Source organism: Shewanella colwelliana (assembly GCF_001735525.1).
Lineage (GTDB): Bacteria > Pseudomonadota > Gammaproteobacteria > Enterobacterales > Shewanellaceae > Shewanella > Shewanella colwelliana.
Genome location: NZ_MCBT01000013.1, coordinates 1 through 57,671 on the forward strand (window position 1 = coordinate 1; position 57,671 = coordinate 57,671).

Annotated in this window: 47 protein-coding genes and 1 pseudogene (1 of these 48 running past the window's edge); 28 read left to right on the forward strand and 20 right to left on the reverse strand. The window is 45.9% G+C overall.

Annotated elements, in window-relative coordinates:
- From BEL05_RS04625 to BEL05_RS04660, 9 genes are all read right to left on the reverse strand, one after another.
- Positions 1-657, reverse strand: a 657-nt coding sequence (locus tag BEL05_RS04625) for a transposase (RefSeq protein WP_069670439.1), incomplete at its 3' end; no start/stop codon positions are given.
- 93 nt (positions 658-750) lie between these two features.
- The gene (locus BEL05_RS04630) at positions 751-1,722 is read right to left on the reverse strand and encodes a hypothetical protein (protein WP_139151819.1); all 972 of its coding nucleotides are present in this window, start codon (positions 1,720-1,722) and stop codon (positions 751-753) included.
- A gap of 165 nt (positions 1,723-1,887) precedes the next feature.
- Positions 1,888-2,031: a hypothetical protein gene (locus BEL05_RS21005; protein ID WP_175427317.1), complete on the reverse strand. Its 144-nt coding sequence runs from the start codon at positions 2,029-2,031 to the stop codon at positions 1,888-1,890.
- Positions 2,032-2,124: 93 nt separating this feature from the next.
- Complete coding sequence (locus BEL05_RS04635; RefSeq protein ID WP_028762250.1) at positions 2,125-2,478, reverse strand: hypothetical protein; 354 nt, start codon at positions 2,476-2,478, stop codon at positions 2,125-2,127.
- A 1,350-nt stretch (positions 2,479-3,828) separates the two neighbouring features.
- On the reverse strand, positions 3,829-4,356 hold the full coding sequence (locus BEL05_RS04640; protein WP_069670441.1) for a cytochrome b/b6 domain-containing protein: 528 nt from the start codon (positions 4,354-4,356) through the stop codon (positions 3,829-3,831).
- 9 nt (positions 4,357-4,365) lie between these two features.
- Positions 4,366-4,887 carry a menaquinone-dependent protoporphyrinogen IX dehydrogenase gene (gene hemG / locus BEL05_RS04645; RefSeq protein ID WP_028764189.1) on the reverse strand — a complete coding sequence of 174 codons (522 nt, stop codon included), beginning with the start codon at positions 4,885-4,887 and terminating at the stop codon, positions 4,366-4,368.
- A gap of 252 nt (positions 4,888-5,139) precedes the next feature.
- On the reverse strand, positions 5,140-6,762 hold the full coding sequence (locus BEL05_RS04650) for a di-heme oxidoredictase family protein (RefSeq protein WP_069670442.1): 1,623 nt from the start codon (positions 6,760-6,762) through the stop codon (positions 5,140-5,142).
- 156 nt (positions 6,763-6,918) lie between these two features.
- Positions 6,919-8,067, reverse strand: a complete 1,149-nt coding sequence (locus BEL05_RS04655) for an imelysin family protein (RefSeq protein ID WP_069670443.1) — start codon at positions 8,065-8,067, stop codon at positions 6,919-6,921.
- Between the two features lie 42 nt (positions 8,068-8,109).
- A complete protein-coding gene (locus tag BEL05_RS04660; protein ID WP_069670444.1) occupies positions 8,110-9,489 on the reverse strand; it encodes a hypothetical protein in 1,380 nt (459 codons plus the stop codon).
- Positions 9,490-9,713: 224 nt separating this feature from the next.
- On the opposite strand from BEL05_RS04660, the gene BEL05_RS04665 reads away from it, so the two are divergent.
- Together BEL05_RS04665 and BEL05_RS04670 are read left to right on the forward strand one after the other, a co-directional pair.
- Positions 9,714-10,883, forward strand: a complete 1,170-nt coding sequence (locus tag BEL05_RS04665; protein WP_069670445.1) for an MFS transporter — start codon at positions 9,714-9,716, stop codon at positions 10,881-10,883.
- A 70-nt stretch (positions 10,884-10,953) separates the two neighbouring features.
- On the forward strand, positions 10,954-11,787 hold the full coding sequence (locus tag BEL05_RS04670; RefSeq protein WP_069670446.1) for a TIGR03899 family protein: 834 nt from the start codon (positions 10,954-10,956) through the stop codon (positions 11,785-11,787).
- Between the two features lie 12 nt (positions 11,788-11,799).
- Here the strand turns inward: BEL05_RS04670 and cobA are convergent, their stop codons facing one another.
- Positions 11,800-12,609: a uroporphyrinogen-III C-methyltransferase gene (cobA, locus tag BEL05_RS04675; RefSeq protein WP_069670447.1), complete on the reverse strand. Its 810-nt coding sequence runs from the start codon at positions 12,607-12,609 to the stop codon at positions 11,800-11,802.
- A gap of 246 nt (positions 12,610-12,855) precedes the next feature.
- Here cobA and BEL05_RS04680 point away from each other — a divergent pair, with 246 nt between their 5' ends.
- The 3 genes from BEL05_RS04680 to BEL05_RS04690 all read left to right on the forward strand — a co-directional run bounded on the left by BEL05_RS04680 (position 12,856) and on the right by BEL05_RS04690 (position 15,868).
- Entirely contained in the window at positions 12,856-13,782 is a 927-nt protein-coding gene (locus tag BEL05_RS04680) for a phospholipase A (RefSeq protein ID WP_069670448.1), read from the forward strand.
- A 34-nt stretch (positions 13,783-13,816) separates the two neighbouring features.
- On the forward strand, positions 13,817-15,277 hold the full coding sequence (locus BEL05_RS04685; protein WP_069670449.1) for a S41 family peptidase: 1,461 nt from the start codon (positions 13,817-13,819) through the stop codon (positions 15,275-15,277).
- Between the two features lie 90 nt (positions 15,278-15,367).
- Complete coding sequence (locus BEL05_RS04690; RefSeq protein WP_394230430.1) at positions 15,368-15,868, forward strand: peroxiredoxin family protein; 501 nt, start codon at positions 15,368-15,370, stop codon at positions 15,866-15,868.
- Positions 15,869-15,872: 4 nt separating this feature from the next.
- Here BEL05_RS04690 and BEL05_RS04695 read toward each other — a convergent pair whose 3' ends face one another.
- From BEL05_RS04695 to BEL05_RS04715, 5 genes are all read right to left on the reverse strand, one after another.
- The gene (locus BEL05_RS04695) at positions 15,873-16,283 is read right to left on the reverse strand and encodes a DUF3010 family protein (RefSeq protein WP_069670450.1); all 411 of its coding nucleotides are present in this window, start codon (positions 16,281-16,283) and stop codon (positions 15,873-15,875) included.
- 67 nt (positions 16,284-16,350) lie between these two features.
- Positions 16,351-18,066: a hypothetical protein gene (locus BEL05_RS04700; RefSeq protein ID WP_069670451.1), complete on the reverse strand. Its 1,716-nt coding sequence runs from the start codon at positions 18,064-18,066 to the stop codon at positions 16,351-16,353.
- 542 nt (positions 18,067-18,608) lie between these two features.
- Positions 18,609-19,361: a phosphoadenylyl-sulfate reductase gene (locus BEL05_RS04705; protein WP_175427318.1), complete on the reverse strand. Its 753-nt coding sequence runs from the start codon at positions 19,359-19,361 to the stop codon at positions 18,609-18,611.
- Positions 19,354-21,051, reverse strand: a complete 1,698-nt coding sequence (gene cysI, locus BEL05_RS04710; RefSeq protein WP_028764177.1) for an assimilatory sulfite reductase (NADPH) hemoprotein subunit — start codon at positions 21,049-21,051, stop codon at positions 19,354-19,356. The genes BEL05_RS04705 and cysI overlap by 8 nt, the downstream gene beginning before the upstream one ends.
- Positions 21,052-21,137: 86 nt before the next feature.
- The gene (locus BEL05_RS04715) at positions 21,138-22,922 is read right to left on the reverse strand and encodes an assimilatory sulfite reductase (NADPH) flavoprotein subunit (RefSeq protein ID WP_069670452.1); all 1,785 of its coding nucleotides are present in this window, start codon (positions 22,920-22,922) and stop codon (positions 21,138-21,140) included.
- A gap of 337 nt (positions 22,923-23,259) precedes the next feature.
- On the opposite strand from BEL05_RS04715, the gene BEL05_RS04720 reads away from it, so the two are divergent.
- From BEL05_RS04720 to BEL05_RS04740, 5 genes are all read left to right on the forward strand, one after another.
- Entirely contained in the window at positions 23,260-24,432 is a 1,173-nt protein-coding gene (locus tag BEL05_RS04720; protein WP_069670453.1) for a Re/Si-specific NAD(P)(+) transhydrogenase subunit alpha, read from the forward strand.
- Positions 24,432-24,707: an NAD(P) transhydrogenase subunit alpha part 2 gene (locus BEL05_RS04725; protein ID WP_028764174.1), complete on the forward strand. Its 276-nt coding sequence runs from the start codon at positions 24,432-24,434 to the stop codon at positions 24,705-24,707. The genes BEL05_RS04720 and BEL05_RS04725 overlap by 1 nt, the downstream gene beginning before the upstream one ends.
- 6 nt (positions 24,708-24,713) lie before the next feature.
- Positions 24,714-26,096, forward strand: a complete 1,383-nt coding sequence (locus BEL05_RS04730) for an NAD(P)(+) transhydrogenase (Re/Si-specific) subunit beta (protein WP_028764173.1) — start codon at positions 24,714-24,716, stop codon at positions 26,094-26,096.
- 218 nt (positions 26,097-26,314) lie between these two features.
- On the forward strand, positions 26,315-27,574 hold the full coding sequence (locus tag BEL05_RS04735) for a MipA/OmpV family protein (RefSeq protein ID WP_245686938.1): 1,260 nt from the start codon (positions 26,315-26,317) through the stop codon (positions 27,572-27,574).
- Between the two features lie 184 nt (positions 27,575-27,758).
- Positions 27,759-28,040 carry a hypothetical protein gene (locus BEL05_RS04740; RefSeq protein ID WP_028764171.1) on the forward strand — a complete coding sequence of 94 codons (282 nt, stop codon included), beginning with the start codon at positions 27,759-27,761 and terminating at the stop codon, positions 28,038-28,040.
- A 331-nt stretch (positions 28,041-28,371) separates the two neighbouring features.
- On the opposite strand, the gene BEL05_RS04745 is transcribed toward BEL05_RS04740, so the two are convergent.
- Positions 28,372-29,247 carry a hypothetical protein gene (locus BEL05_RS04745; RefSeq protein WP_069670455.1) on the reverse strand — a complete coding sequence of 292 codons (876 nt, stop codon included), beginning with the start codon at positions 29,245-29,247 and terminating at the stop codon, positions 28,372-28,374.
- Positions 29,248-29,465: 218 nt separating this feature from the next.
- Between BEL05_RS04745 and BEL05_RS04750 the strand changes: the two genes are divergently transcribed.
- From BEL05_RS04750 to BEL05_RS04770, 5 genes are all read left to right on the forward strand, one after another.
- The gene (locus BEL05_RS04750) at positions 29,466-30,392 is read left to right on the forward strand and encodes an LpxL/LpxP family Kdo(2)-lipid IV(A) lauroyl/palmitoleoyl acyltransferase (RefSeq protein WP_069670456.1); all 927 of its coding nucleotides are present in this window, start codon (positions 29,466-29,468) and stop codon (positions 30,390-30,392) included.
- 204 nt (positions 30,393-30,596) lie between these two features.
- Positions 30,597-32,888 carry a nitric-oxide reductase large subunit gene (locus BEL05_RS04755; RefSeq protein ID WP_069670457.1) on the forward strand — a complete coding sequence of 764 codons (2,292 nt, stop codon included), beginning with the start codon at positions 30,597-30,599 and terminating at the stop codon, positions 32,886-32,888.
- 268 nt (positions 32,889-33,156) lie between these two features.
- Positions 33,157-34,707 carry a nitric oxide reductase transcriptional regulator NorR gene (norR, locus tag BEL05_RS04760; protein ID WP_028764168.1) on the forward strand — a complete coding sequence of 517 codons (1,551 nt, stop codon included), beginning with the start codon at positions 33,157-33,159 and terminating at the stop codon, positions 34,705-34,707.
- A gap of 72 nt (positions 34,708-34,779) precedes the next feature.
- Complete coding sequence (locus tag BEL05_RS04765; protein ID WP_069670458.1) at positions 34,780-36,183, forward strand: M16 family metallopeptidase; 1,404 nt, start codon at positions 34,780-34,782, stop codon at positions 36,181-36,183.
- A 110-nt stretch (positions 36,184-36,293) separates the two neighbouring features.
- Entirely contained in the window at positions 36,294-37,691 is a 1,398-nt protein-coding gene (locus BEL05_RS04770) for a M16 family metallopeptidase (RefSeq protein WP_175427319.1), read from the forward strand.
- 419 nt (positions 37,692-38,110) lie between these two features.
- Here BEL05_RS04770 and BEL05_RS04775 read toward each other — a convergent pair.
- Positions 38,111-39,210 (reverse strand): annotated as a pseudogene (locus BEL05_RS04775) (ISAs1 family transposase).
- Positions 39,211-39,617: 407 nt separating this feature from the next.
- On the opposite strand from BEL05_RS04775, the gene BEL05_RS04780 reads away from it, so the two are divergent.
- From BEL05_RS04780 to BEL05_RS04800, 5 genes are all read left to right on the forward strand, one after another.
- Positions 39,618-40,019 (forward strand): hypothetical protein, encoded by a 402-nt coding sequence (locus BEL05_RS04780; RefSeq protein ID WP_069670460.1) that lies wholly within the window; start codon positions 39,618-39,620, stop codon positions 40,017-40,019.
- A 171-nt stretch (positions 40,020-40,190) separates the two neighbouring features.
- Positions 40,191-41,735: a hypothetical protein gene (locus BEL05_RS04785; protein WP_069670461.1), complete on the forward strand. Its 1,545-nt coding sequence runs from the start codon at positions 40,191-40,193 to the stop codon at positions 41,733-41,735.
- Positions 41,736-41,816: 81 nt separating this feature from the next.
- Entirely contained in the window at positions 41,817-43,253 is a 1,437-nt protein-coding gene (locus BEL05_RS04790) for an OmpA family protein (protein WP_069670462.1), read from the forward strand.
- Positions 43,254-43,361: 108 nt separating this feature from the next.
- On the forward strand, positions 43,362-44,480 hold the full coding sequence (zapE, locus tag BEL05_RS04795; protein WP_069670463.1) for a cell division protein ZapE: 1,119 nt from the start codon (positions 43,362-43,364) through the stop codon (positions 44,478-44,480).
- Between the two features lie 45 nt (positions 44,481-44,525).
- Entirely contained in the window at positions 44,526-45,317 is a 792-nt protein-coding gene (locus tag BEL05_RS04800; RefSeq protein ID WP_069670464.1) for an ABC transporter permease, read from the forward strand.
- A gap of 22 nt (positions 45,318-45,339) precedes the next feature.
- Here the strand turns inward: BEL05_RS04800 and BEL05_RS04805 are convergent, their stop codons facing one another.
- Together BEL05_RS04805 and glnE are read right to left on the reverse strand one after the other, a co-directional pair.
- A complete protein-coding gene (locus BEL05_RS04805) occupies positions 45,340-46,047 on the reverse strand; it encodes a substrate-binding periplasmic protein (RefSeq protein WP_245686939.1) in 708 nt (235 codons plus the stop codon).
- A gap of 203 nt (positions 46,048-46,250) precedes the next feature.
- Positions 46,251-49,115 (reverse strand): bifunctional [glutamate--ammonia ligase]-adenylyl-L-tyrosine phosphorylase/[glutamate--ammonia-ligase] adenylyltransferase, encoded by a 2,865-nt coding sequence (gene glnE / locus BEL05_RS04810; protein WP_069670465.1) that lies wholly within the window; start codon positions 49,113-49,115, stop codon positions 46,251-46,253.
- Positions 49,116-49,366: 251 nt separating this feature from the next.
- On the opposite strand from glnE, the gene BEL05_RS04815 reads away from it, so the two are divergent.
- The 8 genes from BEL05_RS04815 (at position 49,367) to BEL05_RS04850 (ending at position 56,215) form a co-directional block, all read left to right on the forward strand.
- Positions 49,367-50,317, forward strand: a complete 951-nt coding sequence (locus BEL05_RS04815) for a hypothetical protein (protein WP_069670466.1) — start codon at positions 49,367-49,369, stop codon at positions 50,315-50,317.
- Positions 50,318-50,328: 11 nt separating this feature from the next.
- On the forward strand, positions 50,329-51,228 hold the full coding sequence (locus BEL05_RS04820; RefSeq protein ID WP_028764158.1) for a DUF350 domain-containing protein: 900 nt from the start codon (positions 50,329-50,331) through the stop codon (positions 51,226-51,228).
- 24 nt (positions 51,229-51,252) lie between these two features.
- Entirely contained in the window at positions 51,253-52,980 is a 1,728-nt protein-coding gene (locus tag BEL05_RS04825; RefSeq protein ID WP_069670467.1) for a polyamine aminopropyltransferase, read from the forward strand.
- 77 nt (positions 52,981-53,057) lie between these two features.
- The gene (locus BEL05_RS04830) at positions 53,058-53,471 is read left to right on the forward strand and encodes a YjfI family protein (protein WP_028764156.1); all 414 of its coding nucleotides are present in this window, start codon (positions 53,058-53,060) and stop codon (positions 53,469-53,471) included.
- Positions 53,472-53,552: 81 nt separating this feature from the next.
- Positions 53,553-54,239 carry a PspA/IM30 family protein gene (locus BEL05_RS04835; RefSeq protein ID WP_028764155.1) on the forward strand — a complete coding sequence of 229 codons (687 nt, stop codon included), beginning with the start codon at positions 53,553-53,555 and terminating at the stop codon, positions 54,237-54,239.
- A gap of 87 nt (positions 54,240-54,326) precedes the next feature.
- On the forward strand, positions 54,327-54,974 hold the full coding sequence (locus BEL05_RS04840; RefSeq protein ID WP_028764154.1) for a hypothetical protein: 648 nt from the start codon (positions 54,327-54,329) through the stop codon (positions 54,972-54,974).
- A 61-nt stretch (positions 54,975-55,035) separates the two neighbouring features.
- On the forward strand, positions 55,036-55,368 hold the full coding sequence (locus BEL05_RS04845) for a hypothetical protein (protein ID WP_069670468.1): 333 nt from the start codon (positions 55,036-55,038) through the stop codon (positions 55,366-55,368).
- A gap of 55 nt (positions 55,369-55,423) precedes the next feature.
- Entirely contained in the window at positions 55,424-56,215 is a 792-nt protein-coding gene (locus tag BEL05_RS04850) for an ion transporter (RefSeq protein ID WP_069670469.1), read from the forward strand.
- On the opposite strand, the gene BEL05_RS04855 is transcribed toward BEL05_RS04850, so the two are convergent.
- Positions 56,212-57,671 carry the 3' portion of a CYTH domain-containing protein gene (locus BEL05_RS04855; protein ID WP_069670470.1) on the reverse strand. 22 nt of this gene lie beyond the right edge of the window, so 1,460 of the gene's 1,482 nt are visible here — the last part of the coding sequence; its start codon lies beyond the right edge, outside the window; its stop codon occupies positions 56,212-56,214. The two genes, BEL05_RS04850 and BEL05_RS04855, sit on opposite strands and share 4 nt — an antisense overlap.

Genomic DNA, 57,671 nt, shown 5'->3' on the forward strand with positions numbered 1-57,671 from the left:
CTTAGGCTGCTCACCTTTGATTACCGCTTTTATCCGTTGTTGGATACTGGTGTAGTCACTATGCTCTGGGGTACTGGCCTTCTTGGCTCTAACAGGGTTTAACTCTACATACGCCATACAGGCTAATACTGCGACTTCATCTAAAAGCGCCTGAGATTTAAACCTGCCCTCCCAAAATCGACCTGTGCAGTTATCTTCTTGATTGGCTTGTCTAGCGATGGGTTCGTTAAGGCAACGCATAAACCAGGAAATATCACATAAGCGACTGCGGTAAATGGCTATTGTGTGCTTTAACCTTGCAACTTCATGGGGGTCAATCAGCTGACCATTGGCAAACTTATGGGTTAATTCATCGCCTTTAAACAACTTATGCCATTGCTCGATGACATCGCGGTCACTCCAGCGGTTTACCGTTTCAATATCAATATGCAACACCACATGCAGATGATTAGACATCACCGCATAAGCCGCCACATCAATAGCAAAGACTTCGGTAAGTTCAAGAATTAATGATTCAACCCACCCTCGTCTGTGGTCATAGTTGTTACCTGTGTATTTATCGTCACCACATAAGAAAGCGCGGCGAACAACACGGCTACAACAATGATAATAGGGAGTGTCTTCCAAACTAATTTGAGTGCTGCGAGGGCGTGGCATAAAAACCTCCTTGTTCAATGCTAAATCAAAGCATAGTTAGAGGTTTGCTTCTGCGCAATTAATGATGGGTGTCTATGTTTTGGTTAGATTGCATTACTTCTTATCTATTGCCGCTTTCAACAAGTCTAATATTGCCTTATTTGAAACAGGGTCTTCTACTTTTGGTTCAGTGCTATTTAAACCAAAGAACTTCTTAGTTAGCTCTTCTTTAACCTTATCCCTTGTGTCTTTAGGCAATTTTTCCAAATATGGATCTAGGGAAGCCAACTCCAATTCAGATCGTCTATTATGGTTTTCTAAACTTCGATGTTTGGCAGATTCTTTGGCAGCATAAGCAGCAGGTATAGCTAAGACAAGAGCAGCACCTACTCTAAATAATGCTAATTTCCAATCAAACCCATTTGTAGCGGATATAAAAATTGTAACGCCAATAATTAAAACCATTCCTATCATCAAGCTAAGTGCAATGCGCCGCCAAATATCTGCTGCTTTTTTCTCATTGTTTGCAATATTTTGATAGTTACCTGTTATGCCAATATTTCCGATAATTTGTAGCAAGGTAGAAGCTTCAGATTTCTTCTCTTCTAATTCGTCTAAAACTGCCTGAGCATCCGATTTCTGTTTCTCAGTTTGCTCACTAAAACTTTCTTCATGCTTAATTAGAAGTTCTTCCACTTTTTCTTCATTTGTAACTACGTTAGCGTTTAGTTTTTCGCTAATATCTTCTGAAAAATCTTGATATTGGCTTTTAAAGCTATTCGTGGTTTCGCCTAGCTTTTCAGAATATTGTTGCTCAGTTTCATCAAATCTTTCGTTAAAACTACCAAGTGATGTTTGAATGCTTTCGTCATACTTTTCGATTTCAGCTATTAATTCTTCAAGTTTGTGTTTTTGTTCTGTTGAGTCATTCGTAATAGTTTCAACAGATTCAAATAGTTCATCTTTTGATTTTTTTAATTCAGAAAAAGACTTTTCGATTAATTTTTTAAATTCAATAAGTGAGTTAGTAAATGATTGCTCTGTAATAATTTGTTTGGTAACAGGCAATGCGTTTAGTTGCACCATCAAGTTGTCAATATGCGCAGATGTATTATTGAGGTGCCCCATATTATTATTTGAAATGTAACTATTAATCTCTGAAATTATACTCCATATATAGCTATTGGCTTTATCTAAGTTCGCATGATTTACGAGTGCAGGAATCAAGTTTTGAAGACATAAATCAGCATATTATTTCGCTTGAGTAATACGATCAATAATTTCAATCATATTGAGGTCGTCAGATATAAGTTCTTTAGCCTTCAATCTTTCTGTCAAATTCTCAATGCTTGCATGAATAGCATGCTCATTGAATCTATCGTCCCACTGTGACATTTGATCTCCTATCTATGATTGCAATCTAACGCCTCGTTAAGAGGCAAATAATATGTTGGCTAAAATAAGCGACGCAGGAGCAAAAGCCAACTGTTATTTATCCTGCTTTAACGACTTGTTATATGCCCGATTATACAAAGCTACAGCATGTTTTGCAGGTTCGCTCTTAGTTAAAAGATAATTGGCTATAAACATCGCTGGAAATAGTAACAAGAAGACCAAATTACTAGCATCGTTTTTTGCCGCAGACGACCAAACAGGAATACTAAAATTACCACTTAATAAAAAAGTAGAAACAAAAAAGCATTTTAGATAGCCATCCGCTTTTTGGTAAATAGCTAAATTACGATAAAAAAAGAATGCTGCCACTAAGGCTACTAAAGTAGAAACTGCAACTTTGTCATAGTATTCACTAGCAAGTGTTGAAGCTAAAAAGCCGGGGTACATTGCTAGAACTGCACAAGGAAGTGCAATTATATTCTTCGATTTAATAGTGCACCTCAACTTCCTTTAGGGCATATAACGATCGTGGTTCACGAGCCGAAGGTCTCGTGAAACGGCTTGTTCTTTACTTTCGGAGAGAGGAGGTTATCGCTACTCAATCCGTGAGTTTATATTCCATGCCCTTGGGGCTTAATTAATGCCCCCTGCGGCGTGAGGGAAGCATCGCTGCTTTACTTGAAGTCAATTGCAGGTCTCTTAAAAGCTTCGCTTTACGAGCCTTAGCAAGTGCCTTCAAGCTATCATAAATTAGGCGTTTCTTCCATCGCGTTTGGCTCTATCTATTCCTTCGGCTAGACTTAAATATCACTTCTTTTTTGCTAAAAATCGTCTACCGCAGGTCAAGAACATTTTATTAGTGCGCATGCGCGTTTACCTCGTTGGACCAGTGAAAACGCGCACAGTTAACTATCTGTATATAATGAACTTATCAGCATTTTGCTAAATATACCATCTGGAAAAACGCGCATGCGCGTTTTCCAAACCTATTATCTACTTGACGAATAGCATAAGCGATTAATTCTAATACTCTTTATTTAAATAAAAATGAGAAAACGCGCACAAATTCAGGATGAAAATCGTTCAAAATCCTGATGATTTGAATATGACTGTATAGTTATCCAGTTTTTGGTTGGGGAGTAGTGAATTACATCTCGCTGGTGTCGCGATGAAAATGTCTAGGCCAGAAAGCCCGTTAGGTACTGATCCACCGACAACGTGTTAAGTCATTTTGAGGCAAAAGCACGTTAGCTTTTTACTCGCCACTCACTCCAAATGAAGTAAAATCGAAGAGAGTTAATATCCTAGTGTAAGCACGGTTTTGGCCTTCGAAATCATGGATGATTTCGCAGAGCCCACATGGAAGTGCTCGTGGCGAGCCAAAAGAGCGCTTGCACATTCCTCGCCGGACAGGCGTTAAGTAACAGCAAAGGTGTGACCTTCTAAAACACCCAACAAATAAGATGCAGCCAAACGCTACTTAAGCGAAATGAAAAAATGCCAGACCTTCATTCCAAGGCCAACCCACTTTGGGGCAAAAGCACGTTAGCTTTTGCCTCGCCACTCACACCAAATACAGTCAAATCGAAGAGAGTGAATAACCCAGTGTAAGCGCGGTTTGGGCCTTCGAAATCATGGGCGGCTCACAACAGACGCTTCACTAACCGAGCCCAAATAGCGCTTGCACACAAGCTCACCGCAGGTGATAGGTTGTCATGAAGGTACGATCTTCAAACACACTTACCAAGAAACACGCCGCTAAACGCCAATCAAGCAAAGTCAAAAACCTAATTCGGTCTAATTGCGGATAAAATCCAGAAGGTGGGCTGCCGCGCAAATGCTATGAATAATGATAAAGCCGATAAAACCATGGGCGGCACTATGGTGATAACTGCGCCAATTTAACGCTTCACTACTGCCTTGAGTGAAATACCACATGGCACCCGTTATCGAGACTAATAGCAATAAAATTAAGCCAATCCCCTCAATAGCACTAAACAGTCCACGTCCACCAGCCAGCGGGATTTTACCTTTTTTTAAACCACAGACATCCTGACTCAACTGCGTAAAGTCACCGGCTAACCAAGAAAAGTATTGACGCCACTTACCCTTTATCACATTGGTCAGCAGCATAGAGACGGATAAACAGGCCACCACCGCCCCTAGATAAACATGCAATAGATCCCATATCGACGCTTGGGTTCGAATCGCACGACCCATCAAGATCCAACCGCTAGTGCTAATCAAAAATAGTGACAACACAATCACCAGTAGATGCTGGTAGGTGAGGAGCTGTTTTACAGTGTTAGACAGCCACTTGGGCATATTGCTCTCCTAAGCGCGATGAAGCTGCTCGGCATAATAGGTCACTTTATCCCAATCTGTGTACTCAACCTTAGTGTTTGCATCAGTTGGGCCTTTGGTTATCCACATGATAAAGCGAATAATATTTCTGTCTAATGCATTGTAGCCCTGATAGTCCAAGTTCCCGCCAAACACTTCAAGTAACTTAGGCCGCCACTCAGTCTTACTTAAAAATGCTTGCATATAAGGATTGGTTTCAGGGGTGTTTTTTGCAGGCTTTCTGGCCACTAAACTCACCGAAAAGAAACTGTTTGCTTTGCTGTTTAACAGCGCCAAATTATTTGCAATAAAGTCATATACGGCCGGGTTGTGCTTGCCATGGCGAATACTGGCACCTATTACCACCTTATCAAAATCCGCGAGTGAAGGCGGGTTATCGATAGTGGCACAGGTGACCTCATCACCCAATGCAACCAACTCTTGCTGCAGGAAATCGGTGATCTTACGTGTCTGTCCATGCACGCTAGAATAGATAATTAAAATTTTACTCACTGATGCCCCTAACTTTTTTGTTTCATTCTATGGCTCAATCATAGGTGATATCGCCCGATATTTAATTGAAACAGATCACGAGGGTAAAGTGCAAAACTAAGTGGATGTTTATCTAGTTCACAAATATCCATTTTCTATCATGTAAAGAGCAAAAAGCGGAGCTTAGCTCCGCTTTTATAGCTTGCCTAATGGGAGTCAGATAAGCCTGATTCATCACGCTTATTTCACTCACCGCAAAGCGGACGTTTAACGTTACAGTGACATCACAAAATCGATCAGCTGGGTTCGCTCTGTCACTGACAACGCCATAAATTTGTCTGTGCTCGTTTGTGCTTCACCGCCATGCCATAAAATGGCCTCTTCGATCGTGGCCGCACGGCCATCATGTAAGAAGCCCGCTTGCGGATTTACCGTTTGAGTAAGCCCTATGCCCCATAACGGTCGCGTACGCCACTCGTTACCATTGGCAAGGAAGTCTGGACGACCATCGGCAAGTTCATCCCCCATGTCGTGCAGCAACATATCGCTAAAGGGATAAATTGTTTGCCCCTTGAGCGCCTCAGCCATAGGTTTTCCGCCTATTTCACCGGTTGACTTGGTCACAAAGCGTGGTTGATGACAGCCGCTACAATTAACCAACTCGAACAACCTCGCGCCTTCACGTACATCGGCATTACCGCTGTTTCTGCGTGCAGGGACGGCTAAGGTTTCGGCGTAAAATACCACATCGTCACTGAACGCGGCACTGGCTTCGGGCGCACCATGTTCATCACTGCCACTATCCACAAAACCTGTGCGGGTTAGGTAACTGTCATGCATCGAGGTGCCCGCAATGCTCTCATCGGGAAACAGTGGATTAGTGATCCCAATATCACCGCGCAACGCCCCTAAAGATTGTACCCGTACACTCGGAGTGTTGGCTTTCCAACCAAATCGGCCTAATGACACTGGGTGTGTATCTCCCTTTTGCGCCTTCACTGCATCAAAAACATAGTTGGCGCGGCCAGAGATCTTGTCGCCATTAGTATCATTCTCATCCACCAACGCTAAAATATCAGCTTCAGGGATCGCCTCCAGCAGGCCAAGACCAAATACTGGCATACCGTTGCGCCATCCCATCAATACATCATCTTGCAGTAAGTTGGAGGTAAGGTTACTGCTCTGTTTGGTTTCTCCTGGCGCATCGAACGGGTTTTCAACCGCAAACAATGGCTTTTTCAAGGTCACTTGGCTGCCATCAGGATAGCTTACCACTTTGGTTGCATAAGAGAGATACACATCGGCTTGGCCTCCAAACAGATTTTGCTCCCAGTCGGCACGCGCCTTTAATACACCACGATGAAACAGTTGACCACCAAAGTTAGGCACAGGAATGGGGGCACAGTAATTGTTGGCTGCCGTCCCTGTAACACAAGGCTGGTTAGGCGCCTTGCTGATGCGCAGAAAAATACCCGCGTCGGAGCCCAACTTAATGCGCGCCTTACCCACAGGCACAATAGGTGTAGAGTTACGGCCATCGCGCTGATGACAGGAGTTGCAGTCGGCGTTGTTAAACACAGGCCCTAGGCCATCAAGATCAGGATGTTCGCTGTTAGGCGCTGTGGTAAAGGCGGTTTCAAAATTGACATCACCCGCTAAGTGTTGCGCAAGCCCGGGCGCATTGAGATTGGGGGCGGGGGTAGAAAAGCCATGGCCAGAGGCGGAGGCATCGAAAGTGGTGGTGTCACCGCCTAACGCGGTCACGTCTGTGTAGTCTGGGTAGATTTGTTCAGGTACTGGTTCTGTGACTTCGTCACCAGAACCACCGCAACCGCCTAACAGTAGGCTGCAAGCGATGACGGCAACAAGATAGCTTAACTGGGTTGTTGGTTTCATTAACCTTGCTCTCTTAAATTTAGCAAATTGAATAGCCGATGTGACACTAAGCCACTGACGTCGCACACATCGAAACTGAACTTTAACCACTTTTTTTATAAGGTTTTTGTGGTATTAAAAAGGAGGCGCATTGCACCTCCTTGGGTTAAGGCGTGACTATACCGCCCATTTTTTCAGTAATGGCAGCAGATCATTTTCTAAGCTAGCCTGCAGTTTAGACAGCGCATCAATCGCTTTTTGTACCCGCTCACGTCCCTCTGTATCCTTAATCGCTTGGCGAAATGGCATATTATTAGTGCCAGCAATGGCGCGAATTTGGATAATGGCATCATCAATTTCACTCGAGATCCGCGTCGCTAATACGCTGTCGGCAGCCTTAACGAAATCCACCAGCCCTTGCTTGTCGGCTTCACCCGTCAATTCACCCTGATAGATGTTGCGCACGCCAATGATGTTGTCACTGAAGTCGGTTAATGAGTTCCATGAATATTGCGACTCAACCTTTGACGTGTCTGCGGTATCAATTGAGGTGCCAAATGGGTCTGCAATTTTGCCGTTACCCACCTCATCGACAATCCCTATCATGCCATTCACTAACTCTTCGACGACACCGACTTGTGAACTGTAAAAAGTATTGCCTGCTACACCTGGGTTTTTAACCAGTTCGCCATAGGCTAGACCGGTTTGGCCGTCATGACTCACAGTCCACGAATCAGCCAATATCTTGGTGTAATCGCGAAACACCTCAGCCAATCCCATCAGGTAGTCACGCTCACTCGCCGTCATCTGGCCAATATCTTTGCTGTTGTCAGCAATACCGTCACCAAACAGCAGGAACTCCATAGTATGGAAACCTTGCACATCGTCGTTCCAACCTTTAATGGTTTCAGCATCAAAACCTGACGTGGTGGCTAAGACAGTTTTAAGATCTGTGGTGTTAAGAGGCCAGCTGTCTAAATGTGGGTCAATACCCAATGAGTCGACTGGGCCAAAGATGTGTGACTCACCTTGCTCCCATGGCTGACGTGCCGCTTTCCACGCATCTTGGGCGGCAACTAAGTTGGCTTGTGATGGCGAGGCAACTAAGGTTTGAGTCGCTTGGTACAAGGCTTCGCCTCGGTTAGCTAAAGCGGAGTAACCACTGACGATCACTTCATCATTTAGGTTGGTGATCATTTCTGTCGCCACAAAGCTAAAACGATTGTCAGGAACCACCACTGTGGAATCATCACTGCCTGACCCACCACAGGCCGCGAGCGTTGAGATAAGGGCTAAAGCGATTGCGCTGTATGTTAACTGTTTCATCTATAACTCCATTTATTCAAAAAATTTTAGTTGGCTTAGCCATTAAAGTGAGAATTGGTAGCCCACACCGAGGGCAAAAAAGTTGGTATCAGGGATAGATGCCACCGCCACTTGTTGGCGACCCGCTTCGGCCTTAATCACAATTTCAGGAATAGGGCTATAGTTCACCCCAAGACTGGTCCAGGTATTTTCATAACGCTTGGTCGCCGTCCCCGTTTCCACTTCCGCAAGGGGATTGGAGTAGTCGATGTTGGCAAATACGGTTAGCGGCAAAGACCAGAAGTGGCTCAAATCGATACCAGCTTCAACAAAGAAGGCTTCTGACTTACTGCCTAATTGAGCAAAGTTACCTGGCTTTAAACCTGGTGTGGTTTTATTAGCTTGAGTGATCGCATCTGCATCACTGAGCGTTCCTTGCAGATATTGGCCACGCAATATCCAAGGCCCTTCAACATAGGCACCTGATACGGCCAAAATGCTGACGCTACCCTCACCAACGACCTTATTGCTTTTGTGACGGTTACCACTGGTATTACCGTAGTAATAAGCCACGCCGACGGCTGTTCCCTGTTTAAAGCTGCCGTAATCAACACGTAGTGCATAAGCTAGATCGTCTGCGTTAACAGTTTCAAAGCGCTTTTGATGCCCAGATGCGATCCAGTCGTAGGTGCGGAAATATTCAGAATTGAGACCGCTAACCACTTGGGCTTGATAATGAAAGTTGGCGTACTCACCAAAGATCCCGACACCGGTTTCATTCCATACGGCTGGTAGCATCGCGGTCTCACTGCGATGACGCAGCACGGTTAGATATTGGTTGGGTTTATGCAACACGCTCGACAACCCAATAGGCAAATGGATGTTACCGAACTTGACGCCAAAAAGATCATTGGGGCGATACCTTATCTGCGCCTTTTCAATCATCACTTCACCGCCCGCTTCGACCTCGGATTCAAACTCACCAAACTCATCGAAGCCGTCGTACTCTAATGCTGTTCCAGTGCCCCCATGCTCATATTCAATCTCAACTTCCATGTCCCACTGGTCATTAAATTGATAACCAAACTCAGTCACAATACGCTCTAAATCGAAACGGCCACGGCGCTCTGGTGTGGTGTCTTGGACATTGTCGTAATACTCGTCACTGGTGTAATTAACCGTGCCATAGGATTCAAATTTAAAGCGGCTCCAAGGGCTCTGCTTAGCTTCATTGGTTATCACTTCTTTAACCATTTGCGCCTGTTGTGCTTGCTGCTGTTCCTGCTGCACTGCGAGCGTGGCCAACTGCTGTTTAAGCGCCTTAAGTTCATGTTCTTGACGTTCAATCGCTTGCAGTAACATTTGTGGATCGGTCGCCGCCAACGCATTTGTGCCCAAAAGGCTAGCAACACAAAGCCCAAGCAGGCTCAACTTACTCTTCATACTTTCTCCATGCTGATTAACAGCTTCCCCCGTAATTGCGTGGGAAATTACAGTAAATACGAATCATTTTCATTACAATTTACATTTGTTAACAACACAGCATTTAAAAAATAGCGATGATTACTCACCAGAAAACAACAAGATTCAAACAAGTTTGCGGGGGTATCTCACATTGCTGTAGACTGTTTTATCTTAAAAACTGCCCGCAAAAGTGAAGCCTAGTAATGGAAAGAAGCCCTCAGAAGCTATTGTTATGGATGACATTTATTATGTCGCTGGTGTTTTCCGTTTGGCAGGTGCTACTGAATAACTTTGTCATTGAGCGAGCTAATTTTACTGGCGCAGAGATAGGCATGCTACAAAGCCTACGCGAGGTGCCAGGTTTTCTGGCGTTCACCGCAATTTTCATCCTGTTGCTGCTCAAAGAGCAAACCTTTGCCTTGTTATCATTGGCCTTACTGACCATAGGCGTAGCCGTTACCGGCTTTTTTCCGCAAGTGATTGGCTTGTATGTGACCACGGTTCTGATGTCTGTGGGGTTTCACTATTTCGAAACCATTAATCAATCGCTGACGCTGCAATGGGTGGATAAAAGCGAAACTGCAGGCTTTTTTGGTAAGGCATTGGCATGGCGCTCTGCTGCAGCCCTACTCGGTTATGGCAGTATCTGGCTAATCATGAGTTGGTTACAATTGGACTACCAATGGATGTACGCCATCATTGGAGTACTAGGACTGATCATGGTACTCACTTTAGTGATCTACTTCCCGCAATATCCTCAAGGAGAGGTTCAGCATAAGAAGATAATTTTACGCAAACGATACTGGCTCTACTACTTATTGACCTTCTTCTCTGGCGCGAGACGACAGATATTTATGGTGTTTGCAGGCTTTATGATGGTAGAAAAGTTTGGCTACAGCGTCAGTCAGATCACCGCATTATTTCTTATCAACTACGTGGTCAACCTGCTATTTGCTCCTGCGATAGGGCGCTTTATCGGCCGTATCGGTGAGCGTAACGCGCTGACCTTGGAGTATATCGGCCTAATCATCATTTTTACCAGTTACGCATTTGTCGAAAGTAGCGATGTCGCCGCCGCATTGTATGTGATCGATCATCTGTTGTTTGCCATGGCGATAGCCATCAAAACCTATTTCCAAAAAATTGCTGCGCCTAAGGATATAGCAGCCACCATGTCAGTAAGCTTTACCATTAACCATATCGCCGCCGTCGTGATCCCCTTGTTGTTAGGACTACTATGGCTGGAGTCTATTAAGATGGTGTTCTTCATCGGCGTCGGTTTTGCCGTCTGCTCACTGATATTGGCGCTAAATATTCCACGCCATCCCGATCAAGAGAACAATGTCACTTGGCTTAAGCAGCGACGTGTGTAGCTGCCCTATGGCATAACCTATTTTTTACGATAAACTGTGGCAACGCATAACTTCAAATAGAGCAAGTGAGATGGCTGAAATCGTCAATGTCTCTGCATCGCAAAGTAGTCAACCAGATGTCTCCGCACGTAAAAAGGCGTTACTACTTGGAAGACAACTTGGCTTGGGCAGCGAAGAGGGTTACCGCCCAGCCAATGCCTCTATTGCCGAGCGCGCCGAACACCGCGCCCGCAAGTTGTCGAGCCAATATCAAAGCAATATCGAAACCATTTACGCTATTGCCATCTCTCACACGCCTTCTGATGTCACTGGTGCCGATTTAGACCCTGATTGGGTCCATCAGTTTTTTAAACTGGCCGAGCAGATCCATAATAGAAATATGCAGGAGTTATGGGGACGTATTCTAGCCAATGAGATCACCAGCCCGGGAAACTTCAGCCTAAGAACTCTGTCGACCCTTAAGCAATTGACGCACAAAGAAGCACAGATGTTTGAAAAGGCCTTAACCATTGCCGTCACCATTAATGGCGACAGTAAGCTTAAGTTACTGAACGGCTATAGATACGCGCGAGGCGTGGGACGTTTATTTAGAAAATCAGAAGGGGCCACTATCGCCTTTTCACTCTTTGGTCTGCCCTACTCATCCATCTTAACCTTGATGGATGCTGGACTCTTACATCGTAGTGAGTTTGAAACCGGGGAGTTAAATTCAAAAAATCCGGTTAATTTTACTTTAGCAGGAGCTAAAAAAAGATTAACCCCTAAGCATGGCCATTTGCTGCTGAGCTATTACCGCTTAACCTCAACAGGGGATGAGTTAGCCCAACTCGTGCGGCCTAAGCCCGACCAAGAATATGCTAAAGCGCTTAATGCATTATTTAGCAAAGACTTTAAAATAGATTAACTCACTGGCCAACTATTTCAGTAATGCAGCACTGATAACATCAGTACTGCTCTGTGCTGGATTAAACCAATTTAACTGCTCGCGCAGAGTGACCACTTCTCCAATAATCATCAAGGCAGGCATCTGCAACGCTGGCGAAGCGGCAAGCTGTTCTAACTCACCAAGGGTTCCAATAAAACATTGTTGTGATGCGGTTGTCGCTTTTGACACAATAGCCACAGGCGTATCGGCCGCTCGGCCAGCGCCCATCAAGCCCGCCTGAATAATATTGGCATTGAGAATGCCCATATAGATAACCAAGGTATTTTGCTTATTCGCGTAACCAGCCCAATCCATAGGACGGCTTTCCAACTTGCAATGACCGGTAATGAAACTTACCCCTTGGGCATAATCTCTATGAGTGAGTGGAATACCTGCATAAGCAGAGGTGCCACTGGCAGCGGTGATCCCAGGGATCACTTCAAACTCAACACCAGCATCTACCAAGGTTTCAAGCTCTTCACCACCGCGACCAAAAATAAAAGGGTCTCCACCTTTTAAGCGCACCACATTTTTACGGGTAAAGGCTTTAGTCACCAGTAGTTGATTGATCTCATCTTGCGCTGCGCTATGTTTACCAGCACGTTTACCGACAGCAATTGTCTCAGCGTCCTGAGGTACAAGCGCCATGATCTCATCACTAACCAGTGCGTCATATAAGACTACATCGGCCTTTTTGAGGATGCGATAGGCCTTAAGCGTTAACAGCTCAACATCACCTGGTCCAGCTCCCACCAGCCAAACTTTGCCCTGTTGTTGCCCAGGTATCGTTAGTAGTTCCATATTCGCATCTCTCACAATATTAGTAAGGTTACTATACCGCCATTCTTATTCCATAAAAAATAGATAGGAGTTAGATTATATTCCATTTAGTTATTAGTAGCATTTACATCAAACGCTGCTTGGTAACTGGGTGAAACGAAAGTGATTTAATCTGGGTGAATAGAGAAAAGTTGTGCGCTATGATGTTACAGCGATGAAACAGTGCCACCGTGACGGCACTAAAATAGATAATGAAAGGACACAAGGATGAAGACAAAGAGCGCCATCTACGGCCTAGTGATAGCCAGCTTTCTCGGCCTATCAACGAACACCCATGCCACCGAAAACAAGGCTTCACCCAAAACCAGTAAACCCGACTCACTTCTCGATGAACGGGTAAGTGTTGAACTTGCCACAGCAGAGCTCCCCTTTGTTATAACGCCGCATAAGGTGAACTACATCTTACCTGTGACCTATAACACCACGCCTAACATGGACCCGTTCAAAGAAGAGATAGAAGAGACTGGGGCACAAGTGGATAACCTTGAAGCCAAATTCCAGATAAGCTTTAAATTTCCATTGATGTATAACGTTTTTGGTGACAATGGTCACCTATTTGTTGCCTACACCAACCAGTCCTATTGGCAGGTCTACAATAAAGAGATCTCATCGCCTTTTCGCGAAACTAATCATGAACCAGAGATTTTCATGATGTTTAACAATGACTGGAAAATTGGTCCCTTAACCAACTCGCTATGGGGCGTTGGTGCCGTTCATCAATCCAATGGACAGTCAGGTGATCTGTCCCGCAGTTGGAATCGTATCTATGGCACCATGATTTTTGACAATGGTCCATTTGCCATTGCGGCAAAGGTATGGTGGCGGATCCCTGAAGATGAAAAAGAGACCCCCACCTCACCAAAAGGTGATGACAATCCAGACATCCTAGATTACATGGGCAATTTTGAGTTAATGGCTATTTATGGTCTTGATGAACATAGATTCAGCATGATGCTACGAAACAATCTAGAAAAGCCAAATTATGGTGCGGTAGAACTTACCTGGAGTTACCCCATTATCGGTAACCTCAGAGTCTATGCCCAATACTTTAATGGCTATGGTGAGAGCCTTATCGACTACAATGCACACACGAATAGGTTTGGTATTGGCGTCTCAATAAATGACATTCTATGATGCGTTAAGCATTACGTAACCAGCAAGGAGCATGATGAAATTTGGACATCAAACCATTATTAATGGTTTCGGGTTAATCATGCTCATCAGCTGTATTCAGCTGACCATCATCGCGATTAAGAGCGAGCCCCCTAAACAGCAGTTGAGCTACAGTGAAGTGCGCCATGAACTTCAGACCTTGCGTCAACACGTCACGCAATTCTCTGCTGTTGCCGCGCAAAACCCGGCACAATTTGACGCATTCAGTCGTCAGCTTGAACTCATCGACGCTCAGCACCGAAATGGGATGTCGACTAAGATACTAGCCAGCCAAATTGCCAAAGCTTTAGCCTACCTAGATGACGCTAGCGCAACCATCTCGCCAATTTCATCACGGTTTACTTTACCCATTAACCTCAGAACCATTGACAGTGATTGGCTCGCCTTAGATGAGCAAGGCAACCCTATTGATACGGATGCCGCCTTCCTCACCCATATCGATGGTTTGCCAATCAGTCGTTGGGTCACCGCCAGTCAGCAGTTCTTGCCGCCGTCGCTGCGAGAACGAACTTCACTGCAGATTCAATGGTTAAAACGTCTCTCGGTGCTGCGCGCCGAAATAGGCATAGAAGATAAACCTCAGGTACGACTAACACTGAGTGACAAAGGCGAGCTGACAACCCAGGTCATCCTGTCTTTAACCCCAGAAACACCCATGATACTGCAAGCACGCAGAGAGCAAGATAACTTTGAAAACTCGCCGTTAGGTATCATCAATGTGAACAACCTTAATGCGTTTGAGCCAAACAGTCCCTTGGCGAATAACCTACGCCGCGCCATCTTATCGCCTATAACCATTCTGGACCTGCGCTATGGCTACGGTGATTCTGATAGCTTGTTAAGTTTTTTAAACCATTATTACGGTTATCAATACCAAGCTTATCAGCCCTATGGACACCAAACTGATCTGTTATCCCCTGACTGGCAAACTAGCTCTATCTATGCCGTAGCACGCTACAAACGCCACGCCAATATACGAGCCGATTACCTACAGTCAATGCATTACACACCCTATGATCAGCTGTCGAACCAGGCACAACTTGAGCTGCAGCAGGCCACCAATCTAGTGACTAACCGTGATGACAAGCTCTTCAGTCAATGGCATGGCAAACGTTTAGCTATCGCGCCTGCCCCGGCAATGATTCTGCCTCAACCCACGCCCGGTAAACTGGTATTGATCATTGGACCACAATGTAAACACGCGTGTCAGTGGATAGCCCACTTTGCCAAAGGCTGGCCCAACACCGTATTAATTGGCGAGGCGACGCTGGGAAATGTGGATAAACACCAAAGGATTAAACTTCCCGTTAGCGGTATCAATGTTAGGGTAACCAGTACTCAAGTCTTTGATGCCATGGGGCAACAGCTGTCAGGCGTCGGAACGCAGCCCGATATTGAACAACCACTCGAAGAGACCGTCTACTGGAAAGGAATCGCCGAACTTATCCAAATGTAGCGACAAATACAACTAACCCTGCAGGCAACACAACTATAGGAATACACCATGAATACCCTAGTAAAAACCCTACTTATTTCGACCACGTTAATGCTTAGCGTGCTATGGAATAACGCCGCACAGGCCACAGACTTAAAAGTTGGAGACAAAGCGCCTGATTTTAAGCTGCAAGCGACCGATGGCCATAGTTACCAGCTGAGTGACTACCTTGGTAAGCAGACATTAGTGCTTGCATGGTATCCGATGGCCAACACCCGCGGCTGCACCTTGGAGTGTAAATCGTTAGTGCAAAAAGGCAGTTTGATTCGCGAGTATAATGCGGTTTATATGATGGCCAGTGTCGATGACCTTGAGGACAACCAAAAGTTTGCCAAGGAGCAAAAAGCAGACTTTCCAATGTTAAGCGATCCAACAAAAGAGACGGCTAAAGCCTACGACGTACTCAATTTAGTCCGTGTCGCCAGCCGAGTGACCTTCTATATTGGCAAAGATGGCACCATCTTAAAAATTGATGACGACATTAACCCAGAAACAGCGGCAGAAGATATTGCCGCCACCCTGGCCGAGCTGGGCATTGAAAAACAGAGCTAACCGATTAAGTTAATGCCTCAAAGGCAAGGTCATAAGCCTTGCCTAAATCCACTGTTGTTGGCTTCGCTAATTTTAGGTCACTGTACTTTTTGTCGCTTGCTCTAAGCGTGGCTGGATGAACAAAACTCAGCGGAACCTTAACCACAGCAAGCATCACCCCTTCCAGAATAAACGTACCTGCACCGCCGGCTCCCTGTCCCGTTGTTGCACGGCGATTGACCACTATCTGTTCAATGGCATGCCGTTCGCAGTAGGCTAATAACGTTTCACAAAAGATCGCTATATCCGCTTGCGTCGGTGCTTTAGGAATCGCTATCTTGTTGAGTTTATCGGCCACCAACTCATGCTGCTCACGTGTACCGTTAAGGTTCACGATACGAACTTCATTACCCTTTAAAAATAATCCTGCAATCATCCATTATCCTTCCAGAAAAAAGCCCCATAACATTGATGGGGCTTAACGTGCTCAATTGATTCCGTGATTATTGATGAGTCTGTACCCATGAATCAATCACAATACCTTGCGCGTTCACATCCATATCGACCTTAAGCTTCATATTGTAATCTTTAAGGCTCTCAAACTCAGGAGGAACGGGTTCTCCGCTCATGGCCATCAAAGTCATCATAGGCTTGAACATCTTGCCATAATCAGCAGACATGGTGACTAAACCATTACTCGTTAGGGGTTCTGCGGTTAACGCCTCAGCGATGGCTTGGCTCTTTTCACCGCTGTAAACGGCTAAATGGTTACCTTTAACGGCCATCTTAGCACTGACACCTAAAGTAGGAGGCAGACCCAACGCAGCGCTTAAATCGATCGCACTGCCATCGCTAGGCAACTGCACATTTGCCAATTCAGGCGCAAAAGGCTTAACCATATTAAACAGGGTTGCGGGGTCATCTGCAGAAAGTGTCACTATCGCATCAAGCCCTTTTAACTCAATCTGCTGGGTTGCATCAGATAACTCGTAGTCCATTAACGACATCGATAGCCCTTTGACACCATTAGCCATGCCGGTAAACATGCCTAACATCGCAGGACTTTGGCCTTGCATCTGTGCTTGCATCTGTTGCAGGGGCGCACACTCATATTGAGGCGTTAGTAGATCATCCCATACCTTACTGATTGCAGGCACAAATTGATTAACGTCTACCCCTAGCCCCATGGAAAAGACACTTGTCTTAACATCTTGTGTGTAAGCAGGCAGAAAACCACGGATCTGGCTCAGCGCGCCCATAATCACCTGATTATTACTCTCAATTACAGTGCTAAAGCCCATAGTTGTCTGCTTATCTTTTACCGCAAACTCGGTATATCCCATGACAGTGCGTGGCCAATTAGCGGCGATACCATTGAGTTCGCGATTACACACCTCAGATCTCAGTTCAACAAATGGATCGTCATTAACCATGGTGAACAGATGAGTTAACTGTTTGGCGAGCTGATTACCATCTTGGGTCGTTATCGCTTTGACCAGTTCTTGATGGTTGATATAGCTAACCCCATCTTTAAGGAAGCCATGTTTAGCGAATATATCTTCGATAATACCTGACTCGGAGATAGGATTGGTGACAGGCTTAATACCCAGCGCCGTTTCTAATAAAGCCGGATCGCTAAAACTGGTCGCTAAAGTAATCGTTAGCATCCCGTTGTCGATAGCAAAAACAAGATCGATTTGCTCTTCTTCACCAGGCTCTGTGAGCGGGTAAGCGCGATAATCGACTTGAGCTAGCTTACGCATCTCATGGTTTAAACCACTTTCAGCCTCTATGCTATCTAACAATGCCCAAAACACTTCTGGATTAGCAATATCTAACTTAAGCACGGGTAGCGCGCCCAAGGTGTAAAAATAACTGGTCAGATCCTCGGGAAGACCAAAGGTGGTGACAAACGTCTGTCCATCTTTCATCCCTTGCATATAACGATTAAATAGGCCAAAGAAAAACTTAGCACGAGGTTCGTTTTCATCTTGCATTAAAGCCTGTAATTCTTGCGGATACTGCTTCTGTGCGTCAGGAATCGAATCAATATAATCCTTCAGTGGAAACGGGGTGAACTGTGCTGAAAAGACAGGTGTATCGGCTGGAACATAAGCCAGCGCGGCATGGCCAGGCTGCTGTTCAGTACCATTTTGCGTTGCCCAATAGGCGCCGGCTCCAATTGCGATCACCGCCGCTGCCACTAATGCCTTCTTCATTAAAAACTCCCTTTAAAATATCGATAGCAGCCAAGACTGTGAGTCAGCCGAAAGCTCGCAAACAAAAATTGTTGCACAGATAGTACTATATGGATGAATAGAAAGGGAAATGTGATTTATACCAATGTCCGCTGAGTTGCTTGTGATCATTGGAGCTATCCCTGGATAGCCACATCGGGCTATCCAGGGCCTAAAGCTATTAAATTAGCGTGCGCCAGCAAACCAATCAAACATCAAGCTCTCGCCAAAGCGAGTTTGTTTCAATATCGACGGCAGCTCTGCCTGTAACTTTAAAGAGGAAGAAAAGTTACGTGATCCAATTTAGATCTGATACAGACGAGATATCAAAACCATCTACGGGAACTTACAACTATAGATCAAGATAATGACCTGTGCATAACTGTGTGCAAAAAAAGTGCACAAATCAGAAGTAAGTATTAAACACCAAATTCTAAACATTAAAAAAATCAATTATTTAAACAATATTCAATTTCATAAAATACAGGTTAGCCGCTCAACATCAGCGACTAATCCCGTTAAGCCTAGATTTCGTAATGCAGTCCACACTCACGTTTTAAACCGTTAAAACGGGTTTCCTCTTCGCTCATGCCTAGCTCTAACGGCTTACTCGAATGAGTATCACCCACCGACACATACCCCTGCTCCCACAATGGATGATAAGGTAGGTCATGGGCAGTTAGATACTCATGCACATCCTTATTGCTCCACTCTAATATCGGCAACAGCTTATAGCGATCGCCATGAATCGCTAAAATAGGCAAGGCTTCGCGAGTGGTCGATTGCGAACGACGCAACCCAGCAAACCAAGTTCCCACATTGAGATCGCTTAGTGCATTTTGCATCGGAATCACTTTATTGATCCGATTATACTGCTCCAATCCATCTAAACCTTGCTCCCACAAGCGTCCATAACGAGCCTCTTGCCAGGCGCTACTGTGTGGCGCTCGATAGGTTTTTAGGTTCAAGCTTAAACGCTCAGTTAACTGGTCAATAAACTGATAGGTTTCGGGAAAAAGGTATCCCGTGTCAGTGAGTATTACCGGAATATCACTTTGCGCTTGGCTGACCAGATGCAGCATCACAGCAGCCTGAATACCAAAACTCGATGACAGTGCATGATTCCCCGGCAAGTAAGCCAAGCCCCACACCACACGTTCACTTGGACTGAGCTTGGCTAAAAACTCATTCACCTGCGTTAATACGGCTTGCTGTTCAACTTTTGGCGCAGACAACAGCGCCAATAGTTCCTCAGCGGTCACCACTGAATTATCCATGAAAATCCCTAGCAGCATCGAGCACTGCTTTCACCACGCCAACGCGCACGGTGAAATTACCAAAGGTTTCATCTGTTTCGCGCTCACTGACATAACGAGCAAACAGGGCATCAAGTTCAGATAAGATCTCTGCTTCTTGAATATTCTCACGATAGAGTTTATTCAAACGCGTCCCTTCAAAACTAGCCCCTAAATAGAGGTTGTAACGTCCTGGCGCCTTACCCACTAAACCGATTTCAGCCGCAAATGGACGCGCACAACCATTAGGACAACCTGTCATGCGGATCACAATACCTTGGTCGAGAAAGCCATGTTTTTCTTGCAGCGCCTCAACTTTGGTTAAGAAGTCGGGGAAGTAACGTTCCGCCTCTGCCATCGCCAATGCACAAGTCGGTAGTGCTACACAAGCAATTGAATGGCCACGCGTTTCACTAATCAACTTGCCCATCAAGCCATGACTGCGAGCAATCGCTTCAATTTGTGCTTTGTCGGCTTCGGCCACACCCGCAATGATGATGTTCTGATTAGAGGTCATACGGAAATCACCTTTGTGTACCAAGGCTATCTCGCGTAACCCCGTTTGCAATGGTTGACCCGGCAGATCTTTAATGCGACCACCTTCAATAAATAGGGTTAAGTGCCACTGATCATCAACACCTTTGATCCAACCATAACGATCACCACGATCGCCGATCACAACGTCACGTTTAGGCTCAAACTTTATCCCTGCACGCTTTTCCACTTCAGCTTTAAACGCCTCAAACCCATGTTTTACAATGGTGTATTTAAGACGAGACTGTTTACGATCGGAACGATTGCCCCAGTCACGCTGCACCTTAAGTACCGCTTCGGCAAACTTAAGGCAGTCTTGTGCCTGAATAAAACCAAAATCATCCCCAAGACGCGGGAAGGTAGCGACTTCACCATGGGTCGATCCCATTCCACCACCAGCAACCATATTAAAGCCAATTAACTCACCCGCTTCAGCCACCGCGACGAAACCAAGGTCATTGGTATAAACATCCACGTCATTATCTGGCGGCACAGCAACGGCCATCTTAAATTTACGTGGCAGATAAGTCTTACCGTATACCGGCTCAACTTCATCACCTTCACTGACAGCAACTTTGTCATCACCCAGCCAGATTTCAGCGTAGGCTTTAGTGCGTGGTAAATAATTGTCTGACAGCTTTTTGGCCCAGTAAAAGGCTTGTTGGTGCAATCTAGACTCAACGGGGTTTGGATTACACATCACGTTGCGGTTGACGTCACCACAAGCTGCGATTGAATCTAATGCCTCTTTGTCGAGATCTTGAATCAAGGTCTTCAGGTTACGCTTTGGAATACCGTGATACTGAAACGTCTGACGTGTGGTAAGACGAATGCTATTTGAACTGGTAAGGTTTGTGGCAATTTTATCGACCCCTAACCATTGCTTAGGCGTACACACACCACCAGCCACACGAGCACGTAACATAAAGCTATATAAAGGCTCTAGTTTTTGCTCTTTACGTTCATTACGCAGATCGCGGTCATCTTGTTGATAGAAACCATGAAATTTGATGAGCTGCTGGTCACCTTCACTGAACGAGCCTGTCAATGAGGTATCTAAACCCTCTTCGATGGTGCCGCGCAGATAGTTACTGTCTGTTTTAAGGTATTCGTTTACTGATAATTTCTGATCACTCATGGCTAGCGCCTCATCCTTTTCGAGCAGCGGCATCACCACTGCTCGTTAATCTTTTTAGTCAAATCTACGGGTATCAAGACGTAGGGTTAGTAAACGTCTTTTTGATAACGCTTATCGCTACGCAGTGCTTCTAAATACGCTGCCGCCTGTTCATCATCTTTACCGCCAAACTGTTTAACCACCTCAAGAAGTGCCTGATGCACATCTTTGGCCATACGCTCTGCATCACCACAGATATAGAGATGTGCCCCGTTTTCTAACCACTGCCATAACGCTTCGCCGCGCTCAGTAATACGATGTTGCACATATATTTTGTGTGCTTGGTCCCGTGAGAAAGCTGAATCCAAACGGGTCAGGCTGCCATCATTGAGGTATTGCTGCCACTCGGTTTGGTAAAGGAAATCTTGTTCAAAGTGCGGATTACCGAAAAACAACCAGCTCTCTCCAGTCGCACCTTGCACGGCACGCTCCTGCATAAAGGCTCTGAAAGGCGCTACACCTGTGCCTGGGCCTATCATGATCACAGGCGTTTCTGGGTTCTCGGGTAAACGGAAGTGGTTGTTAGGCTCAACATAAACCTTCACTTCAGCTCCCTCATCAGCAGTCGCTAAAAATTGCGACGCGCCACCGAAACGGCTGGTGCCATTACGCTGATCTTCAACCAACGCCACAGTTAGATGTACTTCAGATTCCACTTCACTTTGACTCGATGCAATGGAATAGAGTCGCGGCGTGATTGGACGTAACAACTCGACCAACTGAAAGGCGGTGATATCAACGGGATACTGGGCAACAAGATCTGCTAGCTGATGATTGAGCACAAACTGACGCGTCTGTTCTCTATCTTCACTCAGTGCTAGTAATGCTTCATCACCGCTTAGTTGTGCCCAGTTTTGCACCAATCCTGGGTAGAGCTGAGTCAACTCTCGTTTTTCAGTTAATGCTTGGCTCAAGCTGAGCGTTTCATCACCAAGTGTTACTTGGGTTGCGCCATCCAGTGATAATTGCTCAATAATCTCATTCACTAAATCGGCAGAGTTAGTAAACCAAACCCCTAGCGCATCCCCCACTTGATAGCTCAGTCCTGATTCACCTAGGTCAATCTCAACATGACGAACGTCTCTGTCTGAGTCTCGCCCCGTCAGTTTTTGGCTGACAAGCAACTCGGCACTATAAGGCTTTTGCTTAGTGAAAGCTGAGCTGGTCGCTGACGTCACTGAAGAGATAGACACTACACTGGCACTCGCGGCACTGATTAACGGCTTCACCGCTTCAAGTACATGTTGCTGCCAAGTGCTCGCAGCTGCTTCATAATCCACATCGCACTCTGTTAGCGGCACAATCGATTTTGCCCCGAGCGCGGCAAGGCGCTGCTCAAAGTCTTTACCGGTTTGACAGAAAAACTCATAACTTGAGTCGCCTAAGGCTAACACTGAGTAATGTAAATTTTCTAAACTTGGCGCACGTTTCGACGCCAAGAACTTATGCAGTTCAATCGCATCATCAGGAGCTTCACCTTCACCATGGGTGCTGACCACAGCCAGTAGTAAGGTCTCCTGTTTTAGTTGACGCACCTTGTAATCAGCCATCGAAACCAGATTAACGGCATAGCCTTGGGCCAGTGCCTTCTCAGCAAGTTCGCTGGCAACGCCCCTGCCATTACCTGTCTGACTACCATATAAGATAGTAATGGTTTGCTCAGGGGTGCTTTCAACACTTCCTGTGCTAGCACCCAATTGCGCTGTCGCAGATAGATACCCACCCACCCATGCCAATTGCACAGCACTTAATTCTGCAGTGAGTTGCTTCAGCTTATCCACCTGTCCTTGAGACAGTGGAGAAGCCAGTGATGAAAGCTCTTTTAACAACATGGAAGACGGCCCTATATCAGTGTAATGAGCCTAGCTTAGTCCCTTACGTGAAAAGCAAAAAAGAATAAAATCTAATTTTTAATTCGATTTTGGAATATGCAAAGGTTACTATTTGAGCTACAAAAGTGAGGGTGGCGATAAAGTTTTTCGAAAAGAGTGCAGTTAACCACAGAATTTGAAATGAAATTTTGTGGCCTAGCGCAAATAAATTGCTCTGACCAGTGCTAAACACCTAAATATGAAAAATTCGCGCTTGTGTCTGATTTCAGACTCGCCACAATAACGAGCCTACAAAACATTAATAACGACGTCTGTCCCTAACTAAGAGGTTTCCTCAGTGAAACTAGGTCTACCTAAAGAGAGCCAAGCCGACGAAAAACGCGTAGCGTTAATTCCGGCCAACGTGACTCGGTTAATCAAAAAGAACCTCCAAATCCTTGTTGAAAGCGGAGCTGGCCTTGCGGCGGGTTTTAGCGATTCAGAATACCAGGAAGCAGGAGCGACTATCACCAGCCGTGAGCAGCTATTTCAAGAGGCTGAAATCATCACCTTAGTTAACTGTAAAGGTCAGCAATTTGATGAGATCAAAGCACTCGCTAAGCCAAATCAGTTATTCATTGGCATGATGGATCCCCTAGCTAATCCGGACAATGCGAAAATGCTTGCATCAACGGGCACAACGGCTATCGCGCTTGAACTGGTACCACGTATTACACGTGCGCAAAGCATGGATATTCTCTCTTCCATGGCAACGATTGCTGGCTATAAAGCAGTGCTATTGGCCGCCCATCATGCACCGCGACTCTTCCCCATGATGATGACTGCAGCGGGCACACTAAAACCGGCACGTGCATTTATCATGGGGGTAGGTGTGGCTGGTCTACAAGCTTGTGCGACCGCGAAACGACTCGGCGCAGTGGTTGAGGCCTATGATATTCGCCCCGCCGCCCGTGAACAGATCCTCTCGGTTGGCGCAAAGCCGGTAGAACTCGATCTTGAAACCGAGAACACAGAAACCAAAGGTGGTTACGCAACTGAGCAAAGCGACGACTTCCTCAAGCGTCAGCAACAGGCGATGACCAATGTATTGGCCCAGCAAGATATCGTGATCACCACCGCGGCGATTCCAGGCCGTAAAGCCCCTGTTCTTATTACCAAAGAGATGGTTGATGGCATGAAGCCTGGCACCATTATTGTTGACTTAGCGGCTGAAACGGGTGGTAACTGTGAGCTAACTCGTCTTGATGAGATTGTGGTTCACAATGGTGTCACCATTTTTGGCCCAGCCAATATTCCCGGTACGGCAGCCACCCATGCCAGCCAGATGTACGGGACTAATATTGAAAACTTGCTCAAGCTGCTGATCGATAAAGAAGGCCAGCTTAACTTAGACTTTGACGACGAGATTGTACGTGACACCGTTGTCGTACACCAAGGTGACGTGGTTAACGCGCGGATCCGAACACTATTGGGCATGCCCGAAATTGCTGCGCCAGAGGAGGCTCAATAATGGAAATTCTATTACTACTCACCCTATTTATGGTGGCGGTATTTTTAGGTGTCGAACTGATCACTAAAGTGCCACCAACACTGCATACACCATTAATGTCAGGTTCAAATGCAATCTCAGGGATCTCATTAGTTGGCGCACTTCTATCGGCCGGTTCTGGCGCGGGCATTTGGGTCAATGTGTTAGGTTTTATCGCTGTGGTACTTGCCACAATTAATGTTGTTGGTGGCTATATGGTTACCAACCGCATGCTTGCCATGTTTAAAAGGAAATAAGCTAACATGAGTATGACGATTATTTATCTCGCCTACCTTGTGGCTGCGAGTCTGTTTATTTTAGGTATCAAAGGCCTCACTAAACCACGCACTGCGGTACGTGGTAACCAGTTATCGGCCTTAGGTATGTTTATAGCTGTTGTGGTAACCCTTTTTGATAAAAGCATTTTAAGCTACGAATGGATCATCGCAGGGGTATTACTGGGCGGAACCATTGGTGCTGTGATGGCCACCAAGATTCAAGTCACGGCAATGCCACAGATGGTCGCCCTGCTTAACGGTTTTGGTGGTGGAGCATCGCTATTTATCGCCATGGCGAGCTTCCTCGATCCCGAATCAGCAACCCATCTGGTGGCGCTTATCTCTATCAGTTTAACTGTACTGATTGGTGCGGTGACGCTTTCTGGTTCGTTTGTGGCTTTCGCGAAACTCCAAGAGCTGATCTCGGGTAATCCAATTAGAGTACCCGGTAATAAGTTTATCAATGCTGTGTTATTGATTTCAGCCATTGGTCTCTCTATTGCTATAGTCCTCGACCCTAGTAATACCGCGCTAATTTATGCTTTAGTGGCGGTATCATTACTGCTAGGCCTATTCCTCGTCGTCCCTATTGGTGGTGCGGACATGCCTGTTGTGATTGCACTGCTTAACTCATACTCAGGTATTGCGGCGGCGACCACAGGTTTCATCACAGGTAACACGGTACTGATTGTGTCTGGTTCACTGGTCGGTGCGTCGGGGATTATTCTGACACAAATCATGTGTAAGGCGATGAACCGTTCGCTATTTAACGTGCTGTTTGGCGTCATGGCGGAAGGCGGCGAAACCATCGATGCCGATGAAGTCTACGCAGGTAAAGTCACCTCATCATCGCCTGAAGAAGTCGCTATGCTATTAGAAACCGCAGAGCGCGTAGTTATTGTACCTGGTTACGGATTAGCCATGGCCCAAGCTCAACATGCGGTGCGTGAACTGGCCTCAGTACTTGAAGGACGTGGCGCACAAGTCTTGTACGCGATTCATCCGGTTGCAGGGCGTATGCCAGGGCACATGAACGTACTGCTGGCAGAAGCAGAAGTGCCTTATGAGCAGTTGATAGAGATGGATGAGATCAACCCTCAGTTTGAGCAAACCGACGTGGCTATTGTTATTGGTGCCAACGATGTAACCAACCCTATGGCGCGAGAAGACAAAGGTAGCCCAATCTATGGCATGCCGATTCTTAACGTAGACAAAGCGCGCACCGTGGTTGTGGTTAAACGTTCATTGAGTCCAGGTTTTGCTGGACTGCCTAACCCCTTGTTTGCCAAAGACAACACTTTAATGTTGTTTGGCGACGGTAAAAAGGCAATTGTGGATTTAACCCAGAGCCTAAAAGAAGCAGATTAGTCTAATCGCTGACATATTAAAAAGACCGCGATGCGGTCTTTTTATTTTTCTAGCCCTTTTAGACTTTGACCTGTTGAAAACCTAAATAAACGCTTGATTTTTAACCGCCTTGTAGCATCCTATGACTACGGCTCATTGGCTAAACTAATAATATGAAAACGATAATTTCACTCAGCCCCCTCATACTCTCGTTATCACTGATAACGCCCTTATCACTCATGGCAGAAGAAACCTCTACACCACAGGCCAACTACCGCACTGACGATTGGGGGGTTGCTATTGGTGTCCGTCGTGGCGATATTCCCTATGCCGTTGAAGACGATGAAGTCTATGACGTACTGCCACTACTTAAATTTGAAAGTGACTATGCCTTTATCAATGGTATGGAAGGTGGCGTACATTTATGGCAGCAGGGCGATCATCAAATTAATGCTTATACCCGCTTTCGCTTTGTCGATATTCCTAAAGAGTTACAAAATGAATCTCAGGCGCAAGCCTTCGATTTTGGACTGCAATACAAATTTACCCATGGACCTTGGGAAGCCGACGTTGCCTTGCTTTCTGATTCGCACAAACGCGGCTACCTTTACACGCGAACTAAATACCACTGGCAACAAGGCGACTGGAAGCTCACCCCCTATGCAGAGTTTCAATGGAAGAGCGACGACTTTAACCAGTATTACTATGGATTAGAGCAATATGACGTCGGCGGTGGCGTTCAAGTAAACGCTGGTGTAGAGGCACGTTACCATGTAGTCAGCAACCTTTACCTACTTGGCCAATTTGGCATTGGACGTTTGGAAGACAGTGTATCGAATCTGCCAAGCATAGACACCGCCTACCAATATGAGTCCTTTTTTGGATTTGGCTTCTTTCCTGAGCCTAACAAAAAGAGCTACCGCTCGGTGCCCTATAGTGATGACAGTGATGAGTTTTTGCGGCTCTCTCACGGCTGGGCTACGCCCTCCAATCTCAATGAAATATTAAACTGGAACACGCGCACCGATCCCTATAATAACCAAATGAGCTCGCTGTTTTACGGTACCCGCTTGAGCGAGACACTATTTACCCTGCCCATTGAACTTTATTTTACCCCCGGTTTGGCTTGGCATCACAGTTCTGAAGTGCAAAATGATTTAGCTGAGGCGGTCGTCGCCATTAAAGCATTCTATACCTTTGAGCTAGGACCAAGATTTAGATTAGGCGTAGCCGAAGGGCTCTCTTATGTCAGCAGCCTTACCCATATTGAAGGTTCTGAAATTGAGGAGAAAGGTTATAAACCATCAAAGCTACTTAACTATCTTGATTTCTCGCTCGACCTCAACATGGGCGACCTATTCAACAGCCACAACATGCGAAACATGTGGCTAGGCTATGCTATTCACCATAGATCGGGCATATTTGAAACCAGCTCAGCATTTGGGCGTATTAAAGGCGGCAGTAATTACCAAACAATTTACCTGCAATGGCATTTCTAATCTGCCATCCAGCCTACGCAGGTTTGTGGCCAAGAATCATTCTGGCAACAAATCTGAACATATTTGTGACGTTCAACAGTGATCCGATCAAGTAACCGTTGCGTATTGCTTGCATAAATAGGAGTCATCTGATTATATAATCATCGATAGTGAATTAATCTGAGTGTTAATTGAGGAAAGTGTTATGCAAGCGTCAGCCTTAGACAGCAACTATCTCACCTTTGAGGAGAGAAGAATTGCCCAAGCCAATGTTGAGCAACATTGGGATCGCCTTACTACACCTCAAAGATTCGCTTTTTACACCCTTGCAAAACTGGGCTACCAATTACTTTTTGTTAGGAGCTCACCTCACTCTCGCACTGCTGTGGCTAAACAAGACGACAAGCTCGTCACCATTGACGATGAAGGTGATATCGATTTTAACCCTGATGTCGTCCTACGTGAACGTCGTCCACCACGTCACTGAATGAATAATTATTAAAATAAAAGGAGCACTATGCTCCTTTTATTTTGGCCGGTATTATCTATTCAGCATGTTATACCAATCAGTATTAAGATCTGTTCGCTCTGCGAGCGTTTAGTGCGTCTGAGGCAAGGCCCTCAATTGCTCCTCGTCTCTAGCATCCTCGGTAACCGATCCGTGCGTTACCCTATCTCCTATATCCATATAGTCGTGCATCAAGGGCATTCACAACGTCATTGTTGATTGCAATGAATGAGGAACATAGTCGTTCGTTAACACGGCATCGGGTGCAGTAAAACACACTGAGTTGATCACACTCTTATCGTGATTGGTATCACTCCCCATGCACAGGGCTATTCATCGCTTGTTCAACCAGCCACGCTGTCGCCGCCTGTTGCCCCATCATACGTTCTAATGTGGGTCGAATATATTGCGCCATTGCTGGGCGCCGCCAAAACATATATTGCGGTAAATCATGCAGTTTACTAGCATCAAATAGCTGCTGTAGCAGGCTAGAAAACTCATTCAACTCATCGGCTTTATACTGATGCAAATGGGGATAAACCTCTGCAATCAGCGTGGAAAACCGCTCAAATTGACCCAGTTGCTGCCACGTGTAACGCGCTAATAACTGTGAAAGCATTGGCGTTGTCCAGTGAGACATCGCCTGCACACTCTCAAATACTGCCAAATTACGTTTATGATACTGCTGCCAGGCTAACGCCATTGGCTCTCCTTGTTTAGCCAGATGCCAAACAAGGTAAAAGTCGGCGAGCCACTCATGCTGATATGGGGTTAATCCTTCTTGCCCCCAGTAGTCGACAGGCAAACGTGCCGTGGCCAGATGACCTAGCTCATGAATTAAGGTGAGCTGTTGTGATGCCGCTAAAGGTAGCGCATACACCTCGCCTCCCCATAGTGCTGAAGAGGACATAGGGATATTTTCAACTGATAAAAACACCACCCCAGCAATAGATGAATGAGAAACGGGGCGCGCCATGGCTCCTCTTCCCCCCATCTGTAGGCGAAGCTGAGCGCGATTGCTCGGCAGTTGCCGTTTTACAGTGCTAGGCAACTGTGCCAAGCACAACTCCAGTTGCGGCGTATGGCAAACTAAGGCCTGCGACGTCTGGCTGATCGGCGCCCAAAACCAGCCGCTAGCGATAAATAACGCTTCTGCTAACACTCGATAGCCAACCTCAATATGCATCTGCTTGCCCTAGGTAACAGATTATCTTGAGTATGAGAGTCTGTATAGCGCAAACGTGCAAGCAAGTTAATGTGGCCCTCCCCTGCTCGCTTTGAAGCAGATAGGTATTGGAGCATGATCCAGCTACTCTTTTTAAAAAATTGTCAGTGATTATACCAATCCCCTCCACTAATTGCGGTAGAATGTGGGCTCGTTTTGATTAACACATTTAGGTTTCCGTGGTCGAAAAAGCAAGCTTCTCATCCTCTTTTTATCATCCAAAGTACTGGCTTATCTGGCTAGGCGTGGCCATTATGCGGTTAAGCCAGTTGTTACCTTTACGCCAACAGATGCGCCTAGGAAAAGCCATTGGCCGATTGGCCATGAAGCTTGTCAAAGGTAGAGTTAACACGGCCAAGCGTAATATTGAATTGTGTTTTCCACAGATGTCGGCAGCAGACCAAGCAGTACTGCTCACCCAAAACTTTGAAGAAACGGGTAAAGCTATTTTCGATATTGCCAACGCTTGGTGGTGGCCAGATAGCAAAGTACAGCAGCACATGACCATTAAAGGACAAGCCCATGTAGAGCAGACCTTAGCCGCCGGCCAAGGTGTCATCCTATTTGCGGTGCACTGTCTTCCTCTTGAGATGGGGGCACGTATTTTTGGCCAATTCCAACCCGGTATTGGTGTCTATCGGCCCCATAATAATCCGTTGATGGAGTATCTGCAGGTCAATGGGCGCTTACGTTCTAACAAAGGCTTAGTCGCTAAACGCGATATCCGTCAAATGGTGCGCAGCTTAAGAAGCCCTGATGTAATTTGGTATACCGCAGACCAAGACTTTGGCCGCTCGAGTGCGGTATTTATTCCTTTTTTCGCCGTCCCCGATGCCGCCACGATAACCGGTGCCACGACACTCGCCAAACTGGGTAAAGCCAAAGTGCTCCCCTTTGCCGTCGTCCGCAACGATGATGATAACGGCTACAGCATTGAAATACAGGCGCCATTGGACGATTTCCCCGGTGAGAATGAGCTTGAAGACGCCAAACGTGGTAATCAAATCGTCGAATCAATCATTGATCGTAATCGCGCCCAATATATGTGGTTACATCGCCGTTTCAAAACTCGACCAAATAAAGACGACCCCTCTTTATATCAGTAACCCCTGCACTCGATGGCAGTGATATAGCGCACTGTCATTAAGACACCCCAATGTCATATTGACTACTTACACTGAGTGTCATAATGACAGTAATAGCGTAAATAAAAAACACTAAACCACATAAAAACAATAAGATACAAAGCTGGCACAGCTAGTGCTATATCAGTGCAACTTATACTAAAATATATTGCGCTGAGAGGTTTTATGAGCAAGCAACGGCTAACTGCAATAGCACTGATAGTGGTACTTATTGCATCCTTCACGGTACTGCTAAGTATTGGCAGTGAGATCTATCGAGAAAAGCCCCCGATTCCCACCGCCTTTGTTAATGAACAAGGCAGCCCTATCTTCACCAAAAATGATATTGAACAAGGTCAACTGGTCTGGCGTTCAATGGGTGGCCATCAGTTGGGTTCAATTTGGGGACACGGTTCCTACGTTGCACCAGACTGGACTGCAGATTGGCTGCATAAAGAAGCACAAGCTTGGTTAGATATCACAGCTAAAGCACGCCACAACTTGCCCTTCAATGAACTCAACTCTCAAGTTCAAGCTGCACTGGAGCAAGCATTACGCGAGGATATTCGCGCCAACAGTGTCGTCACCGATCCCCAAGGCAACAGTGTCATTACCCTGTCAGCTACCCGTATTCAGGCGATCGGTCAGGTCGTCGAACACTATCTGGCATTATTTGGTGATGACCCTAAATTGTCAGTGCTCAGAGAGCAGTATGCAATGAAAGAGGGCACTGTGCCGGATCTCGCTAGACGAGAAAAGCTTAATGCCTTCCTATTTTGGGGCGCTTGGGCAGCCGTCACAGAGCGCCAAGGAGAGTCCTACACCTACACTAATAACTGGCCTTATGATCCACAGATCGGTAATACACCAACTTCTGATAACATCGTGTGGTCAATCTTAAGTATTATTACCCTGATTGCCGGTATTGGCGGCTTAGTTTGGCATCATGCAAGTGGCAAACATGAGAGTCTACCTCAGCCTGCAGAACAAGATCCCTTATTTCTCACCAAACCCACGCCGTCACAAAAGGCCGTAGGCAAGTATTTCGTTACTGCCATTGGTTTGTTTTTACTACAAATTTTTCTAGGTGGTATTACCGCACACTACGCTGTTGAAGGGCAAAACTTCTACGGTATACCACTCTCTGAAATTTTACCCTACTCGGTCACTCGTACTTGGCATACCCAACTCGCGGTTTTTTGGATCGCGACCGCATGGCTGGGTACGGGCCTATATATCGCCCCAGCACTGTCTGGATATGAACCCAAATTCCAGCGTCTTGGTGTGAATGTGCTCTGGATTGCGTTAGTCATCGTCGTACTCGGCTCTATGGCGGGTGAATGGATAGGCGTTCAACAGTATTTCGACTTGGATATGAACTTCCTATTTGGACACCAAGGCTACGAATACATAGATTTAGGCCGTGTATGGCAAGTGCTACTGCTAGGCGGTCTACTGATTTGGTTAGCCCTGGTGACGGCATCAATTCGCCCAGCCCTCAAAGTAAAAGGTGAGATGCGCCCAGTTATTTGGGTATTGTATGCATCATGTGTCGCTATTGGCCTGTTCTACGGTGCAGGGCTAATGATGGGCAAACACACCAACCTTGCCATCGCCGAATATTGGCGTTGGTGGGTGGTTCATTTATGGGTTGAAGGCTTCTTCGAAACCTTTGCAACGTCAGTTATCGCACTCATGTTGGTACGCTTAGGTCTCATTCGTGCTCGCAGTGCTAATGCTGCCGTGCTCTTTACCACTGTGATCTTCTTAACGGGTGGTCTAATTGGTACCCTACACCACCTCTATTTTACTGGCACACCAACATCGGTTATTGCTTGGGGCGCTATATTCTCGGCTCTTGAAGTCGTTCCGCTCGCCTTAATCGGTTTCGAAGCCGTTGAAAGCTACCGTTTACGTAACGCTAGTCCATGGATGATCCGCTATAAGTGGGCAATCATGTTCTTCGTCGCCACCGCGTTTTGGAATTTAGTCGGAGCAGGCATTCTAGGTTTCTTAATCAACCCTCCTATCGCACTGTATTTTATTCAAGGATTAAACACCACTGCCACCCATGGCCATGCTGCCTTTATGGGAGTCTACGGCATGCTCGGCATGGGATTAATGCTGTTCTGTCTTCGCGGCTTAAGTGGTCAAATTCAATGGAATGAAAAATGGCTAAAAGGCGCGTTTTGGAGCCTTAACATTGGCCTTGCCGCCATGGTATTTATGTCACTATTGCCTGTAGGGATAACGCAGTTCTTTGCAGTACTTGAAAATGGCTACTGGTTTGCACGTTCACCAGAAGTCATTCACAGTCCACTCGTGGAAACCTTAGTCTGGATGCGTATGCCTGGTGATATTCTATTTGGTGCAGGCGGCTTGTTTATGGGCGTATTCCTGTTTGACTTAATTAAGAAGGCGCTGGCTAAATCTAAAGGCAAAGTAGAACAAGGGGAGCCACTACCAGCCGCTACATAATCGTATGATTCACTAAGGTCGAAGTACAGAAATAGGGGCAGCGAGCCCCTATTTCTGGTCTGATATCAGCGCTACGGCCACTCAGTCAACAAGACGAGACATCTATGTAAACTGGCATGTTCAATTTGGCATAGTCAATCAAACGCACTAAATTAAACACGTCAAATTGACAGCATCAAATTGACATTGCACTAGGATTTATTGGTCATATCCGTTCATAATAACCACTCATATTAACCCTATTACCTTGTTAACATTTGGAGACCCTATGGCCCTCAGCCAGACTGAACTCACTCGCATGGCACTCGATCTCACCTCAGGGCTCTCCAACCACGATAGATTCTCTCGCCTGCTCAATACAATCAGACTAAGCGTTCAGTGCGATGCCGCAGCACTACTACAATTTAAGGGGCAGCTATTTACGCCATTAGCCATAGATGGACTCAGCCCAGATGTGCTTGGTCGACGCTTTAACCTTCACGAACACCCCCGCCTCGAAGCCATTGCGCGAGCGGGTGATATTGTGCGTTTCCCCGCCGATAGCGATCTTCCAGATCCCTATGATGGCCTGATCCCAAATCAAGGCGACAACCTAACTGTACATGCCTGTATCGGCTTACCACTCATCGCCGATGGTGCCCTGATCGGCGCTATCACAATCGACGGCTTTAACCCGGATCAATTTACCTCCTTTAGTGATGGGCAATTACGTGCCATCAGCGCCATTGCCTCGGCTTCGCTCAATAACGCGCTACTCATCGATAAACTCGAGAAACAGTCACTACAATCAAAATGGGATGACACACAAGTCAGCACAACGCGCGCTCAAGCTGCCGACACCGAGATCATAGGTCAATCTCCAGTAATGCTTAATCTCAATCAAGAGATCGCCGTCGTCGCACCAACCGAGCTCAACGTGCTCATTCTTGGTGAAACGGGCACGGGTAAAGAGCTTATAGCCAGCGCTATCCACCAGCAGTCCCAACGTGCCAATCAAGCCTTGGTATACCTCAATTGCGCAGCATTACCAGAATCTGTGGCAGAAAGTGAACTCTTTGGCCATGTCAAAGGGGCGTTTACGGGAGCAATTAGCCATCGTAGCGGTAAGTTTGAAATGGCCGACAAGGGCTCACTGTTTTTAGATGAGATAGGTGAGCTCCCGCTGACACTCCAATCGAAGTTACTGCGGGTATTGCAATATGGTGATCTACAAAAGATCGGTGATGATCGCAGTTTAAAGGTGGACGTTCGTATCATTGCCGCCACTAATAAAAACCTTAAAAATGAAGTGTTAGCAGGCCGCTTTAGGGCCGATTTGTATCATAGACTTAGCGTGTTCCCGCTGCTCGCTCCGCCTCTCAGAGAGCGCGAACAAGACATCACCTTACTCAGTGGTTTTTTTGTTGAGCGCTGTCGCCAGCAATTAGGCCTGCAAAGCCTACGTCTCAGCCCCCAAAGCATAACCATGCTCAACCAATATGCTTGGCCGGGTAATGTTAGGGAGCTCGAACACAGTATTTATCGAGCGGCCATCTTGGCAAGAGCACAGTCGACCGGCAATATTGCCTTGATAAATCCAACACATTTTGAATTTGCACCGCAAAACCAAACCGCAATGACCCAAGAGATCGCTACTCCAGCTTTCGCCGTCAGCGGCGATCTTAAGCAGGCTACAGAGCAATTTCAAAGCAACTATATTCGTCAGATGTTGCTGCAACACCAAAATAACTGGGCAGCAACCGCTCGCGCCTTGAAAATTGATTCAGGAAATTTACACAGATTGGCAAAACGACTAGGGTTAAAACCGAACAACGAATAAAAACAATCGGCATAATCAGGCTTTAGAAGCGAGACAATTACATTGAACTTAACACTTTCTCGACACTTGATAATGGCGCACTTATTTATAGCCGCCACAATAACGACTAGCGTAGCGGCAGCCAATGATGTGTTGGCTCAGCTGGCATTGCCCCTTTATCAAGTAGAAAAAACCATTGAGTATCGCCGTTTAGACAATGGGCTTGAGGTGAGGCTATTACCACTTGCGCAAAGACAAAGTGTGGCAATTGCCAGTCAGTTTGCGGTCGGTTCGCGCAACGAATCACAAGGTCAAACCGGCTATGCCCACCTGTTTGAACATATGCTATTTAAAGGCAGTCAAAATGCTCCAGGCGACAGTTATAGCCAAACCATGAGTGCACTCAGTGGCCGATTCAACGCGAGTACCTTTTTCGATTACACCAACTATTATCTTAACCTTCCCAGCAATGCCCTTGAGTTAGCACTCTGGTTAGAGGCCGATCGTTTTATTCGTCCCTCACTGACAACAGACACAGTGAAAAACCAGCAACAGACAGTGCTAGAGGAGATGGCGACGACGATAGATAATCAGCCCTATATTCGCCCTGCTATGGAGTTTTTGCTCAAGCAAGTGCAGGGAACCCCTTATGGCCATGCCGTGATTGGATCTAAAACCGATATTGAAGCGGCGACAACCGAGAGCCTAACTCAGTTTCATCAAACATTTTACCGCCCCGATACCCTGCAACTAAGCATAGTCGGGCAAGTGCCACCACAAACGCTCACTTGGGTAAAAGCGTATTTTGCTGACTGGCCAATGCCAAATAACACACCCCAAGGCTTTCATCCACTCCAAGTTAACAGGCAGTCTGTGCATCATGAGATCATCGATGCTCGAGGGCCTTGGCCTGGCTTACTATTGGCATGGCACACCGTTGGTCGTTCGCATCAAGATGCCGCCGCCATCAGTTTAGTTGAATCCTACCTGTTACAAAGCCGCTCTAGTGTATTAGCTAAACTCAGCCTCACAGAACCTAAACAGTTGCTGTATTACTCATTGCCATTGACCATGGAACATTTTGGTGTGATGAACCTTGTGATGGTGCCAAGAGCCAACATCTCCTTAGATCAGCTCACCGAGCAGATCACAGCGATTATCGATGACTTTGCAGCCGGTGGGCTCACATCCGAACAACTTAAGCAGTTAAAGCTGCGATCACTACAGCAGCAGCTAGCAAAACTAGATAACGACATCAGCTTAGCGACAACACTCAGCGCGACCCTTGAACAAGACAGATTAACTCCACTATCTGGCCCATGGGAGCGCGTCAACGCAGTCACCAACGCCGATATTATTCGAGTCACTCGACAATATTTACAGCCTGGTGTCGTCCGTTTAGAACTGCTGCCGCCTTGGTATATTCGCTGGAGTAAAGCGGTACTCGAATGGCTACCTACAGGATGGACAGACTCATTAGAGGAGCAAGTGTTATGAGGCCCTTTGTTGTGAAGCTGTGCGGTATAAAGCTGTGCAGTATAAACTCATGCCTCTTACTCAGTTTTTTTCTCATCTTGCTAATTTGCGGTGGTTGTCAGCAGACCAAAATGACCTTTACACCAGTTCAATCCCCCGAGCCCCCTAGCTTCAAACCGTTAATCAACGCACCTATAGTTGAATCATCAGATTCGAGCCTAGTAGAACACCATTTAGTGCCGCAAGTGAGTGTGCTAGACCCCTTTCATCTCCTGCATATACTCCCAGGCAGACTCTCTACGCTTAACCGCATTCATTTAGTCGCAGTTAGCCCAAACCAGCCTTATCAAGATGCGGATATCTTGGCCAAGGCCTTTACTGAAAAAGGGCTTTGGCTGGCAAATAAGCCATCTGCAAAAACACCTTTCAACTGCATAGAAAGCTTTAACTCACAAGTGAGTCTACATAGCGTTACGCTTACCTTGGCCTGCCCTGATGATCAGCTTGAAACGGCCTTATCGCTATTAGTCGATATATGGTCAACCGACAGTTTTAGCGATCTAGATATCGCCAAACTAAGACGACAACTCGCACTCGATAAACATATCAACGCGTTTAATGGTAACGAAATAGAGAAGCTGTGGGCGGAAAAAATATTGGGACAAACCCATCCCTATAATGGCGCGCTCAATAATGAAGCACAGCAAAAAACGCTAACACATCAGTCTCTTGAAAAGATTGCTCATCAAGCAGGGATCCAAAGCCAGTGGCACCTAATCATCGAACGCGACGCGTCAATTGAGCCGCAGCAAAAAACGGTTATCGCAGCGCAAATGAAACGCCTGCCTGTGCCATCGAGTTTCAGTGAACCAAAGCTAGATAGCTTTAAACCCTATGGTAAAACCCTCTACGTTATCGACGCGCCGGGCAGCGTACAAACCCAAGTGCGCCTTGGATACCATTTACCATTACAGGCTCACAGCAGTGATAGTGGCCAGATAGACAGCACTTTTAGTTGCGAACTTCTGAGCCGTTGGCTCGGAAGAAGTTTTTCAGGCAGACTTTACTATGATCTGCGTGAACGACGAGGACTCACCTATGGAATTTATGGACGCTGCTTCGACAACCCTATGGCGACAATTCTAAAGTACTACGGTAGTACCCAGTTACAGCACACAGGGGCTTTTATTAAAGGGATTTTAGATCATTTACAGCTAGCCCAAACTGAGCTCGCCGAAGACGACGAGGTAAAAGCGCTCGCAGATTACTATCAAAATCAATTCAACTTAATGTTTGACGATCCCGCTCATCGCACGGCGCGCTATATTCAGCTGCTGAGTAAGCAGCAGGATTGGCAAGCGATAGTGAATCAGCAAGCTCAATGGCAACGTCTCAATTCGTTGACATTACAGCAAGCGGCACAGCAAGTGTTCCACGCTCCACCAGTGATGGTTATCCGTGGCGATCTCGATAAAATAAAACCCGATCTACAGGAAAAATTACCAGATTGGCATATAGTCACACCATAGGTTTACTTACCTCATTTATGCCAAGTTATAACACCTACAATCTGCAGGGTTGTGTCTAATAGATATATAGATATATAGATATATAGATATATAGATATATAGATATATAGATATATAGATATATAGATATATAGATATATAGATATATAGATATATAGATAAAATAGTAAACACATTTTGATACAACTAACATAATAATAAAGTTGTACGATTTATTCGTTTCAAAAACAACCCTAGTAATAAAGTAGTACATTATAAATCTCATAAGGAAGTGAAATGTATAATGGTGAATTATTTACCCTAAGTAGATGCCCTAGAAATATCCAATTTTTAAGAAGTACTGCGGGCTTGCTCAACTTAAAAACAAATATACTCACACACCAAAATACCCAGGGCGGGATTAAACTTTGTTAAATCATTTAACCAAAGAAAATCTCGCTCCTAAAATCGCCATTCCATGCTGCTTTTCTTATCTTGGTTGGTTTACTTGCTTTTAGCGGATGCTGCTCTAAAAGGTTCAGCACGATACGCCGAAATAGCGCCATCTTCTTCGCGTTTTCATGGTCACCAATCCTTGAACAATCTTCCCTAAAGGTGACGTCAAGCACCCAGTGTTGCTGGTTCTCGATGTGCCAATGCTGACGCACCGCTTTGGCTGCGAGTTTGATGTCTAGAGGCAAAGAACTTAAGTAATAATCCGTACTTATGGTGGTAATGCCTTTGCATGTTCGTTGACGTTCAACGGCAATGAGCGACTTTGCTGACGGCCACTTTTCGCGAGCGCCTGCGGCAGCTTTGCTGAAATTTGAAATGTCGTGCGACGCTCCTTACGGCCATGCCCCTTATCATCCTCTTCGATACTCAAGATGTCGACGCCGTCGTTATCCCAGTGAGGTTGAAACTGCATCTCTATGGCCTGCCTCAGTAGCGGTTGATTGCCTTTTACCTGAACAACATAGTCGCCTTTAGCTTTGATGATTTGTTGAAGCGTTTCCCGCTGGCAGTGAAGTGCATCAAAGGTTACAACAGCGTTTTTAATGTCTAAGATGTGCAATAACGCCTGAACCGTTGCGATTTCATTGCCTTTAGTCTGTGTATCTTGCTGATACAGCACAATTCCTTGTTCAGTATCAAAGGCCGAAACCAAGTGAAGCGCATTGTTAGCGCCATGTTGATTAACAGCCCCACGCAAGGTTTTGCCGTCAATAGCGATCAATGGCTTGGATGAGGCTTCTCTTAAGCGATTTGCCCAACTAAAGAGTGTCATAACCAGTATTTCGGTATCGATCACTTTAATGATCCGAGCAATGGAATGTCGAGTAGGGATTCCGTTATCAAAATCTCGATGTTTACGCAGCCAAGATAGGTTCTCTTGGCCGAATTCTTCGATAGCTTGCCAGCCATCACAACCTGAAGCGATAGCGGCTAAAACGAGAAAAATAATATCAACTAAATCATGGTTTAGGTTGATGTGAGAGCGAGGGTCTTCGATGAGTTTCAAGTGTTCAAATAAGGACATGGATTAGGCTCAGTAGAATAACATGCCCGATCAGATCATGCAGATACGAAGAAGTTCCCTACTATTAACAAAGTATGATCCCGCCCTGCAGCTGGCTAATACCTTTTTTAAACAAGTGACTTTTTATCAAAATTAGCAAATGGCCCCTAGACTACGGGCTCGTCAGTGCATTTTATGAGCTACCCAAGACACATTTCATATAAATCTAGGGCTAACAAGTCTAATTTCCAATCAAAATACACCCGAATGGATAATACAGCGGGTCAACACTTTAAGATAAGATCCGTGCGTAAAACTAAAGTTTTATTTTTAGCAAATAAGGTTACATCTCATTGTGATGCTTTTTTGTCTAGATTAACATCCACTCCTTGATGGACGATTTACTCTTGATATAAAGGACTATTTAAATGAAATATGCTTCACTTTCTGTCTTAACACTTGCCGCGATTCTTACTGGTTGTGCTTCAGACCCAGGCCCTCGTATGGCACTCGAAAAAACGGTCGAAGTCGATGGTACAGTGCTCAAATTTAACGGCAGCTATCATGACAAGAAAAATATTTTAATCTTAACCGTAAACGGCGATCCAATTATGCAAGGTCGTTTTCCTCCTTACACTCCAACTCAGAACTTAAACGCCAATTACAAAGACTTCGCTGTACGCAGTCATTGCTACTTCGGTTCGGTGTTAGGTAATCAAGGCGGTGCCTTTGGTGCCATCGCAAGTGTAGTGCAGTCTTCAAAGAGCAGCACGGCCGATAAATGTGAGTTATATGTCAATGAAAAGTTAGTCGATAACTTATATTTCTAAATTTCGGCTTAACGATTAATCAGGGGGCAGCGTTCCCCCTGAATTAATATCTCATGGCCTATCTTTTATGACCCATCTTTTGTGGCATATGTTTTATGAATCAGCTTTGTGGACAACCTTTATGGAGAGTCGTCAATCAAGGTTAGATTGATTGTATAAACAGGGAAGTCAATGGCAATCAAGCGATTATTAAAACTAACACTCTACCGCGGCTTCACTAATAAACAATTAGGCTCGGCAATATCTATTGTGCTTGTTATCACAGCGATGACATACAGCTGCAAGCTACTCGCAATGTCGACCCGCGATGCCATCCTGAATTTCAAACAAGATACCAACACTATCGTCGAGCAATCTCATCGACTCAGTAAACAGCATGCTCGGCAAATGGAGCTGTTATCACAAAAGCTGGACGAAACTCAAAGCGCTAAAATCGTGCTACAAAGCGAATTCATTGGCGACATGACACAGACTGCCGAGCAGATGTTAGCGCTCGCTAATCAGTACTTACCTCATTATCAGCATTTTCTCGCAAACATCGACAAAGACAGCGACTGCTACCAACCCGAGCAATTAGCGCAATTTCAACAGACTACAACTGAACTACAAGACTATGTCGATAACATCGACTCCCTGCTAACAACGCGAGATGAAGCCGAAGCGTTCTCGGCATTAATGGCGTTCAACCTTGGTCAAACTCAGGTCAATATGCTGGTAGACATGTTTGAGGTGTCTAAATTCTGCTATCTGTCTGAGGCTCTGCCCCCTCTGGTTGAAGACGTTCAGAGCGTCGAAACTGAACTGGTTGAGAAACTGATACAACATGGGGCGATAGATGAATTTGATCACGCGACGTCGCAAACGGATCGAACAAGGGCACCTGAGCCTCAATCACAGCAGCCACAGAACAAGTCAGTTGAAACACTGACGCTAAGCTATGAATTTACGGCTAATGACCTCCCTTATTTTAACGATCTTAGCACTCTTGAAGTCAGCGATATCTCTGAACTCAAGCAACTTACGCTGACCAATCAACTCCGTATTAATGACCAGCTTCAGTTACAACTGCCTGATGCAGCATTAGCAGATATAAGCCTGCCATACCAAGCCCGTATTACCGGTGTTGTCGAGACCGACAATGAGCGAATCACCCTAGATATATTACTAATCCGCTCGCCATCATATTCCATAGATGCAATGTCATTTAACGACCCACAAATAGCAAGCTGTATAAAAGCTAGCGCCAAGCAGCTTCAATTGACTAACAGCAATGAGCTTACCCAGCTTAACTGCCGTCTGTCATCGACAGTAAATCTTGACGACCTGCAAAAATTCAAACAACTGCAAACAGTCAGTTTAATGGGCGGCAAGCTCACTGATTTATCCCCCTTATCGAGCTTAGCGCAATTAGAGATGCTCAACATAGAGCTGAGTCAGATAGCCAAATTTGGCGATATCAGCCGACTATCTGCCAACTTGATGCTATCAAATATCGACACTCAAGATTGGCAGGCATTAGCACAAAGCCAAGCAACATCGGTCTCCATCATGAACATTACAGATTGCTCGCGGTTAGCCCCTTTAGCACACCAGCCTAATGTCGCCTTAATGTATAAAGGGCTTAACCCCAATGAGATAATGGCGTTAATGCAACAAGTAGACAAGAGCAACAGATCGCTAACAGTGTTAACGGATTGCCCTGCCCCTAAAAACTAATAACCAAACAGCTGAGCCACAGAAACTAAGCGACATAGATAGTCGATGGCCTTTAGCCAATAAACTGTAAAAGGAAATACAATGATAAAAAAACTGTTATTAGCGCTATGTTGTACTTTAACGCTCAGCGCTCAAGCAGAGGCTGAACAACTGCCGTTTGCATCGCTTGCCGAGAGTAAGGTTTATAAAAAACAGACTCGTCATTATATTCCTTTTGCCTTTATCTCAGGTATTGATAAGGGGTCATATCAAACTCAAACTTATGCAGGGCAGCTAAAACGCATCTATTATGAACTGCCCACCAGCTATGACCCCAGCCATGCCGTTAATAACTATAAAGCGCAAATTTTAAAGCTAGGAGGCAATATACTGTTTGAGTGTCAGCTAGATGCCTGTGATAACAAGAGCAAACTATCGAAACAAGTTAGTCCGCTTCACGATATTCCTAAAAACTCTCCGGCGCTACTCACCGCTAAGCTCCCCCTTAAAAACAAACAAGTTTACCTCTCAGTCTATGCGGCGAATTGGCACAATGGTGCTGGGCTGCAACTGGATATTATCGAGGAAATCGATGAACCATTGGCTCTGTTAACAACCAATCAAGCCTATCTCGGCACATCGGTAGAACAAGAGTCATTTAAAGACAGAACGAATAATGATACGCAAGGCGCTAGCGATCACCCCATGATAGCCAGACTACCCGGTGCCTATATTCATGATTACCTACAACAAGGATTTGGCCAAACCTTAGTGCTCGATGGCGTCGATAAAGGCCAACACAAAATCAAAACCCTTGAAGGTAAGATCACCGATATAAACTACAAACTTCCTCGTGGTTATTCTGAGTATGAGGTCAATGCCAATTACAAGGCGGCGTTAGAAAAACTCGGTTTTGTGCGCGGATTTCACTGCCAAGGTAATGATTGTGGTCAATCACGAAAAATTCATCCACGCATCAAGACATTTGCACATATAGGACAGGATGAAAATCAGTTTTACGCTCTCTATACCTTAACTCGCCCCGAGGGTAATGTGCATGCCATGGTCTACATTATAGGTTACGAGAATGGCCTATGGAGCGAGCTTAAGCTCGTTGAAGAAACTAGCCTAGTAGATGATAGATTAGTCATTGATCTAGAAGGTCTAACCGATAAAATTGCACAAACAGGTCACGTGGCACTAGACGGCCTATTGTTTAAGTTTGATAGCGATGAAATGTTACCAGAGGCCGCCGAAGTGATAACGATTGTCGCAAGTTACCTTAAGGCTCACCCGAAGCAAGACTTTTATGTCATCGGTCACACCGATGACCAAGGTAAGCAGAGTTACAACCAAGTGTTATCGGAAAAGCGGGCTAAAGCAGTAGTGCAAGCACTGACACGTCAGCACGGCATAAACAAGCAACAACTCACCGCCAAGGGGATTGGCGAATATGCCCCCGTTGCAAACAATAGTAACGATGCAGGCAAGCAGCTTAATCGCCGCGTCGAGTTGGTACTTCGCTCCGATAATAAGTAATACTGATTGGTATAATTTTAGATGTGCGCCGAACGCCCGTTCGGCGCCCCTATTGCAGCAACAATTATGCTAGCATAGCTGTACTCTCAGCCAATCACTTGCAAGTCTATGTCTCTCACTCCACGCCAGCGTTTTGAATTACTGCAACGCCAAAAAGGCTTAACCCACGACATAAGCCAGGTAAAGGTTGTCGAGCAATTACAGAGGTTGCACCAACAGATTCTCGATAAAAACCAGCAGATTAAAGGACTTTATTTATGGGGTGATGTTGGCCGCGGTAAAACCATGTTGATGGATGTTTTTTACAACAGCTTGTCACAGCAAACAACCTTGAGACTGCACTTTCATCGATTTATGGCCAAGGTACACAGTGAGATGCAAGGGTTAAATGGGCAACGCGATCCATTAAAAATAGTGGCCACACAGATAGCAAAGCAATATCAAGTCATCTGCTTTGATGAGTTTTTTGTCAGCGACATCGGTGATGCTATGATTTTAGGGCGGCTATTTGAAGCGCTATTTGAACTAGGCGTTGTACTGGTTGCCACCTCGAATACCCCTGTTGAAAAACTCTATGAAAATGGCTTAGCCCGTGACCGGTTTCTGCCTTTTATCGGCCTATTACAAGGCCAAACAGAATCGATACATCTTGATGGTGATATCGACCATCGACTAAGACAACTCACCAGCCAGCAAACCTATTTTCTGCATGATGAGATCAATCTCAAACAGCTCTTCGACACCATTAAGGAAGAACAAACCTCAACGTCCACCGCGCTAACCATACTCGGACGGCAGATCCCTGTAATTGAACGCAGTGCAAACTGCCTGTGGGTCAGTTTCGATGCCCTATGCGATGGACCACGCTCTCAACTCGACTATATTGAACTGGCGAGTCAGTTTAGTAGCGTGTTGATCAGTCATATTCCACCACTTGGGGGAGTGCCCAGATCCTGGATACGCGCCAGAGGTACGGAAGATGGCACAACCGCTGTAGAGGCCGGCGCACGCCAACTTCACTATGCGCCCAATGATGATCCCGCGCGACGCTTTATCGCCTTGGTCGATGAGCTTTACGATCAGCAGGTTAACCTCTATCTTCATGGTGAACTGCCATTAGAACATCTATACACTCCGGGTGCCTTAGCATTTGAATTTAAGCGCACCATGAGCCGACTCATTGAGATGCAATCGGTGGAATATCTGCATAGCCAAACTCAGCCATGATAAAGCGCTTCTCTCACTGCAACATCAAACAAAGGTGGGTCGACAATGACACAAGCAGCCATTGATATAGACTGGATTTCGGTCGGTCTATTTATGCTGATTTTAGTCATACCGTTAGGCATTAGTCGCTACTTCCAACTGGGACTCAAGCGTGACGTCGCCATCGCTGTCGCTCGTATGACCTTACAGTTGATATTAGTTGGCTTATATCTGCAATTTCTGTTCGATTTAAATAGCCTCTGGCTCAACCTAGCCTGGCTGTCGGCCATGATGGCTATTGGTGCCAGCGCGATCATCGCCGGCGCGAAGCTGCCAAGACAACCACTGATGTTGCCGATATTTGCCAGCTTAATGTTAGCGCTAACTCCCATTCTGCTGCTGTTACTGCTTTGGCTACTGCAGCCAGCACCGCTATTTAGCGCACAGTATCTAATCCCTCTCGCCGGCATGCTACTTGGCAACAGCCTCAGTGGTAACATTATTGCACTGCAAAGGTTATTTTCGTCGCTTGAAGAACAACGTCATGAATATGAAGCTCGTCTCGCCTTAGGCGCTAGCGCTAAACAGGCCGCATGGCCTTTCTTACAATCAGCATTGAAGCAATCTCTTGCGCCAATTTTAGCCACGATGACAACCACAGGCTTAGTAACACTACCGGGAATGATGACAGGACAAATTTTAGGGGGAAGCGATCCTATGGTCGCCATCAAATATCAACTGATCATTTTGGTAGCCATTTTTGTCATGTTGAGTTTGAGTGTAACCCTAGCCCTAACTCTAACCCTTCACACGGCATTAAATGCCAGCGGACGAGTGCTATTAAAACGATGGGGATGATTTGATTACTGAACTGGTGGGGTTATTGATATTTACTCAAAATATTTTGATATTCACTGAGTCCATTTTCCTGGATGTTAGCCTTAACCCGATCGACCCCCAACTGTAACAATGCCCGCAATTTGGGATCGCTATCGAGGCTAAATGCATAGTAGAGTTCACTCTCTTTTAGGGTATACACAGCTTCAAATTCATCAATTTTTATTGCCGCCCTTTTAATCAGCCAACGCCCAACAAACTCCTCATAAGCCCACATATCAATGCGCTCACGCTGTAACATATACAGCAGTGAGTGTGCATTATGAGCCTGCATGATCTGGGTTCTCGGCACTCCCATATTCAATACCGCTTGCTCCCCAATATCATCGCGTATGGTGCCAATCATATGTTTTTTAATGTCTGCGATATTGGCTATTTTTAATTGCTTGGCCGTTGGAGCAAACAACACCACTCGAGTCGTCGCTATCGGCCCAACCCATTCAAACATCGGCTCCCTAAAGGGTGTCCTCGTTGTCGAAAACAGCACAGTATTAACGCCCGACAGTGTCAATTTGTAGCCTCGAGCCCATGGGACAAGCTGAATACTATTTGGATCGAGACGATCGTCCACCTTGCTCACAGCTGCCAACAGCAGATCGACGGCGATCCCTTTTAATTCATGGGACTCGCGGTAATTATAGGGGGGATAAGACTCAGTAAAAAAGCTCAGTTGCGAGAGATCATTCGCCATGGCCAATGTCCCAACGCTAGCTGGGAGCCAAAGCATGATGATAAGACAAAATTGGCGAAAAAGATCAATTGGCATAGACAGATAATGGCATAGTTACAACTGAATAATCTCAGTGTAGCAGATGTCACCACTGTCTGAGCATTGAGTCAGAAATGTTACGCAATCTGTCCCACATAATGGCATTGACCCAGCTAAAGCTCACCTCACTCTCCTAATATTTGCTCATAGATGGTAACCACTCGCTGGGCATGTTCGGCCACGAAAGCTACCGGCAGTTGGCCCACATTCTGTTGTAGGGTTAATCGATGACTTTCATCACGCAAAAAACAGTAGGCTTGAGTTAAATACTGGGCACTTAAATAGGGTAGTAATTCGAGCTCTGATAACACTTCAAAAATACGCACATTATCCGACCATATACTGAGTTCTGGGTGCTGTTCGGTATTTGCCAGCACCAGATATTGGGCAATAAACTCAATATCAGCGATACCGCCTGCACTCTGCTTTAAGTCAAAATTGCTTGGGTCGACTTTTAGCAGATGTTCGCGCATCTTGATTCGCATCTCTCTAACGTCTTTAGCTAGCTGTACTCTATCCCTATGGCTGCCTAGCACCTCAGCTCTCAAAATGCTAAAGCGACTGGCTAGCGCATTGTCGCCAAACAAAAATCTTGCCCTAACAAGAGCTTGATGTTCCCATGTCCAGGCTTCTTCTTTCTGATATTGTCCGAAATACTCAATTTCACTGACCAACAAACCCGATGCACCCGATGGACGCAGACGCATATCCACCTCATAGAGTTCACCTGAGGTCGTTCGGGTTGAAAAGAGGTGTAAAATACGTTGAGCTAACTTAAGGTAAAAGTGACCAATATCTATTGGTCTATCACCATTGGTTTCAGTACTTTGCGGGTACTTTACTCGGTTGTAATCGTGCAAAAACACCAGGTCTAGGTCGGAGCCATAGCCCAACTCAATACCGCCCGCTTTGCCATAACCTATCACCGCAAACCCTTTCTCGTCGCCTTGCAGATGAGGGGGCGTACCATGACGAGCACTCACCTGTTGCCAAGCCTGTACCACGACCTGTTCAATAATCGCTTCAGCTAAAAAGGTAAGGTGATCGCTCACCTGCATCACAGGTAATACCCCAGTGACATCGGCGGCGGCGATCTTTAACTGCTGCGACAGCTTAAACTGCCTCAACGCTTCCATCTGCTGCTCCATGTCCTCTTCAGGCACGCGCAGTAGATATTGGCGTAACTCACTGGGGTAATCGTCCAGAGAGGTAGTGTCATAGAGCTGTGAAGGATCGATGAGTTCATCGAGCAGCATAGGAAACTTAGCTAACTGCTGCGCAATCCATGGGCTGGCCAAACACAGACTCACCAGTTGCTGCCTTGCTCCTGGGTTTTCATATAACAGTTCAAGATAAGTAGTACGTGTGAGAATTTGGTCTAATACCTTGGACACGGGTTCAAAGGCTTTTGACGGTTGAGCTAAGTGTGTAAACTCTTGTAATAACAACGGCATGAGTTTATCTAATGTATCTCGCCCTCTTGGGCCAATCGTGCGTTTTACTACCGTTTCTCGCCAACTTTTTACCGCAGGCCACAGCCCTTGATCTTCAACACTTTGCTCCGCCATTAAACTATCAGCATCTTCATCATCTTGCAGATTCCACAACTGTTGCGTCCATAGATCGCTGGTCTCCTCCCCCTCTTGGCCCCCAACGGTTTCCTTAAAATAGCGATGGATTTTACTCATCGCATCCTCAATGTGAGTACGCAGTTCAGCCTCGCCCGCCATCTCCATTGCAAAACAGAGTCGCTGCCAATCAAGTTGATGATGCGGTAACGTTTGGGTTTGATTATCGCCAATGGCCTGCAATAAATTCTCAACTCGTCTGAGCAGCAAATAACTGTGCTTAAGCTCATCGACTGCGAGGTATTCCAATTGCCCTAAACTGTAAAGGGTATCGATAGCAGCAAACAGGCTTTGCTGGCGCAGCGCAGGCTCTCGACCGCCACGAATCAACTGAAAGCTCTGTACCACGAACTCCACTTCTCTTATGCCACCCGCACCCAGTTTAATATTGTCGGTGAGCTGACGACGCCTCACCTCTTGGGTGATCAACTGCTTCATTTTCCGCAAAGATTCAATGGCAGAAAAATCGATATAACGGCGGTATACAAAGGGACGCAGCATGTCGTGCAGTTCATCAGAAAATCCAGTCCAAGGACCCAGCGCACGCGCCTTAACCATGGCATAGCGTTCCCAATCTCGCCCCTGCTCTTGATAATAATCTTCTAGACCACTAAAACTGACCACTAACGGGCCACTTTCGCCATAGGGCCTAAGGCGCATATCCACGCGATACACAAACCCATCAACCGTGACTTGATGCAGCAAGTTAACTAAGCGCTGCCCCATACGAATAAAAAACTGTTGATTGTCTTGGCTACGTCGACCGCCAACGGTTTCGCCATGCTCAGGGAAGGTAAAGATAAGATCGATATCAGATGAGAAATTAAGCTCTCGACCACCGAGCTTACCCATACCTAATATCATCAAAGGTTGCGGATTACCCTCACAATCACATGGCGTACCATATTGCTGGCACATCTGAATATAAAGCCAATCACGAGCACCAATAATCAGGGCTTCGGCTAAGGCAGACAGATCGAGCAGAGACTCATTCAGGCCGGAGTAACCTAAAAAGTCACGCCAGGCGAGACGCACCATTTGTCGATTACGGTAACGCCGCAATATCGCTTTGGCTTGGTCTTCATCAACAGCGCCAGCCAACAGTGAGTCGAGCTCATGGGAAAAACTGTCACGCGACAGGTTTTCAAGCTGCCCTTCAAACAGTGGCAACACCCAATTGGGATGTCGACAAAGTTGCTCTGCGGCAAAATCACTCAAGCCCATGATGGTTTGCAGTTCATGAATTTGCGCTTCAGTTAACTGTTCAGACATATCAGGCCAAGCGTCGAGAATTCGCTGCCAGTTCAATTGTGCGGCTTGCATGACCACTTGGGGTAACACTCGATTGCAAATATTTTCCATAGCCCAAACAATCCCTAACATTTAAACGGTCGACATAATATGTCTTGAATGATATAGATATGTGTCAATTGGAACCAAGGCGTGATCAAGTTGACGCATTGCCGTCATCAAGTTGAATTGATTCGACAATTGATTACGTATTATGGCTCGCAGAAGGTTACTATACCCTAACTAGCAGCTATATTATGCAAAGATGTGATGAACTGATCATCGATTATCAGTCTCAATCCTAACTCAATAATGGAGAAACCATGGCAGCAATGCTCATTCGTGTTCTCACCTTGACTCTACTGTTAACCCTAGTCGGGTGCGGTGACGATAGGCCAGAAAAAATTGCTAACTATCAGCGACTGACTGAAGCGCGTGTGGCTGCGCTTGGGCAGATGCTAGATAATGGCGAAATCCGTAATGCAAACTTACTCAAGCAATACGCTAGCATAGTCACCAGCCAGAAAGCGGACCTGTCTCCACTATTGCAAGAGTTAGCTAAAGACGGCACCAGTAAAGGTCCATTATTTACGTCGCTAAAACGGCGCTTGAGTGAATTAGGCAACGACAATAACTTTGTCGATATCGATCAACGTCTCGACGAGGCGGAAAACCTCTATCAAGCAGCCGATCCTAGCCTGTTTAATGACATGCTCTCCGACCCCGTCAATGTGGTTGCCGATATGTCTGACGGCGCACTCGCTCGCGTCAACTCCATCAGTCGCGAAGCGGCAGTGCTCGCCAATGGTGCCGAAGATTTTGGCGCAGGCAGCCAATTGGTCGGCAACCCTGCGTACGGCAACTGGCAAACGGGTTCTAATGGCATGTCTTTTTGGGCATGGTATGGCATGTACGCGATGTTCTCGAACTTCACTCGGGGGCCTATCGGTTACGACCGCTGGTCAAGCCGACGAAACTATAGTTACTACAACGATGTAGGTCGCTATCGCTACACTTCGCCAAAGCAGGCCAGCTCGCAAAACCAGACCTATCAGCGTACCAAGAAGCAGTTTAATTCGCAGGGCAAAAAATTCGATAGCCCCTACGCTAAATCTCGCTCTGGCTCCACCAGCTTGTCTCGCCAAAGTAGTAGCGTTCCCAAAGCGAGTACAGCCGGCACGAGTAAAAGTAAATTTCGCTCAAACTACTCTAAAAACAGCAACTTTAGAAATTCAGGCAACCGCACAACCCGTGGTGTGCGCCGGGGCAAATAAAGGATATTACGATGACATTTTTTCAAAACTTCGGCATCACATCTGAACTGATAGGCATACTCGCCATCGATATCACTATCGCCGTAATCTTACTCACAGCCATGCGTTATTTGCAGGGATGGAACCTCAAAGTAAATAGCACCCACGAACTCTCAGAGCGCGACAACTTCGCCTTTGGGATCAGTACCGCTGGCGCTGTGGCAGGTTTAGGCATAGTGCTAACGGGTGCTATCACAGGTGAAGCCGCACACTCTTTTCTTTATGAAGCCATCGGCATGAGTGCCTACGGTATTTTTGGTCTATTGCTGATTAAGTTAGGTCGTTTTCTCCATGACAAAATCGCCCTCAATGAGATAGATAAAAATGCCATGATCCTCAAAGGTAATATCTCTGTCGCCCTTGTCGATGCCGCTGCAGCTATCGCCACAGCCATTATCATACGCTCAGTATTGATGTGGGCTGAAGATATCACCTTAGACACCTTTATCGCGATTTTTAGTGCCTTCGCGATTTCACAATTGATGTTAGTGTTGTTAACCCGCTTTCGCGAAAAACAGTACGCTAAACGCAATCAAGATGCGTCAATGCAAGCCGCTTTAGCACAAGGTCACACAGCAGTGGCAATTCGTCACAGTGGTTATATGCTTGCCATGGCATTGAGTTTTAATGCCGCCAGCCATTTTATCCTCTATGAACCACAAGCCTATATCAGCAACCTTATTGGCTGGTTAGTGTTCTCAGTTATCATGCTTATCTGTTTATCATTACTGCAAGCCTTAGTGAAAAAGTTAGTGCTTGCTAACATTGATTTAGCCCAAGAGGTTGAACAACAGCATAATATTGGTATCGCAACGGTAGAGCTTGCTATCAGCGTCGCCATTGCGTTAATTCTCACCAGCTTAATGGCGTAACCTCAGCCGGGTTAAAAGGAATTAATGCAGTCACCTACTGAAAATGCGCCAACACCTGTTGGCGCGAAAAAACTCTCTTGGTTCGATGATATCTTGCTATTGGGGATCATGGCAGTCTTGGCCGGTTGCGGCCTGATCTATGAATACCTGCTCTCTCATTATGCCGGTCGGGTGCTGGGGGCATTAGAAGCCGCTATCTATACCATGATAGGTCTTATGATTGTTTCTATGGGGGTGGGCGCCTTTGCCGCACGGAAAATCCGCTGTGCTTATACTGGTTTTGCGGTATTAGAGTTGTGTGTCGCCCTATGCGGCGCACTGGCTATTCTCATTACTGCCGCCGTTATCGGCTTTGGCCAGCAGTTACCTATCATCATTGCTAATACCTTGGGCTTACCGCCCGATCAACTGCCCCAAGGCGGTGCTATTGGCTGGCTGCAAAAGCTAAGCGAACATCTCCCCTACTTCTGGGGTGTGTTACTCGGCTTGATGATTGGTATGGAGATCCCGCTTATCGCACGAGTAAGACAATCGCTTTGCGACGAACACTTGATGCATAACGCAGGCACTATCTATGGTGCCGACTATATTGGTGCAGGCATAGGTGCCGCCATTTGGGTGAGCTTTATGCTTGCCATCGACATTCAGCTCGCCGCAGCGCTCACCGCCAGTTTTAATCTCTTGGCCGGCTTTATTTTCATCTGGCGTTTCTGGAGTAAAATTCGTTACGTTAGGTTGCTGCTCGTTGGCCATCTGTTTGCCACTGGTCTCTTACTGCTACTCGCTTGGCATGGTCCAAACTGGGAACAAGACTTTAATAATCTACTCTACAAAGACAAGGTGGTTTACGCCAAAGCGACGCGCTTTCAGCAACTCACTTTCACTGAGCGCCTGCGGGGCAACGATCTCTCACCTGTCTACTCACTCTATATTAATGGCCGTTTGCAGTTTTCCAGCCAAGATGAACATATCTACCACTCGTTTCTAGTACACCCAACACTTGAAGCCAGCGCGCGCCATGACAAGGTGCTGATCATCGGCGGCGGGGATGGCCTTGGCCTGAGACAAGTGTTCAAATGGCAACCTAAACACGTCACGTTGATGGATTTGGATAAGGACTTAGTCAACTTATTTAAAGATGGCAGCGACGCCATGCCTGCACGCTTAAATCTGGCACTAAAGCAACTTAATGCCGATGCGCTGAATGATCCACGAGTCGAGTTGCTCTTCGATGACGCCTTTAACGGCACAGATAAGCTTATTCAGCGTGGTGAAAAGTATGATGTGATCATTGTTGATCTGCCGGATCCGAGCCATCCAGATCTCAATAAACTCTATTCAGATCTTTTTTATCGCAAACTTAAGGAACTCTTAAGTGCAGATGGAGCACTAACAGTACAGTCGACTTCGCCCTATCATGCGCCCAAGGCGTTTATCTCTGTGGGCAAAACCTTGGCAAGTGCAGGCTTTAAGGTTAACCAATACCATCATAATGTCCCTAGTTTCGGTGAGTGGGGATGGAGTATTGCAACCCTTCAAGGCAAAGATGCTCAAGCAAGGCTTGCAGGCTTGAATAAGCTGTCCATTGATGAAGCTTGGTTAACCCCTGGCATGATTAAAGGAGCCTTTGAGTTTCCCGGAAACTATTACCATGATGCAAGCCAAGTGAAGATCAATGCCATAGGCTCAATGCAGCTGTACCAGTACCATCAGCAAGCTTGGTTAGAAAATGAAAACGTGTCACTTTTTTGAACACAAAAATAGCGCTTGACATATTATGTCGCAGTGCTATCTTTAACCGCAGACATAATATGTCAAAGAGGACAAATATGAACATTCACAACATTGCCAACCATCTAAATGATCTTTGTGACAATAGCCACACCGGCTTTCAATTTGACTGCTATCCCATCGATGGTGATGTCGAAGTCCTTCAGGTCAATATCGTTGGCCGTGAAGAGATCCCAGTATTTGTATCGGTCACTGATAATCAAATTCTTTGCATCAGTTACCTATGGGGTGAAGATGAAGTCAACCAAGAACGTCGTAGTGAGATGTTTGAAACCATGTTAGAACTCAACATCCCTATGCCACTGTCTTCCTTTGCAAAAATTGACAATAAGTACGTAGTTTACGGTGCGTTGTCAGTGCAATCGAGCATGTTAGAAATTGAACAAGAGTTGTCAGTACTGTCTGACAACTGTTTAGAAGTAATTGACGAATTGAGCGATTACTTAAAATAACCCAACCGTTTTAGTTATGTAGTGGTGCGGCTTATCAATATTGAAACCGCTTGAATCATTACTTTATAAAGGAGCCACATTATGGGCATTCTAAATAAGATTTTAACCGCATTTCGTGGCGGCGCTAATGAAGTCGGCCAAACCATCGTCGATGCCAACTCAACACGCATCTTTGAACAAGAGATCCGTGATGCTGAAAAGCACCTCACCAAAGCTAAGCGTGAGCTCACCGATGTGATGGCTAAAGAGATGCAAGCGAGCCGTGAAATCGATCGCCTTAAACGCTCTATTAGCGAACATGAAGGTTACGCAACTCAAGCGCTTGAGAAAGAAAATGAAACCTTGGCATTAGAAGTTGCAGAGAAAATTGCGCAGCTCGACCAAGAACTTGCTGACCAACAATCGGCCAATGACAGCTTCAGTGCTCATGCGACCCGTCTAAAAGAGCTGGTACGTAAGACTGAACGTCAACTCACTGATTACCAACGTCAGCTCAGCATGGTTAAAACCACTGAAAGCGTGCAAAAAGCGACAGCGACTATCACAGACTCGTTCGCAAGCAGTAACTCAAAGTTACTCAATGCTAAAGATTCACTTGAGCGAATCAAGGCACGTCAGCAGCAGTTTGATGACCGTCTAAAGGCGTCTGAAACCTTGGCCGAAGAGAACAGTGATAAGTCGCTGCATGCTAAGTTAGCGGAAGCTGGAATTGGTGAGCAAAAGTCGAATGCCAATGCGGTACTCGATCGTCTAAAAGCACGTAAATAGTCTATTGCTTTAGTTCCCTCACAGCACCTTTAGGCCAAGCCTAAAGGTGCTTTTTAGCTAAATAAGATCACGCGTTAGGAGCATTTCATGGGATTCTTAAAAGGGCTTTTCGGTAAAAAAGAGCAGCCTAAACGGCAACTTTCTCATCCGAATCATTTGCTTAAAGGTGATATGATCTCGCTTGATGATAGCTTTGCATTGCCGCCACAACTTCGCGGACAACAGCTAAGAGTCGAAGCCGTTAATACCTATGAGTTTGAACGCAAACAACTTATCGAATGGGTATTAAAAGGGCACGGCAACGACACACTGTTTCTCTCTTTAGATGAAGATGATGAAACCTATTTAGCCTTTTCCCTAAAGATCCCCCGCAATCTGGTTGAGCAAATTTTTGACCTTGAGCAGTTTAGCGATATTTTTGAAGAGGATGTGCAGGCAAATCTCACCGTGCAACCTTCAATACCTGAGCAACTTGAACAGTGGCTTGGAAAACAATACCATCAAATTAATTTTGCCCAGTTTGGCTATTTTCACCGCGAAGATTACCGCAACCAACGTCCGCCACAAGATGCCGAGGGCGCCACAGGCGATGCATTCGAGTCATATCTGCTGCTCGATGATGAGGAACGTTATGCGCTAGACATCGAGGTCTATGAAGGTGGTGAAACCGATGTTATGTTAACCTTATACCGTCCCTTAAGCGATATTCGTGAATACTGGCCCGGCCAAATTTAAGCGTTACCAATATCTTGGCTATGACATCGAGATGAAAAAGCCAAGAAGCAAGGATTAGTCAATGAGTAAAACCAAACATCCACTTCCCGAACAGTGGCAACAAAACCAAAAAGCCGCCAAAGCAACCCAAGTGGCGTTCGATCTGGATGAGCAGTTTCAGTATTCAATCCGAAAAGCAGCCTTAGATTCAGGTGTCAGCCCCTCTGATCAAATCCGTACCATCCTCGGCCTTAACGTGACTAAGCGCCCCAAACGTCCAAGACTGACAGTTTCTTTGAGCCAAGCTGACTATGAGCAACTGGCTGAGAAATATAGCCTATCGGCAACGGATCAACTCGAAATAAAAAAGCGAGTACTCGATGATCTGGTTCATTTTGTTGTTGAAAGCGAATAGTATTAGCTAGGTAGAGACTTTAGGTTACCGAGCGTTGTAGGAAGGAGTTTGATTCATGGCAGATAAGAAACGTTGGTTACTCCCCGTCGATCAGGCACCTACTCCGTTTCAGCTTGCTATGATGGCCCTTTCTTTAATTTCAGTGTTCATTGTACTGGTGTTGACCTTTGCGAAATTAGATAGCGAAACACGCCGCTTACTACTGATGATTGATACCAGCATCTGCGTCATCTTCATTAGCCACTTCTTAATCAATTTTATACGCGCCAACGATAAACTTTTCTACATCAAACACAATTGGGTCGATCTGATCGCCAGTATCCCAGCCATTGAACCGCTGCGAATGGCGCGACTTTTCCAGATCTTACGAGTGATTCGCCTTATCCGCATGACCCAATCAATATTAGTTCCACTGATGAAGCAACGTAGCCAAGCCACGTTAGCCAGCTTATTAGTTGCCATGGTTACCATACTGGCCTTTGCCTCAGTCCTCATGCTGATTGTCGAAACAGGAGTGCCAGGGGCTAATATTCAAACCGCTGAAAGTGCTATTTGGTGGGCGTTAGTGACCATATCGACGGTTGGTTATGGCGACTATTACCCAGTTACCACTGTCGGCCACATTATTGGCGGGGTCGTCATCATCTGTGGTGTCAGCTTTTTTGGGGTGATCTCAGGTTACATGGCATCACTGTTCATCTCTCCCGATGAGAGCGAAAGAATGGAAAGCCAAAGCCAAGAGATACGCTGCGAGCTAAAGATGGCCCTTGATAGAATGGAGCTAAACCAACAACACCTACTGCAAGAGATTGAAACCCTCAAGCAGCAAGTGCAACAGAAACGCTAACGCCAATAAGGTTGAGATTTAAGTGCAGAGCGTCTTGAATGCTCCATAGCAAAGAGTAAGCTTTGTTCTTTATTCTCTAACCAGTCTTGAATATCAAGCTGATGTGTCTGACTAATAAGACTTAAGCGTCGATACGCCGCCAACGTCCTTATTCCTATAGCGAGGTCTCGCCACGGCGCACGAAACAGATCACGCCCTTTGCTGGGGTAAAGTTCACCATACGCCACCCCCACAAAAATACTTTCATCTAATGCTTTGGCAAACGACTGATAATCATCGCTGTCCAAATCTACTTCGGCCGGCATTAGTGCCACAATCCGCTGCCAGGAGGCTTCTTGCATTTTGTCGGCAAATTGTTGCACATCCAGATGTGGCTCAACATGAATTCGCCCACCGCGGCAGTCAAATAGTAAGGAGACTAAGCGCATCTGCAAATGACCGTAACAGGTGTCGGCTAACATGAGTGCTATCGCGTTAGGAATCGCCAACTCAGTTAATCCTTGAGCCACCCAATGTGCTAAGTCAGCTTGCAGTGGCTGTTTGGCAATCAGCGCAGCCTGGCTGTCTAAAATCTGACTGTAGCTTAATCCATCTTCGACAAATGCTAAGTGAGATTCAATGCAATCAAAACCATGGGTTAATTCATCATCGAGCAAATTAAACTGCGACAAGGTACAGCGTAATAACCGTACACAGGCGCGCAATCGATAGCTCAGTTCAGGTAGCTGCTCATCGGGCGCATCAAGCAGCATAGTTTCAAGCAACTGCCAACGCTCTAAACCTGTACTCAATAAAGTTATAAAAGTCTGTTTAAGCGTCGTTTTTTGCGGCAATTCAATAAACTCTAATGCCTCTAAACTTAAAGGGCTTGCCATGGCCGCTAGCCGATAGCCACGCTTGGCTTTACTGTCATGACCCAGTCGCGCTGGGATCTGGGCAGTCACTTGTAGGCCTAAAGCCAATAAGGCTTGAGTGTCGCCCGCCAATAACTCAAATTCGAGCTCACATATTGGTTCATTTATGTCATGAGCACTGATCGTACCCACATCAAGGGCAACTTCAACCAGGCTATCATCTAGGTAGATATGCCAGGTCATACGGTTAAAATCGGTATCAAATAGTGGTTGCAGTTGTTGCTGCACTTGGGCTAATTCAGCCTCTTGTGGCCAAATTTTTTGCGGAAAAAGAGATAAATTGACCTTTGGTTGATCGATATCAATATTGTATTCGGGGCGGGAGTGCACACCCCCAATAACCGTGCCTGCCGTCTTGATCGTCTGCTCGAAGCGACCATCGCAACCACGAATTCGTAACCCCATATCCCAATGTCTTAGGGTTAATTGCGGCGTATCGAAATAACAATTGCTAAGATGTTTTGTTCCTTTTGGGTCACTATGAGGTAGACTGTCAAGCAGTGACACCAAGCGTTCTCGTTCATTTTCAGGGAAAAATAGTT

Coding starts and splice junctions, on each gene's coding strand:
- BEL05_RS04630 (WP_139151819.1), bottom strand. CDS start 1,722: ATGGTGCAACTAAACGCATTGCCTGTTACCAAACAAATTATTACAGAG.
- BEL05_RS21005 (WP_175427317.1), bottom strand. CDS start 2,031: ATGTCACAGTGGGACGATAGATTCAATGAGCATGCTATTCATGCAAGC.
- BEL05_RS04635 (WP_028762250.1), bottom strand. CDS start 2,478: ATGTACCCCGGCTTTTTAGCTTCAACACTTGCTAGTGAATACTATGAC.
- BEL05_RS04640 (WP_069670441.1), bottom strand. CDS start 4,356: ATGCCCAAGTGGCTGTCTAACACTGTAAAACAGCTCCTCACCTACCAG.
- BEL05_RS04650 (WP_069670442.1), bottom strand. CDS start 6,762: ATGAAACCAACAACCCAGTTAAGCTATCTTGTTGCCGTCATCGCTTGC.
- BEL05_RS04655 (WP_069670443.1), bottom strand. CDS start 8,067: ATGAAACAGTTAACATACAGCGCAATCGCTTTAGCCCTTATCTCAACG.
- BEL05_RS04660 (WP_069670444.1), bottom strand. CDS start 9,489: ATGAAGAGTAAGTTGAGCCTGCTTGGGCTTTGTGTTGCTAGCCTTTTG.
- BEL05_RS04665 (WP_069670445.1), top strand. CDS start 9,714: ATGGAAAGAAGCCCTCAGAAGCTATTGTTATGGATGACATTTATTATG.
- BEL05_RS04670 (WP_069670446.1), top strand. CDS start 10,954: ATGGCTGAAATCGTCAATGTCTCTGCATCGCAAAGTAGTCAACCAGAT.
- cobA (WP_069670447.1), bottom strand. CDS start 12,609: ATGGAACTACTAACGATACCTGGGCAACAACAGGGCAAAGTTTGGCTG.
- BEL05_RS04680 (WP_069670448.1), top strand. CDS start 12,856: ATGAAGACAAAGAGCGCCATCTACGGCCTAGTGATAGCCAGCTTTCTC.
- BEL05_RS04685 (WP_069670449.1), top strand. CDS start 13,817: ATGAAATTTGGACATCAAACCATTATTAATGGTTTCGGGTTAATCATG.
- BEL05_RS04690 (WP_394230430.1), top strand. CDS start 15,368: ATGCTTAGCGTGCTATGGAATAACGCCGCACAGGCCACAGACTTAAAA.
- BEL05_RS04695 (WP_069670450.1), bottom strand. CDS start 16,283: ATGATTGCAGGATTATTTTTAAAGGGTAATGAAGTTCGTATCGTGAAC.
- BEL05_RS04700 (WP_069670451.1), bottom strand. CDS start 18,066: ATGAAGAAGGCATTAGTGGCAGCGGCGGTGATCGCAATTGGAGCCGGC.
- BEL05_RS04705 (WP_175427318.1), bottom strand. CDS start 19,361: ATGGATAATTCAGTGGTGACCGCTGAGGAACTATTGGCGCTGTTGTCT.
- cysI (WP_028764177.1), bottom strand. CDS start 21,051: ATGAGTGATCAGAAATTATCAGTAAACGAATACCTTAAAACAGACAGT.
- BEL05_RS04715 (WP_069670452.1), bottom strand. CDS start 22,922: ATGTTGTTAAAAGAGCTTTCATCACTGGCTTCTCCACTGTCTCAAGGA.
- BEL05_RS04725 (WP_028764174.1), top strand. CDS start 24,432: ATGGAAATTCTATTACTACTCACCCTATTTATGGTGGCGGTATTTTTA.
- BEL05_RS04730 (WP_028764173.1), top strand. CDS start 24,714: ATGAGTATGACGATTATTTATCTCGCCTACCTTGTGGCTGCGAGTCTG.
- BEL05_RS04735 (WP_245686938.1), top strand. CDS start 26,315: ATGGCAGAAGAAACCTCTACACCACAGGCCAACTACCGCACTGACGAT.
- BEL05_RS04740 (WP_028764171.1), top strand. CDS start 27,759: ATGCAAGCGTCAGCCTTAGACAGCAACTATCTCACCTTTGAGGAGAGA.
- BEL05_RS04745 (WP_069670455.1), bottom strand. CDS start 29,247: ATGCATATTGAGGTTGGCTATCGAGTGTTAGCAGAAGCGTTATTTATC.
- BEL05_RS04755 (WP_069670457.1), top strand. CDS start 30,597: ATGAGCAAGCAACGGCTAACTGCAATAGCACTGATAGTGGTACTTATT.
- norR (WP_028764168.1), top strand. CDS start 33,157: ATGGCCCTCAGCCAGACTGAACTCACTCGCATGGCACTCGATCTCACC.
- BEL05_RS04765 (WP_069670458.1), top strand. CDS start 34,780: ATGGCGCACTTATTTATAGCCGCCACAATAACGACTAGCGTAGCGGCA.
- BEL05_RS04770 (WP_175427319.1), top strand. CDS start 36,294: ATGACCTTTACACCAGTTCAATCCCCCGAGCCCCCTAGCTTCAAACCG.
- BEL05_RS04780 (WP_069670460.1), top strand. CDS start 39,618: ATGAAATATGCTTCACTTTCTGTCTTAACACTTGCCGCGATTCTTACT.
- BEL05_RS04785 (WP_069670461.1), top strand. CDS start 40,191: ATGGCAATCAAGCGATTATTAAAACTAACACTCTACCGCGGCTTCACT.
- BEL05_RS04790 (WP_069670462.1), top strand. CDS start 41,817: ATGATAAAAAAACTGTTATTAGCGCTATGTTGTACTTTAACGCTCAGC.
- zapE (WP_069670463.1), top strand. CDS start 43,362: ATGTCTCTCACTCCACGCCAGCGTTTTGAATTACTGCAACGCCAAAAA.
- BEL05_RS04800 (WP_069670464.1), top strand. CDS start 44,526: ATGACACAAGCAGCCATTGATATAGACTGGATTTCGGTCGGTCTATTT.
- BEL05_RS04805 (WP_245686939.1), bottom strand. CDS start 46,047: ATGGCGAATGATCTCTCGCAACTGAGCTTTTTTACTGAGTCTTATCCC.
- glnE (WP_069670465.1), bottom strand. CDS start 49,115: ATGGAAAATATTTGCAATCGAGTGTTACCCCAAGTGGTCATGCAAGCC.
- BEL05_RS04815 (WP_069670466.1), top strand. CDS start 49,367: ATGGCAGCAATGCTCATTCGTGTTCTCACCTTGACTCTACTGTTAACC.
- BEL05_RS04820 (WP_028764158.1), top strand. CDS start 50,329: ATGACATTTTTTCAAAACTTCGGCATCACATCTGAACTGATAGGCATA.
- BEL05_RS04825 (WP_069670467.1), top strand. CDS start 51,253: ATGCAGTCACCTACTGAAAATGCGCCAACACCTGTTGGCGCGAAAAAA.
- BEL05_RS04830 (WP_028764156.1), top strand. CDS start 53,058: ATGAACATTCACAACATTGCCAACCATCTAAATGATCTTTGTGACAAT.
- BEL05_RS04835 (WP_028764155.1), top strand. CDS start 53,553: ATGGGCATTCTAAATAAGATTTTAACCGCATTTCGTGGCGGCGCTAAT.
- BEL05_RS04840 (WP_028764154.1), top strand. CDS start 54,327: ATGGGATTCTTAAAAGGGCTTTTCGGTAAAAAAGAGCAGCCTAAACGG.
- BEL05_RS04845 (WP_069670468.1), top strand. CDS start 55,036: ATGAGTAAAACCAAACATCCACTTCCCGAACAGTGGCAACAAAACCAA.
- BEL05_RS04850 (WP_069670469.1), top strand. CDS start 55,424: ATGGCAGATAAGAAACGTTGGTTACTCCCCGTCGATCAGGCACCTACT.